The organism is Peribacillus sp. FSL E2-0159 (genome assembly GCF_038643155.1).
GTDB lineage: Bacteria > Bacillota > Bacilli > Bacillales > DSM-1321 > Peribacillus > Peribacillus simplex.
Map to the genome: position 1 here is coordinate 2858402 of NZ_CP152053.1, position 57671 is coordinate 2916072.

General features: G+C 37.8%; 50 protein-coding genes and 2 pseudogenes (1 of these 52 cut by a window edge). 21 read left to right on the plus strand and 31 right to left on the minus strand.

What is annotated here, in order from left to right:
- Positions 1 to 151: 151 nt before the first annotated feature.
- Together NYE63_RS13985 and NYE63_RS13990 are read right to left on the minus strand one after the other, a co-directional pair.
- Positions 152 to 376, minus strand: a complete 225-nt coding sequence (locus NYE63_RS13985; RefSeq protein ID WP_342605613.1) for an alanine:cation symporter family protein — start codon at positions 374 to 376, stop codon at positions 152 to 154.
- A 166-nt stretch (positions 377 to 542) separates the two neighbouring features.
- Positions 543 to 734 (minus strand): annotated as a pseudogene (locus tag NYE63_RS13990) (transposase); the annotation flags it as partial.
- Between the two features lie 328 nt (positions 735 to 1062).
- Between NYE63_RS13990 and NYE63_RS13995 the strand changes: the two are divergent.
- The 10 genes from NYE63_RS13995 (at position 1063) to NYE63_RS14040 (ending at position 12599) form a co-directional block, all read left to right on the plus strand.
- Entirely contained in the window at positions 1063 to 2055 is a 993-nt protein-coding gene (locus NYE63_RS13995) for a thiamine pyrophosphate-dependent dehydrogenase E1 component subunit alpha (RefSeq protein WP_342605614.1), read from the plus strand.
- A gap of 21 nt (positions 2056 to 2076) precedes the next feature.
- Positions 2077 to 3111: an alpha-ketoacid dehydrogenase subunit beta gene (locus NYE63_RS14000; protein WP_076369227.1), complete on the plus strand. Its 1035-nt coding sequence runs from the start codon at positions 2077 to 2079 to the stop codon at positions 3109 to 3111.
- A 107-nt stretch (positions 3112 to 3218) separates the two neighbouring features.
- Positions 3219 to 4436 carry a dihydrolipoamide acetyltransferase family protein gene (locus NYE63_RS14005; protein ID WP_342605615.1) on the plus strand — a complete coding sequence of 406 codons (1218 nt, stop codon included), beginning with the start codon at positions 3219 to 3221 and terminating at the stop codon, positions 4434 to 4436.
- Between the two features lie 17 nt (positions 4437 to 4453).
- On the plus strand, positions 4454 to 5836 hold the full coding sequence (lpdA, locus tag NYE63_RS14010; RefSeq protein ID WP_342605616.1) for a dihydrolipoyl dehydrogenase: 1383 nt from the start codon (positions 4454 to 4456) through the stop codon (positions 5834 to 5836).
- A gap of 23 nt (positions 5837 to 5859) precedes the next feature.
- Positions 5860 to 6636 carry an acetoin reductase gene (locus tag NYE63_RS14015; RefSeq protein ID WP_342605617.1) on the plus strand — a complete coding sequence of 259 codons (777 nt, stop codon included), beginning with the start codon at positions 5860 to 5862 and terminating at the stop codon, positions 6634 to 6636.
- Between the two features lie 213 nt (positions 6637 to 6849).
- Positions 6850 to 8736: a sigma-54-dependent Fis family transcriptional regulator gene (locus tag NYE63_RS14020; protein ID WP_342605618.1), complete on the plus strand. Its 1887-nt coding sequence runs from the start codon at positions 6850 to 6852 to the stop codon at positions 8734 to 8736.
- A 72-nt stretch (positions 8737 to 8808) separates the two neighbouring features.
- Positions 8809 to 9786, plus strand: a complete 978-nt coding sequence (locus NYE63_RS14025) for a nitronate monooxygenase (RefSeq protein ID WP_342605619.1) — start codon at positions 8809 to 8811, stop codon at positions 9784 to 9786.
- A gap of 1807 nt (positions 9787 to 11593) precedes the next feature.
- The gene (locus NYE63_RS14030; protein WP_342605620.1) at positions 11594 to 11956 is read left to right on the plus strand and encodes a site-specific integrase; all 363 of its coding nucleotides are present in this window, start codon (positions 11594 to 11596) and stop codon (positions 11954 to 11956) included.
- Between the two features lie 9 nt (positions 11957 to 11965).
- Positions 11966 to 12256, plus strand: a complete 291-nt coding sequence (locus tag NYE63_RS14035) for a tyrosine-type recombinase/integrase (protein ID WP_342605764.1) — start codon at positions 11966 to 11968, stop codon at positions 12254 to 12256.
- 172 nt (positions 12257 to 12428) lie between these two features.
- Positions 12429 to 12599 carry a hypothetical protein gene (locus tag NYE63_RS14040; RefSeq protein ID WP_342605621.1) on the plus strand — a complete coding sequence of 57 codons (171 nt, stop codon included), beginning with the start codon at positions 12429 to 12431 and terminating at the stop codon, positions 12597 to 12599.
- 330 nt (positions 12600 to 12929) lie between these two features.
- On the opposite strand, the gene NYE63_RS14045 is transcribed toward NYE63_RS14040, so the two are convergent.
- A complete protein-coding gene (locus NYE63_RS14045; protein WP_342605765.1) occupies positions 12930 to 13187 on the minus strand; it encodes a CPCC family cysteine-rich protein in 258 nt (85 codons plus the stop codon).
- Positions 13188 to 14372: 1185 nt separating this feature from the next.
- Here NYE63_RS14045 and NYE63_RS14050 point away from each other — a divergent pair.
- Together NYE63_RS14050 and NYE63_RS14055 are read left to right on the plus strand one after the other, a co-directional pair.
- Positions 14373 to 15404: an acyltransferase gene (locus tag NYE63_RS14050; protein WP_342605622.1), complete on the plus strand. Its 1032-nt coding sequence runs from the start codon at positions 14373 to 14375 to the stop codon at positions 15402 to 15404.
- Between the two features lie 1020 nt (positions 15405 to 16424).
- Entirely contained in the window at positions 16425 to 17279 is an 855-nt protein-coding gene (locus tag NYE63_RS14055; RefSeq protein ID WP_342605623.1) for an STAS domain-containing protein, read from the plus strand.
- A gap of 325 nt (positions 17280 to 17604) precedes the next feature.
- On the opposite strand, the gene NYE63_RS14060 is transcribed toward NYE63_RS14055, so the two are convergent.
- Positions 17605 to 17976 carry a VOC family protein gene (locus tag NYE63_RS14060; protein ID WP_342605624.1) on the minus strand — a complete coding sequence of 124 codons (372 nt, stop codon included), beginning with the start codon at positions 17974 to 17976 and terminating at the stop codon, positions 17605 to 17607.
- A gap of 429 nt (positions 17977 to 18405) precedes the next feature.
- The gene (locus NYE63_RS14065) at positions 18406 to 18585 is read right to left on the minus strand and encodes a hypothetical protein (RefSeq protein WP_342605625.1); all 180 of its coding nucleotides are present in this window, start codon (positions 18583 to 18585) and stop codon (positions 18406 to 18408) included.
- Between the two features lie 372 nt (positions 18586 to 18957).
- Here NYE63_RS14065 and NYE63_RS14070 point away from each other — a divergent pair, with 372 nt between their 5' ends.
- From NYE63_RS14070 to NYE63_RS14095, 6 genes are all read left to right on the plus strand, one after another.
- Positions 18958 to 19329: a cyclic-phosphate processing receiver domain-containing protein gene (locus NYE63_RS14070; protein ID WP_342605626.1), complete on the plus strand. Its 372-nt coding sequence runs from the start codon at positions 18958 to 18960 to the stop codon at positions 19327 to 19329.
- 705 nt (positions 19330 to 20034) lie between these two features.
- Positions 20035 to 21105 carry an ATP-binding protein gene (locus NYE63_RS14075; RefSeq protein WP_342605627.1) on the plus strand — a complete coding sequence of 357 codons (1071 nt, stop codon included), beginning with the start codon at positions 20035 to 20037 and terminating at the stop codon, positions 21103 to 21105.
- Positions 21106 to 21709: 604 nt separating this feature from the next.
- Entirely contained in the window at positions 21710 to 22123 is a 414-nt protein-coding gene (locus NYE63_RS14080) for a MerR family transcriptional regulator (protein WP_342605628.1), read from the plus strand.
- A 103-nt stretch (positions 22124 to 22226) separates the two neighbouring features.
- The gene (locus NYE63_RS14085) at positions 22227 to 22616 is read left to right on the plus strand and encodes a cupin domain-containing protein (protein WP_342605766.1); all 390 of its coding nucleotides are present in this window, start codon (positions 22227 to 22229) and stop codon (positions 22614 to 22616) included.
- A gap of 175 nt (positions 22617 to 22791) precedes the next feature.
- Entirely contained in the window at positions 22792 to 22998 is a 207-nt protein-coding gene (locus NYE63_RS14090; protein ID WP_342605629.1) for a hypothetical protein, read from the plus strand.
- Between the two features lie 150 nt (positions 22999 to 23148).
- The gene (locus NYE63_RS14095) at positions 23149 to 23334 is read left to right on the plus strand and encodes a hypothetical protein (protein ID WP_342605630.1); all 186 of its coding nucleotides are present in this window, start codon (positions 23149 to 23151) and stop codon (positions 23332 to 23334) included.
- A 176-nt stretch (positions 23335 to 23510) separates the two neighbouring features.
- On the opposite strand, the gene NYE63_RS14100 is transcribed toward NYE63_RS14095, so the two are convergent.
- From NYE63_RS14100 to NYE63_RS14120, 5 genes are all read right to left on the minus strand, one after another.
- Positions 23511 to 24428 (minus strand): EamA family transporter, encoded by a 918-nt coding sequence (locus NYE63_RS14100; RefSeq protein WP_342605631.1) that lies wholly within the window; start codon positions 24426 to 24428, stop codon positions 23511 to 23513.
- Positions 24421 to 25116 carry a GntR family transcriptional regulator gene (locus NYE63_RS14105; RefSeq protein WP_342605632.1) on the minus strand — a complete coding sequence of 232 codons (696 nt, stop codon included), beginning with the start codon at positions 25114 to 25116 and terminating at the stop codon, positions 24421 to 24423. The genes NYE63_RS14100 and NYE63_RS14105 overlap by 8 nt, the downstream gene beginning before the upstream one ends.
- Before the next feature lie 535 nt (positions 25117 to 25651).
- Positions 25652 to 26464, minus strand: coding sequence for a methyltransferase domain-containing protein (locus tag NYE63_RS14110; protein ID WP_342605633.1), 813 nt, complete (start codon positions 26462 to 26464; stop codon positions 25652 to 25654).
- Between the two features lie 219 nt (positions 26465 to 26683).
- On the minus strand, positions 26684 to 27130 hold the full coding sequence (locus tag NYE63_RS14115; protein WP_342605634.1) for a HEAT repeat domain-containing protein: 447 nt from the start codon (positions 27128 to 27130) through the stop codon (positions 26684 to 26686).
- A gap of 326 nt (positions 27131 to 27456) precedes the next feature.
- Positions 27457 to 28284 carry a TrmB family transcriptional regulator gene (locus NYE63_RS14120; protein WP_342605635.1) on the minus strand — a complete coding sequence of 276 codons (828 nt, stop codon included), beginning with the start codon at positions 28282 to 28284 and terminating at the stop codon, positions 27457 to 27459.
- A 139-nt stretch (positions 28285 to 28423) separates the two neighbouring features.
- On the opposite strand from NYE63_RS14120, the gene NYE63_RS14125 reads away from it, so the two are divergent.
- On the plus strand, positions 28424 to 29053 hold the full coding sequence (locus NYE63_RS14125) for a homoserine/threonine efflux transporter (protein WP_342605636.1): 630 nt from the start codon (positions 28424 to 28426) through the stop codon (positions 29051 to 29053).
- 240 nt (positions 29054 to 29293) lie between these two features.
- Here NYE63_RS14125 and NYE63_RS14130 read toward each other — a convergent pair whose 3' ends face one another.
- Positions 29294 to 30625: a (Fe-S)-binding protein gene (locus NYE63_RS14130; RefSeq protein WP_342605637.1), complete on the minus strand. Its 1332-nt coding sequence runs from the start codon at positions 30623 to 30625 to the stop codon at positions 29294 to 29296.
- Entirely contained in the window at positions 30622 to 32028 is a 1407-nt protein-coding gene (locus tag NYE63_RS14135) for an FAD-linked oxidase C-terminal domain-containing protein (protein ID WP_342605638.1), read from the minus strand. Before NYE63_RS14135 ends, NYE63_RS14130 begins: the two co-directional genes overlap by 4 nt.
- A gap of 109 nt (positions 32029 to 32137) precedes the next feature.
- Between NYE63_RS14135 and NYE63_RS14140 the strand changes: the two genes are divergently transcribed.
- A complete protein-coding gene (locus NYE63_RS14140; RefSeq protein WP_342605639.1) occupies positions 32138 to 32779 on the plus strand; it encodes a hypothetical protein in 642 nt (213 codons plus the stop codon).
- 28 nt (positions 32780 to 32807) lie between these two features.
- Here NYE63_RS14140 and NYE63_RS14145 read toward each other — a convergent pair whose 3' ends face one another.
- The 16 genes and pseudogenes from NYE63_RS14145 to nirB (NYE63_RS14220) form a co-directional block, all read right to left on the minus strand.
- Complete coding sequence (locus tag NYE63_RS14145; protein WP_094246734.1) at positions 32808 to 33614, minus strand: ABC transporter permease; 807 nt, start codon at positions 33612 to 33614, stop codon at positions 32808 to 32810.
- Positions 33614 to 34558 (minus strand): ABC transporter permease, encoded by a 945-nt coding sequence (locus tag NYE63_RS14150; RefSeq protein ID WP_342605640.1) that lies wholly within the window; start codon positions 34556 to 34558, stop codon positions 33614 to 33616. Before NYE63_RS14150 ends, NYE63_RS14145 begins: the two co-directional genes overlap by 1 nt.
- Positions 34522 to 35682: an ABC transporter ATP-binding protein gene (locus tag NYE63_RS14155; RefSeq protein ID WP_342605641.1), complete on the minus strand. Its 1161-nt coding sequence runs from the start codon at positions 35680 to 35682 to the stop codon at positions 34522 to 34524. The genes NYE63_RS14150 and NYE63_RS14155 overlap by 37 nt, the downstream gene beginning before the upstream one ends.
- Before the next feature lie 19 nt (positions 35683 to 35701).
- On the minus strand, positions 35702 to 36802 hold the full coding sequence (locus NYE63_RS14160; RefSeq protein ID WP_342605642.1) for an ABC transporter substrate-binding protein: 1101 nt from the start codon (positions 36800 to 36802) through the stop codon (positions 35702 to 35704).
- A 19-nt stretch (positions 36803 to 36821) separates the two neighbouring features.
- Entirely contained in the window at positions 36822 to 37829 is a 1008-nt protein-coding gene (locus tag NYE63_RS14165; RefSeq protein WP_342605643.1) for a TAXI family TRAP transporter solute-binding subunit, read from the minus strand.
- 161 nt (positions 37830 to 37990) lie between these two features.
- A complete protein-coding gene (locus tag NYE63_RS14170; RefSeq protein ID WP_342605644.1) occupies positions 37991 to 39367 on the minus strand; it encodes a sigma-54 dependent transcriptional regulator in 1377 nt (458 codons plus the stop codon).
- A gap of 24 nt (positions 39368 to 39391) precedes the next feature.
- Entirely contained in the window at positions 39392 to 41413 is a 2022-nt protein-coding gene (locus NYE63_RS14175; protein WP_342605767.1) for a transporter substrate-binding domain-containing protein, read from the minus strand.
- 1457 nt (positions 41414 to 42870) lie between these two features.
- Complete coding sequence (locus NYE63_RS14180) at positions 42871 to 43461, minus strand: YdeI family protein (RefSeq protein ID WP_342605645.1); 591 nt, start codon at positions 43459 to 43461, stop codon at positions 42871 to 42873.
- An 81-nt stretch (positions 43462 to 43542) separates the two neighbouring features.
- Positions 43543 to 43935: an SRPBCC domain-containing protein gene (locus NYE63_RS14185; protein WP_342605768.1), complete on the minus strand. Its 393-nt coding sequence runs from the start codon at positions 43933 to 43935 to the stop codon at positions 43543 to 43545.
- Between the two features lie 93 nt (positions 43936 to 44028).
- Positions 44029 to 44268: pseudogene (locus tag NYE63_RS14190) on the minus strand (metalloregulator ArsR/SmtB family transcription factor); the annotation flags it as partial.
- A 1039-nt stretch (positions 44269 to 45307) separates the two neighbouring features.
- Complete coding sequence (locus NYE63_RS14195) at positions 45308 to 45769, minus strand: hypothetical protein (RefSeq protein ID WP_342605646.1); 462 nt, start codon at positions 45767 to 45769, stop codon at positions 45308 to 45310.
- Between the two features lie 319 nt (positions 45770 to 46088).
- Positions 46089 to 46409, minus strand: a complete 321-nt coding sequence (locus tag NYE63_RS14200; protein WP_144476420.1) for a hypothetical protein — start codon at positions 46407 to 46409, stop codon at positions 46089 to 46091.
- Between the two features lie 348 nt (positions 46410 to 46757).
- Complete coding sequence (locus NYE63_RS14205) at positions 46758 to 47183, minus strand: OsmC family protein (RefSeq protein ID WP_342605647.1); 426 nt, start codon at positions 47181 to 47183, stop codon at positions 46758 to 46760.
- A gap of 250 nt (positions 47184 to 47433) precedes the next feature.
- Positions 47434 to 49053: a family 14 glycosylhydrolase gene (locus NYE63_RS14210; RefSeq protein WP_342605648.1), complete on the minus strand. Its 1620-nt coding sequence runs from the start codon at positions 49051 to 49053 to the stop codon at positions 47434 to 47436.
- A 216-nt stretch (positions 49054 to 49269) separates the two neighbouring features.
- Positions 49270 to 49587 (minus strand): nitrite reductase small subunit NirD, encoded by a 318-nt coding sequence (nirD, locus tag NYE63_RS14215; protein WP_342605649.1) that lies wholly within the window; start codon positions 49585 to 49587, stop codon positions 49270 to 49272.
- A gap of 16 nt (positions 49588 to 49603) precedes the next feature.
- Complete coding sequence (gene nirB, locus NYE63_RS14220; protein WP_342605650.1) at positions 49604 to 52021, minus strand: nitrite reductase large subunit NirB; 2418 nt, start codon at positions 52019 to 52021, stop codon at positions 49604 to 49606.
- A 255-nt stretch (positions 52022 to 52276) separates the two neighbouring features.
- Between nirB (NYE63_RS14220) and NYE63_RS14225 the strand changes: the two genes are divergently transcribed.
- On the plus strand, positions 52277 to 52552 hold the full coding sequence (locus NYE63_RS14225; protein ID WP_269467089.1) for a MerR family transcriptional regulator: 276 nt from the start codon (positions 52277 to 52279) through the stop codon (positions 52550 to 52552).
- 199 nt (positions 52553 to 52751) lie between these two features.
- On the opposite strand, the gene cobA is transcribed toward NYE63_RS14225, so the two are convergent.
- The 3 genes from cobA to nirB (NYE63_RS14240) form a co-directional block, all read right to left on the minus strand.
- Positions 52752 to 53522: a uroporphyrinogen-III C-methyltransferase gene (gene cobA, locus NYE63_RS14230; RefSeq protein WP_342605651.1), complete on the minus strand. Its 771-nt coding sequence runs from the start codon at positions 53520 to 53522 to the stop codon at positions 52752 to 52754.
- A 115-nt stretch (positions 53523 to 53637) separates the two neighbouring features.
- Positions 53638 to 55788: a molybdopterin oxidoreductase family protein gene (locus NYE63_RS14235; protein WP_342605652.1), complete on the minus strand. Its 2151-nt coding sequence runs from the start codon at positions 55786 to 55788 to the stop codon at positions 53638 to 53640.
- A 113-nt stretch (positions 55789 to 55901) separates the two neighbouring features.
- Positions 55902 to 57671 carry the 3' portion of a nitrite reductase large subunit NirB gene (nirB, locus tag NYE63_RS14240; RefSeq protein WP_342601572.1) on the minus strand. 552 nt of this gene lie beyond the right edge of the window, so the window shows 1770 of its 2322 coding nt (coding positions 553–2322); its start codon lies beyond the right edge, outside the window; its stop codon occupies positions 55902 to 55904.

A 57671-nucleotide genomic window follows, 5' to 3' on the forward strand; every position in this document is an offset into this window, starting at 1 on the left:
GTTTCCTTCGATATATACAGGCCTGAAAACAAAATGATGTAGGCTGTCGAACTACAAATGACAAGCGTATCGATAAAAAACACCTAGAGACTGATTGAGTCCTTGTTTAACGGGATGACTGACATCTGCAGTCGCACCAGCAATAGGGGCACTACCCATCCGGCTTCATTTGAAAATAGACCCTCTTGATTACTTGCAACATTACAGCGCCTAGTGCTCCGCCAGCCACTTCCCTTAATCCAAATGCACTTTCAAAGATTAAAACAAAAACACTCAGTAACTCGGTAACATTCATGACGACGATAATAATCAACGCTACTAACACGTATGCTCCTGCCATAATAGGGACGATGACAACAGAAGCTTTTGCAATCATTTTAATCCCGCCAAAATTCGGATCAAATATATCTAAAATGGTTAGAAACGTTTTTATTGAGATAAATGATAACTTTAATTCATTAAATATTATTCAATCTTTTAATCCATATTTTAATATCTATGATAGCGAAAAAGATTTGATTGAACGGTATATTAGGTATTGGCTCCAAATCTACTTTATTATACAGCTCGCAGAGATAGCAAGCATCAATCACATCTGTCTTTACTTTTCGTAGAGATGAGCTCTTTTCTCGCTATAAGACAAGTGGGTTAATGATAATTAGTAAATCATCTCTTTCCTCGAATTGCTGAACAACTGGTGTATGACAATGACTAGTAGAGTCTAATACGACCGAGGTCGAATTCCTGTTAAGTTTTCTATTTCTCCCTTACTTACAAATTTCATGTTAGTAAGTACTGACACCTAAATAAATGGTGCATAAAGAGCTTATTCCTTAAACAGGCTGCCTCCACATTCAAACCATCTTTTCACTTCAGTGATAAGTGAACTAGGATAGTATATTTAAAAAAAACGAGACAAAACGAGACAACAATCTCATTTTGTCTCGTTTTGTCTCGACTGAAAATAGATAAAATCCTAATTTTACCGACCTCCCATCTTGGCACGGCATTTGCAATATCAATATAAAGAATGACACATTATTAATGATTGGGGGCTAAAAAATGGAAACGGTTCAATCGAATGAAATAAAGTTATCAGAGGACAAGGCTTATTGGATGTACAAAAAAATGCTGGAAATCAGAAAATTCGAAGACCAAGTTCATGAATCTTTTGCTAAGGGGATTTTACCAGGTTTTGTCCATTTGTATGCTGGGGAAGAAGCGGTAGCTGTAGGAGTATGTGCTCACCTTTCTGAAAAGGACAGCATTACAAGCACTCACAGGGGGCATGGCCACTGTATTGCAAAAGAATGTGACCTTAACGGGATGATGGCTGAAATCTATGGGAAAGTGACAGGGCTTTGCAAGGGAAAAGGCGGTTCCATGCATATTGCCGATTTGGATAAGGGGATGTTAGGTGCAAACGGGATAGTTGGTGGAGGCTTTCCGCTCGCATGCGGTGCAGCATTAACTGCGAAATACAAAAAGACCGATCATGTTAGTGTTTGTTTTTTTGGTGATGGTGCCAATAATCATGGGACATTCCATGAAGGGATAAATCTGGCGGCAATCTGGAAGCTACCCGTTATATTCATTGCTGAAAATAATGGGTATGGGGAAGCCACGCCTTTCAACTATGCTTCAAGCTGTAAAACGATAGCCGATCGTGCGATAAGCTACAATATCCCGGGTGTCCGAGTGGATGGGAAAGATGTATTGGCTGTGTATAAGGCTGCTGAAGAAGCCGTTCAGAGAGCTCGCAGGGGAGAGGGCCCATCATTGATCGAATGCGTTACTTATCGTAATTATGGACACTTCGAGGGAGATGCACAGAAATATAAAAAAGAACAAGACAAAAAGGAGCATAAACAAGAGAAAGATGCGATTGCCCTGTTTAGGAATTACTTACTCAATCAGAATCTGCTGGCGGAAAAAGAACTGATTTCTCTTGAGAGTGCCGTTGAGGAATCTATTAAACAGGCAGTTAAATTCAGTGAAGATAGCCCGTATCCAGAGGCATCCGATTTATTAAACGATGTTTATGTATCCTATTAAACTATAAAAGGAGGAATTGAGATGAGTAGAAAAATCAGTATGTCACAAGCAATAAATGAAGCAATGGCCATGGCAATGAGAAAAGATGAAAATGTCATCCTTATGGGAGAAGATGTAGCCGGCGGTGCTGAGGTCGATCATTTACAGGATGACGAAGCATGGGGTGGTGTTTTAGGTGTCACAAAAGGATTGGTTCAAGAGTTTGGCCGGGATAGAATTCTTGATACACCCATTGCGGAAGCAGGATATATGGGAGCGGCCATGGCAGCCGCTTCGACAGGCTTACGACCGATTGCCGAGTTAATGTTCAACGATTTCATTGGCAGCTGTTTGGATGAAGTATTGAATCAAGGTGCAAAGTTCCGCTATATGTTTGGGGGAAAAGCACAGGTTCCCGTGACGATCCGTACGATGCATGGTGCAGGCTTCAGGGCTGCAGCACAGCATTCACAAAGCCTTTATGCCTTGTTCACTAGCATTCCTGGATTGAAGGTCGTTGTTCCCTCTTCCCCCTATGACGCAAAAGGGCTCTTACTTTCAGCCATAGAAGATAATGATCCCGTCATCTTTTTTGAAGATAAAACGCTATACAACATGGTTGGGGAGGTTCCGGAAGGCTACTATACAATCCCAATCGGCAAAGCTGAAATTAAAAGGAAAGGCTCGGATTTGACGGTCGTTGCCATCGGTAAACAAGTTCACACCGCGATGGAGGCTGCTGAAAAACTTACTGCTAAAGGCATTGAAGTCGAGATTGTCGACCCGCGGAGCTTGTCACCATTGGATGAAGAATCGATTCTCAACTCTGTGGCAAAAACAAATCGTTTAATCGTGATTGATGAAGCGAACCCAAGATGCAGCGTCGCAACCGATATTGCCGCACTGGTGGCTGATAAGGGATTTGACACGCTCGATGCGCCAATCAAGAGGATTACGGCACCACATACACCTGTACCTTTTTCTCCACCGCTAGAAGATATTTACCTTCCAACATCAGAAAAAGTGATACAAGTCGTTTCAGAATTATTAGGAGAGCCTTCCATTCTTGGGGTGTAATTAAATCAATATGATGCATGCTCCAGCTTTTTCGCATAGAACGGCAAAAGTTGGAGCAACAAAACCAATGATGGACACAGAAACCAATCTGAAGGGAGAAAAAAGATATGGCTGTTGAAGTAGTAATGCCGAAATTGGGCATGGCAATGAAAGAAGGCACTGTTTCGTTGTGGAGTAAGGCTGTTGGGGATCCAGTCGAAAAAGGTGAACCAATAGCCAGCATCAATTCAGAGAAAATAGAAATGGATATTGAATCGCCAGCGGAAGGTACGATTCTGAATATAGCTGTTCAAGAAGGACAAGGAGTACCTCCAGGAACCGTTATCTGTCATATCGGAAATCCGAATGAAAAAATAATCGATGATCATGTTGCTGAACAAACTCAGTCGAAAATTGTTGAACAAGAAAAGCCGAAAACAAAAGAGTCACCCAATTTGCCACTGGGAGATCGACTGATGATCACCCCGGTTGCGCGAAAAATGGCACAGGCAGCGAATCTTGACATTGAGAAGATTCAAGGCACCGGGCCAGGTGGAAGAATCACTAAAGAAGATGTACAGAAAATTATTGGAAAAAGGGATTCCATGTCGGTAAATACAGAAGAAAGAATAGTTTCCCCTCAACCTACTTTAGAGAGTCCGCAGCAGATCCCTGTTACCGGAATGAGGAAAATCATTGCCAGACGTATGAAGGAGAGCTTACAAAGCAGTGCCCAATTAACTCTAACGATGAAAGTTGATGTCACTGATCTAGTATTTTTGCAAAAACAGGCTACTGAAACGCTACAAAAACAGGAATCAACTAAATTGACTATAACGGACTTTGTTGCAAAGGCTGTCGTGCTTTCACTTAAAGAGCATCTTAAAATGAATAGTGCTTATATTGAAGATAACATCATTTTGAATGAGCATATCCATCTTGGATTAGCGGTGGCCTTGGAGAAGGGGCTCGTTGTTCCTGTCATTAGAAATGCCGAAAATTGTACCCTAAGGCAGTTATCGAAAAAGGGTAAGGAATTGGCCCGGTGTGCACGTGACGGTCAATTGCCCATCGAAGACATGCAAGGGTCCACTTTTACAATCAGTAACCTTGGGGCATATGATGTTGAGCATTTTACACCGATTCTCAATACACCGGAAACGGGGATACTTGGAATTGGCTCTGCTTATGATACCCCGCGTTATATTGGCGAAGAATTGGAGAAGAGAACGATCTTGCCACTCAGTTTAACTTTTGATCACCGTGTACTTGACGGGGCACCCGCTGCTGCCTTTTTACAAACACTAAAACGGTATTTAGAAGAACCGATCACCGTGATTTTATAGAAAAGGAGGCAAAGCTCTTGAATCGTATAGCTATTATAGGCGGCGGTCCTGCAGGGTATGTAGCGGCAATCACTGCTGCCCAGCAGGATAAGGAAGTCATATTGGTAGTCGATGGGCCATTGGGGGGCACCTGTTTAAACGAAGGATGCATGCCAACGAAGTCATTATTGAAAAGTGCCGATACGTATGACTTAGTGAAAAATGCCGGGCATATGGGAATCCGCCTGCCCTCCAATTCGATTGAAGTCGATTGGGATACCGTGCAGGAACGAAAGAGAGATGTCATATCTAAACTAGTGAATGGTATTCGATATTTAATGAATAAGAATAAGATAAAAGTCATTCAGGGAAGAGCGTCTATCCTGACGAGCCATCGACTGCGGATCGAGAACGGAAATAAAAATGAAGAGATTGAAGCCAGTAAGATCATCATTTCAACTGGGTCCGAACCGATTCCCTTACCTTTTGCGCCGTTTGATGGTGAATGGATCATCCACAGTGGCCATGCCATGTCACTTCCTGCCATTCCCGATTCGCTGCTAATTGTCGGAGGCGGAGTCATTGGATGTGAATTTGCCAGTATTTATAGCAGGATGGGCACCAAGGTTACCGTTATCGAAATGGGGGAAAAGCTGCTTCCGGGGGAAGATGATGATATCACGAGCATCCTGCATGGAGAATTGAAAAACCAAGGCGTAACGGTCCATACCTCCACATCTGTCAAAAACATCAATGCAACCAGTAAGACGGTATTTTTGGAGAAAAGCGATGGCGAACTGGAAGAACAATATGCTGATTACGTACTCGTTTCAATAGGGAGAAAACCAAGAGTGAATGAAATGGGCTTAGAGGAAAACGATATTGATTTTTCCCGACTTGGCATCTCGGTGGATGATCGAATGCAAACAAGCAATCCATCGATTTATGCTTGTGGTGACGTGATTGGGGGCATACAACTTGCCCACGTTGCTTTTCATGAAGGGCGAGTGGCGGCTTTAAATGCCTGTGGTCGATTTGCACAAGTGAATTACCGGGCAATCCCTCGCTGCATTTATACCTCCCCGGAGATTGCTAGTGTAGGCTTGACTGAAAAAGAAGCGCGAAAAAAATATGGCGAGATTAAAGTTGGTGAATTTGCTTTTTCGGCAAATGGGAAAGCAATCCTTTCCAATAAACCGGAAGGAAAGGTGAAAGTCCTAGTGGATCCACAATATAATGAAATTCTAGGTTTTTCCATTATTGGTCAATATGCAACAGAATTGATTGGTCAAGGAACGGTCATGCTGCATGCAGAAATAACGGCAGATATGATGGGAGATTTTGTAGCGGCACATCCAACCTTGTCGGAATCCATACATGAAGCTTTTTTGAACGTTATAGGTCAAGCTGTGCATTCATAAAAAACCAGAAGGGGGATTTTTGTATGGCTAGCGGTCAACGGACGGCGGTAGTCACTGGTGCAGGACGTGGCATCGGACGTGCCATTGCATTAAGATTAGCTCAAGATGGATTGAATGTGGTCATTAACGACGTCAATCTGGATACGGCTGAATCGGTCGTGAATGAGATCAGGGAAATTGGGCGTGAAAGCTTTGCCGTTAAAGCGGATGTAAGCAATAGACGGGAAGTATTCGATATGGTGGATCAAATTGTGGAACGTTTTGGACAACTGGACGTTATGGTTTCAAATGCAGGAATTGCTCAAATAAAGCCTCTATTGGAGGTAACTCAAGAGGATCTGGAACTGATTTTCAATATAAATGTAAATGGTGTCCTCTTTTGCCTGCAAGCCGCTGCTGAACAAATGAAAAAGCAAGAAGGCGGGAAAATTATTAGTGCTGCCAGCATCGCCAGTTATAAAGGCTTTAGTTTACTAGGTACATACTCGGCCACAAAATTTGCCGTAAGAGGCATTACACAAGCGGCAGCACAGGAATTGGCCCAGTTTGGAATTACCGTGAATGCATACTGTCCAGGAATTGTCGGGACGCAAATGTGGGATTTAATCGATGAAAAAATGGGTCAATATATGAATCTTGCTAAAGGTGAAACATTTAAAAAGTTTACAGATTCCATAACCTTAGGACGGTCCGAAACGCCAGAAGATGTTGCGAAATTCGTATCTTACCTTGCTTCACCCGATTCGGATTATATGACAGGGCAATCCATCATGATTGATGGCGGGGTTATATTTTCATAAAACTAACGCATTTTATTGTTAGATGGAGAAGCATCGTGTGAATGATCACATGATGCTTTTTGTGTAAACTAAATCTATATATTGTAAGCGGATACATAATCCACTATAATTAAATGGACCTCGATTAACATCCTATTTTATACTCCATGGTATTTTTCCTCTAGATTGACTGGTCAAATGAAGGTTTAAACCAAATGATTAGAGGAGGATTATATGCTATCCACTAGTTGTTATCTACGTACATGGGAACGCTTTGTCAGTGAAGGGGTTCTCGATTCAAGTCGTCTGAACAAGCGAATAATGGAATCATGGCATCGCTGCAAAAAAGATCAAGTCAACCCATACCTTAATAAAGGCAAACACATTTTGACGAATGAATTATTGGATATTCAAAGAGAAAAAAACTCCTTCCTATTAGAAGTGGCATCACCCCAATTATCTAGGATGAATCAATCGATAAAGGAATCTGGAATGATGGCTTTATTGGTCGATCCGGATGGATATGTCCTTTCACTTTCCGGAAATGAGAAAATCCTCGATGAGGCAGGCAAAATAAATTTTGTGGAGGGCGTATGCTGGACGGAGGGTGAGGTCGGAACGAACGCAATTGGAACAGCTTTGAAAACGGGTGAAGCCGTAATGATCCAGGGTACCGAGCACTATTCAATTGCCTCACACAAATGGAGTTGCTCTGCCATGCCCATTTTAAATGAAGAAGGTAAGATATTAGGAGTTTTGGACATATCATGTCCAGTAGAATATTTCCATCCCTCCATGCTAGGTATGGTAGCCAATTTGGCGTATACGATCGAACAGGAAATAGGAGTGCGTTCCTATAAGAAGGAGCTAGCACTGACCCAGCACTCGATAGAACTTGCAGAGACCTATCCAGATTTACCTTTTATCGTCTGTAATCATAAAGAAATGATAATCTCCTCCAGTAAACAGGTTCGCAAAAAAATTCCTCAATCCATCGGTATGGCGTTGACCGATCTATTAAATCATGGATATCGAATCGTTAAGGAAAATCCGCTTCTATCCAAAGAAGATAATAGGATTTCCGGCAAGTGTTTATTCTTATCAGAAAATCTTGGTCATGAAACCAATAGGCTTTTTTCTGCTTCAATGCCTTCAGAAAGTTTTACCTTCAAAGGGGAAAGAGGGAATAGTGAATCCTTTCATAACACATTACATAAAGTGAAGCTTGTTGCACCGACAGAAGCCAATGTGTATATATCCGGTGAAACAGGTGTCGGGAAAGAGCTTATTGCCAAAGCTATTCATGAAAATGGATTACGTAAAAAAGGACCGTTTGTCACGATAAATTGCGGAGCCATACCTAAAGATTTAATGGAGAGCGAATTATTCGGGTATGTTGATGGTGCTTTTACAGGGGCTAAACGGCAAGGGCACAAAGGGAAGTTCGAGCAGGCAAATGGAGGGACCATTTTTCTCGATGAAATTGGTGAAATCCCTTCAGCGATGCAAGTTGCCTTACTGCGTGTACTTCAGGAAAGAAAAATCGTTCCGATCGGTGGCACAAAAAGCATTTCATTGGATATTCGCATTATCACTGCAACACACCGGAATCTTGAAGAGCTTGTCAACGAAGGGTCCTTTCGTAAAGACTTATACTATCGGTTGAACGTTTACCCCATTCATGTACCTCCCTTAAGGGAAAGGATTGAAGACATTCCTTATCTAGTTAACTACTTGTGTTCGAATAATAATTGGAATATTCCATTAACGGAAGAATTATTGAATCGTTTAAAGGATTACAATTGGCCAGGCAATATTAGAGAACTGCAAAATGTACTTCAGCGATTGACCATCTTACTTGCAGAAGGACCTCTGGATTATGTTAAAGTATTGAATTCCATGCATTCACAGCCCGTTACCCGGCATGATGATTTCCCTTCATGGGAGGAACCTGGTGAAAAAGGCTTTAAGGAAAATGAACTGACGATCCGTGAAAAAATTCAACGGGATCTAATGATAGAGGCATTACAAAAATCAAGAGGAAATGTAACGGCTGCAGCAAAGTTGATGGATATACCAAGAAGTACATTTTATAAGCGGATCCATAAGTATGGTATATAGACATGGCGTGTGTACATTATGTAAGAAGAGTAGATTGATAGAAATCCATGGAAAAAGAAAGGGGTATGGCAAATGAAAACAAGAATTACTGAATTATTGGGGATTGAATATCCGATTATTTGCGGCGGGATGTTTCAAGTTGGCCGAGCCCCGCTCGCAGCCGCCGTGTCAGAAGCGGGGGGACTAGGTATCATCACTTCAAAAACACAGGTGACACCAGAAGGTCTCCGAGATGAAATACGTAAAGTGAAAACTTTGACCAAGAAGCCCTTTGCTGTCAACCTAAACCTGTTTCCAAGTCAAACGGCAACCCCGAATGATGAGTTCATCGATATTTTAATTGACGAAGATGTGAAAATTGTTGAAACGAGTGGCCGAAGCCCAGAGAGTTTAATGCCCAAACTTAAAGAGCACGGCTTTACCGTGATACATAAGGTAGCGAACGTCAAAAACGCAGTGTCGGCAGAGAAATTAGGAGTCGATGCCATTATCATTGTAGGGAATGAAACAGGCGGACATCCTGGCATGGGTGATGTAGGAACGCTTGTCATGCTGCCTAGAGTCGTAGACTCTGTTACTATACCAGTAATAGCCGGCGGGGGATTTTCGGATGGCAGGGGCCTTATTAGTGCCTTGTCACTCGGTGCGGAAGGTATCGTCATGGGAACTCGCTTTATGGCAACGCAAGAAGCGCCGATTCATGATAACGTGAAGCAGTGGATGGTATCGGCCAATGAAATGGATACGGTTGTCATCCAATGGAATATAGGCAGTCCATCGCGTGTAGCATTAAATGCCGTCAGTAAAGAAGTGGACAAACTTGAAAATGAAGGTGCCACTATAGAGGAATTGATTCCACTAATTACGGGACAACGAAGCAAGAAAGTATACTTTGAGGGAAATTTAGACGGAGGAATCTGGTCATGCGGTCAATCCGTAGGACTGATAAAAGAAATATTGACCGTCAATGAACTAATAACACAAATCGTCCAAGAAGCAAAAACTTCGTTCGAATTCATCCAAAGCCGTATCGAATCCATACGAACATAAATAACGTATCAGGAACATGAGATCAAGTGCTATTTCGTGTTCCTTTTTTATCTATTAGACATAAGGTTGAAGGGAAAATGGGTTTAATCGAAACTCTAACGCGAAATGCCCATTCAAGAAAGTAAAAAGGTGCATAACTCATCAATAACTTGCTAACCAACTTTCCTCAACATCTTAATAAGGACTTTCACATGTAAAAGAACCAAAGAAATAGGTTATCAACATTTCGTGATTAGAGTTTACATAACATTATTATTCCGTTTTATAAAAATATGTTGTCATCTGGCATTAACTTATAATCTGCCTTGATTTCTGAAACTTTTTAATTCATTTATATGTAAAAATCGACTTTTACGATTTACAGATAAATGAATTGCACTCATGATACCAAAGAACTGATTGCTGAAGGTAGGAAGTGTTTTTTTTACAAATTCGATTTGAAGGTTTGCCTTTATAACCCTTGGCAGCTTCCTATTGATTCACTGCATGTTATTGCAATTATGAAAGCAGTTCCTTAAAATCGCAATCTTTACTTAAAATTAAGTTTAAAATAGAGCGGATTGATCAACATTTATTAAAGGTTATGATGATATAGGCAGTTATAAGTTAAAAGAGAGATTATGTTGTTAAATAGAGGAGCCTATTATTACTTTCAGGAAGAAAAAACGGAAATTCTAAGCTGAAAAACCTTGAGTTGCCATCAGTAAAAATATATTAATATAATTTTTCGGAAGTGTTAACCCGTGATTTTTCTCATATCGCCATATATTTTATATATCAGAATAATAAAAATGATAAATCAGGTCAGATAAGCATAATGTTTTGATAACTATAGAATTTTAAATGAGCAACATGAATAAAAAGATTAGAGGGGTCTCAGCAGCGCGGCGTTTTTGTATTGAAGGGGGAATCGTTTATTTACTTCATGTCTATATCTTCATACACAACAAAAGAAGGTTTATCCGAATTCTTTGTATCGAAAAATGCTGATTGGTTCAGAGCAACAGCATGCCAAATGGATATGTATCAGTCCTTAATGTAATGGACAGAAAAGGAAGAAAGTGAAGGTGCCACCCGTTTTTAAATGAAGGGAAAACATAATATAGATTATACTTAATACAACAAAATGATTTGAGATACTTAGAGTCAAATGACTAAGTATAGTAAATAATAAGTGAACTAAAATGATTAAGTGATTACGTAAACTAACAAAATAGCCAAAAACGAAAAATATTAGCAATTAAATTAACAGATAAATTACGATTGAGAATAAAAATGAGAAATTTAATTGACATTTGAGAATTAAATATTGTGGGACTTAACTCATTGTGAAATTAGCTTAAATCCAAGCAAAATTTAATGCCAATAATTTTTTTCTAAATAAACGTAACAATATTTACTTAAAGTATTAGTTAACAATGAGTAATTAGATAAAAAGATAATAATAAATAATTGTAGCGGATAAATTATAAAATTTGCATTTCGTCTCACTAAGTTAAGTATTCTTAAGATATGAGATAAAATTAACGATAAAAATACAACTTCCTATAATATATATTATGTAAACTAGAATAAAATGTAATCATACGAAAATGTTCACAGCCTCATATTCCCCTTAAGATTATTATTGTCCCCTAATTTGGCTCAAGTTGACTATAACATTCATTGCTGCTTCCGATGACTCTCAGGGTTCTTCCTATAAGTCGGTTAGTTCTCATATAATAATAAATGGTTTCGAACATGATTCCTTCGGTTGGACCGAATAATTCCAATTATAAATTCCGTTCAAGCTTCGGATGATCATCTCGTGTACTTAGAAGTTGAGAAAAATTATTCCTTGAACACCTTAACTAGTTACACATTCGATTTAAAGCTCTACGGTGAGTTTTTAACTGCTAACAACCGATCATTAGATTTAGATGAACACACATCGTCCAGTGTCCGTCGTTTTGTGCAAGATCTGGTCATCAATCATAGTATTAAGCCAAGAACGATACAACGCCGCATTTCGTGCTTAAAATCATTTAGTAAATATTGTTTAAAAGAAAATTACATGAAGTCTGACTTCACAGCAGGTATTCAAGCACCTAAAGCCGATAAGAATTTACCTAAATATATGACCTTACAGGAGCTTCAAAAATTATTTGCCTATTTAGAACAAGATCCGTGACCGCAAAGAATTAGAAATGAATTAATGTTTAAACTACTCGCAACAACAGGAATGAGACGTCAAGAATTAGTGGATTTAACATGGGAGCAAGTTAATTTAGAAAGTCAAACGATTTTAGTTCGAGGAAAAGGGAGAAAAGAACGCCTCCTCCCCCTTCATCCCATTGTCTTACCGTTATTTCAAGACTATAAAGAAACTCTTTTAGAGCAACAAAAACATTACAGTGAACAGATCTTTTATAATCAGAAAAATAAGCCATTAAATCCCCGTGAATCGCAAAAATATTTAAAGAGATTATAGAACGAGCTGGTCTACCCGCTCACCGATTTTCTCTTCATCATTTAAGGCATACGTTTGCTACCATACTATTACAAGAAAACAAAGATAAAGAGGATTAAAATAAACATAATCAAGAAATTTCAATATATAATACTTCTAATCAAAGTATCCTCAAAAGGAGATAGAAACAACTATGAAAAAGGTGCATATTTTTAGTTTGTATATCTTTGGTTTTCTGTTGCTTTTGTTGCTTTTGTTAAATCTTTTGGAAATTAAAAAATTAGATGAGGGAATTTTCCTTCAAGGCATAGAAGAAAAACTTTTTGACATTAATGAAGGAATACGAGAGATAACTACTGATTAAAAGCATAATTTCCGTAGCACTCCAGAAGAAATATTATCAGCGGCAATGTACTGCAAGGTTCATGAGGACTAATCAACTTGGTTAGTCTTTATTATTTTCATTTGGTGAATGAATTTTACTCATCATATACCAGCTGGAATAAAGGTTTACAACCCGCAAGTACTTCAAAATATTTAAATTAAAATCCCTTTGAGAAACAGCTACCGTGAAAACATCAATATACACAGCCCTCTCTCTATTTTACGGATAAAAAAGCCCGATGGATTCATAATTTTTCCTTCTAGAAATAACCTGAAACGTTAGTTTATTAATATCAAAATAAAAAGGACTCTATACTCGTTTAGTCGACCCCAAGGCTATGCCGATTTTCGTAAGTAAAGGCAACAGTTTTTTTACTTCTTTCTCATTAGTTTTTATTACAATCTCAATACACTTTTCCTCACAGGCTCCAACACAAGATAATTGCGCTTGCCGTAAAGATGGGATTTTGGCACCCCCCTCTTCATCTGGGGCACTATATTGAACTCCATCATCTTCCCAAAAACAAATTTTGCAAATATCATATGTTTCAGTTGGTTCTTTATCTATTGTTTAATAACCCCAACAGATCACCTTAATTCCTACCTATCGTTCAATTAACCAGCCCCTATAGTTAAAGAAAAAAAGCCTTACTTCTTATTGAAGTAAAGCACACATTAACTTAATAAATTTTTGAGAGAGTCAAATAAAGCTTCCACCCCTTAAAAACGATCAACTGAATTCCATAACTTTAAAAGTCCTTAAGGTATGAAAGTTGGAGAAACCATTAACTTTCAACAAATAAAAAAGTAAAAATGACCTATTAGGTCATTGACTCCTATTTAGGATTATGTTTTATTTATTTTTCTTTTTTCAATTTCTTTTTTCACCAAAGGGATTACCGTTTCTTTTACAGTTTTTTGTACTTTTGGATCATTTATTAATTTTTTAAATTTGTTTAACACATTCATACCTCCGATTTATTAAATTTGGGATTTAACTAATATGGAGTTGTGTACTAAAAGGAATAAACGATTCTTCTACATGTCAAACATTTCACAAATGTTAAAAGTGGCAGGCAATTCTTAAAGTAAATTACCCGCAAGAATAAAAAAATCTAAAGAATTCCACAATGCATAAATATATAATCCTCTTCTATGAGCTGTTTTTAATCGTTGTATCTACCTTCGTTTAACAACCTTTTTATATACCATATATGCAATTACAATTAGAGCTAGAATAAAAATTACTTTCATCGAAACCCACTCCCCATCTACTTTTTCTATCCTCTCTTATATACCCGTAATCTGTATTAAGAAACAATGAGATTAAGGAGAGGTTAAAAAACCATAACTAATTTGGTAGAAAATAAAACATTGGTTTCATAATAAATGTCTTGGTTGTAATAACCCAGGTAGAAAATGTATACGACGCTGAAAAGTATTGCGTTTAGCACCTCTCTTTACTCTTTGGGCTTCGAGCAGCAATAATGAAATATCAATTTGTAATCAGTTATTTCCCACATTTCCTATCGTCAATAGCCATGATTACAGAATTTTCTTCTGTAAGAGCCAATTTAAATCGAACATAGGCATACATATTTCTATCCGCAAGGTAATGCACTACTCCCCCCTCCTTTAAGTCTTTTACATCATCTCGTAATTGGAATCAGAAAGAGAAAAATAAAAATCTTTTGGGTGTACATAATATAGGGAATAACCAACGACAGTAAAAGTGTTATGAAAGGGTGAACAAATGGAAAGAAATAACGCGATTGACTTTATTAAATTTTTTGCAATATTTTCCGTTGTAGTCATTCATGTATTCCCAAGGGATAGCCAGATTGGTCTATTTATTCTCGATAACGTCTCAAGGTTTGCGGTGCCATTCTTCTTTACTGCATCTGGTTATTTGTTCGGTAAAAAGATCATACTTACAAGGGAATCCATTGATTATTTTAAAAGGTATATTATAAAAATCTTAAAACTGTATTTATGCTGGCTCTTCTTTTATATGATGTATGATGTTCTTATTCTTTATAAAGTTGCTACCGATGCACCAAAGGAATTTGAGCAATACATTAATCAATTTTCATTTCTTGACCTTGTATATTATGGAACTGGGACTAGCGGATACCAATTGTGGTTTTTAACCGCATTAATTTGGAGTGTTATCATTCTATTCGGTTTTTTTAAGTTAAAAAAAGTTAAGCTTCTTTTGATCATCAGCCTAATTTTAAACTTGTTAGGTCTTTTCGGACAATCGTATTCGATGTTTTATGATTTTCCTCTAAGTACACGGGATGCTTTATTCATTGGTCTTTTTTATACAACTTTGGGCTTCTTCTTTGCGTATAATAATTTCTTTGAAAAGTCAAAATCAATAACAAACAAAACCTACCTATTATTAATTTTTATCTTCTTTACTGTCCAAGTGGTAGAAGGATACGTATTAGATAAGGTGTTATCAGGAAGCTATGGAGAATATTTTATTTCTACTATCTTTTTAACTACATTTCTTTTTTTATTTGCATTAAATAATAAAGCATTGGGGAAGGAGTTGTTTATTACTAAAGTAGGAGGAAGAGCCCTAGGTATATACATTGTTCATGTAGTCTTCATCAATATTTTTGATTTGATTTTATCGGCAGTAAAAATGGAGTATATATCTGACAATTTATTCTTAAAACTCTTTGAGACACTCCTTATAATTTCTATCTCGTACATATCTTATGACCTACTTCAATATTTCAAAAAGCGTTTAAGTAAACTGATAAAAACCAGTTAGTTGAAAATTACAACGATAAAAGAGCATGAGTCCTCAAGTCCCGATGCTTCTTCTTAAAGAATACTGGACACAATAGTGTACCCTTCGGCTTTTTGCTTAAAGTTACAGAATTCCCCCTATCCTCTACTCATTAAATTTTTATTGAATAGGGAGACAACGGTTTTGTGTCATTAATCTTGCGACACTCTTATCATAAATTTAGCTAAGAACGCTCAACGCCGCTTTTTGACCTTAAAATCATTTATTCAATATTGTATATAAGAACAACATTACATGAAGTTTGAATACACACCAGATTTTCAAACACCAACAATCCAATAAGAATTTCCCAATTAGGTGACTTTACAGGAGCATAACAATTAATTTCCTAAACATGCTCGAGATCCCAAATAATTTTTAAATTACTCGTAACTTCTGGAATGAGACGCTAATAAATAGTGAGTTAATGTTGGAGCAAGTAAAATTCAGAAAATCAAACGGCTTTAGTTCGAGAAAATAAGAACGCCTCCTCCCCCTTCGTCATATGGTCTTACACCGTTATTTCAAAAATAAAGAAACTCTTTTTAGGTCAAGATTATTTTTGAACGAGCAGGTCGTCTACCCGCTCACTTATTTTTTCAGCAAGAATAGAGGCATACATGTTTTCATATAAGTTAATTTACGATTAAAACAACAGACGTGTGGTCATGGAACACGTCGTTTTTCTTGTTGCTTTATTATTGGCCATTTCACCTCTATATTTTGCAGTAAATATAAATGGGGAATTATATAGCGTGAGTCGAGTTTGAAGTTAATAACAAGATATATGTTATTGCTTACTGAATAAAGGTCTTCCTTCAACTAACTCTTTAGAACAAACAAAAGCCTACTTAAGGTTGTTTAAAACAGTCGGAAAAAAGGTATGATTTAGACATAAACAAACAAATTTAGTAGAGGGTTATAGGTGAGTTCTCTTCAGAACATCTCGTTTTCATGAACAGGTATAAAAGAAATCCATATTATTGGTTGGAGGAAGCACTTGTGAACAATGAATTAATAATGTTAGGCGAAATGATCATAAAAAAGAAACATGTAATCGCCCATACTGTTCATACAGACAGAATGGCAGGAATTACTATGACAGAACAGGAGAAAAGGGAATTCCGACTGATAGAAGCACATATTTTGGACATTCGAGCTAATTTCATAAGCTTGTTTGGTGAAGCATTAATTGAACATACAGACAATGAAAAAGCCAATGAAAAAATATTCAATTGGGGAATGGAAACTGGGGAATACTTTTACACGCTGGGAGCACCACTTGACGAAGCATTAAAAGATACGAGCTATTACAGAACCTATATATGGAAGGCCATTGAGAATGAAGTAAAAGAAAAAAATCTGTCTGCTTCTACCGTATTTGACGTCATTCATATCATTGATCCCCTCTTAGATCAAGCAGTTTATAGTTTTAGCCTTACCTATGTAAAATCCTATCAAAAAACGCTTGAAAATGCGAAAAGTGCGTTTATGGAACTCTCAGTGCCTGTAATTCCCCTTACAAAAGGTATAGGTGTATTACCGTTGATCGGCAATTTAGATACCGAAAGAGCGCAATTACTTATGGAAGAAACACTTAGTCGTTCAAATGTACTAAAGTTATCCCACCTCATTATTGATGTATCTGGAGTGCTGCTTGTTGATACGATTGTAGCCGATCAGCTATTTAAAGTAATAGATGCCTTATCTCTAACTGGGGTTGAGACCATAATCACAGGAATTCGTCCAGAAGTTGCCCAGACAATGGTAAGTCTCGAAATAAATCTAACGAAATTAAACTCGAAAGCAAGTCTTCAACAAGCATTCAATGAGTTTCAATTATTAAAAAAACTATAAAAAAACGGGTTTAAATAAACAAGCAGATGTATACTAATTAGTACATCTGCTTGTTTATTTACACTTTCTTTTCTCTAATGTAATTCATTTTATTCTAAATCTCCTGTAAATGTTTACATATTTCAAGTTGCGGCCAAAAAATGAGCATCTCATCACACATCATCGTCAAGAAAATTACCCTGCCAATCTTCTAGTTCCTGACTGTTTTGCTGAATAAATAACATCAGGTCAATCATAATGAGGGCAAAATAAAAGAACCCATTCAGTACTGAAAAGATTCTTTAATAATTTAAGGAGAATTTTATGTTCTCATTCCATCTTTTATTTATCTGTGTTGATCTACTAAAATGGGATTACCATCAGGGTCTTCAATTGTAAAGCTTGCAGGGCCTTCGCTTGTCTCATCTGCTTCAGAAATTATTTTAATTCCTTTTGCTTTAAGCTGTTTCTGAATATCGCGTAAGTCAGTAAAAGAATTGAGATTTTCGGCACTTTCATTCCATCCTGGATTAAAGGTCAGAATATTCTTTTCGAACATCCCTTGGAAGAGACCAATTACGCAACTTTCATTCTTCAAAATGAGCCAGTTTTGGGTAATATCCCCGCCTAAAACTTGAAATCCTAGATTTTCGTAAAATGATTTTGATTTGTTAATGTCTTTTACACTTAAGCTTACAGAGAATGCTCCCAGTTTCATATTTCCTCCCGGTAAATAAATTAATAGTTTTGAAAGTTCAGTGCTTAATTAAGTATACCATGATTACTTTGAAGAACACATTTTAGTTTGTCCGACTTTTACAAAGTTAGCTAAATAAGCCATATTTAAAAACAGCACTTTTCAACTACTCTACCCTTTTAGTTGAATAAATAAAAAGCTTCCATAAAGTCAGCTCCGATCAGCTAACGCACCAGTTATAAGCTCTAATGTCCAGTCAGTTTATACCCCTCTACTCGAATCACGATGGATTATTAATTCATTAGTTGTGGTGATTTGGTTTGTTCTCCCGCTTTCTCATTAATTTAAGACTCGGCCCATTAAAAAAGCGCCTTTCTCAGAGGGCGCTAAGCCTGTTAATTTATAGTTAATAATTGATTCCCTATATATATAATAGAGTAACTGTTGGATTTACCCTTTTGATATAGTGAAGGACTCAAAGTTACATTCTTTTAAAGCATCATCAATTAATGAAAGCTGATCATTAATCATCGACAAGTAGAAAATATGATAGTCATTTATTTTTTCCTTTAACTCCAACAGCAGCGTTTTGTCCCTTAGTAGAAGGTAAATCTCTTCTGGATGTAACATATCACTTCTCCTTATAGTTAGGATATTACCTTTTACCCCAATTATTACAATTATTAACTTTTGATTAGGTGTTCTACACCATAATTCTCTAGGGAAATTAAGAAGAAGTTTCTTAATAGTCCTAGGACTATACGTTTCATAAGGGGTTGGCCTATGACAGTTCCTTCATTTTGAAGTAAAGTCCCGATAGTTGAAGAAGCACAACGAATAGTATAAAAAATATTTATTAAAAAGGTTGTCATACATTAACCTTTAAAGTCGATTATGCCCCCTTCTTACCATGTTGTGTTAGACTATATATATAAAACCATTTTATCTTGGGACAATTTTACTTTTCTTAGTCACCCTTGTATAAGGAAAGGAGTTTAAGAAATGGAGAAAATCAGCGTTTTTCTGGATGACTATCGGAAAGCTCCCGATGGCTATGTGTTAGTCGAGACTATTGACGAATGTATAGATCTATTGCAAAACTTTGATATTGAACATCTCTCTTTGGACCATGATTTATTAAATAAAACCAGGAATGGTTTTATGCTTGTACAAAAGATGATCAAAGAAAAACTATTTGCCAATCGCATTACCATTCACTCTGCCAATTCAGTAGGCGGTAAAGCTATGTATAACTGTTTAAAACAAGCACAACGTAATTTAACAATGCCCCCTGCCATTATTGTATCTTTACGACCACTGCCCCTCAAATTCTTCCCTCCAAGGGTTCTGCAGCATTATATAGAAATACGGTAAACTCTTCTCTATTATATTTCATCCTTTTAATTAAATCAGTTAGTTGGAATGGTAAGACTGATTAAGACTCATATACCTGGTTTTTTATTTAATTTATAGACAGTTAAGATAAATCATTATTCGAAAGGGCAACTTTATCACAATTTGAGTTGCCCTTTTTTATTCCTTACATACTTTGCCGTCATATCAGTAAAAAGCTTCTTGCTACTCTCCATGTGAAACACCCTAATAAAAGGAAGAAGTTGCACCAAATACTTCATATCAAATTGAATTCAGGATTGATCTAAGGCTTCCTTCAGATTCCGTGTCATCACGTACACTTTTATCTTTTAATGGTTCAGCATAACCCAACTCCCATAGCAGTTTGCCAAGTAAAGTTCGTGCCTGGCCCACAAAAAGTCGAGATTTCATTAATACTGAAGTTTCGACTTTTTATGTTCTATGTAATTTTCAGTTAACTTACGTCCCTTCTTCCCTATGTAATAATAAATCCCGTTGGTTTCTATATGACATTTCCAACTACCTTATGCTTTCAAGTTTCTGTATGGTATGTCTCAAACGGCACAAAACATAATGTTACATTCTTCAAGATTGAAGAATGTTTTACAGTTAAAGAATGAATATAGCAAATTAATTCAACAAAATATTAAAAAAACAGCCAGTAAAGGATGATTCCTGATATACTATTAAAAACAAGAAAACGGAGTGATTTACTTGGAATTGCAAATTGGATCACATGACATAGACTTCCATCAATTGATTGAATACTCCCTGAATTCAATTTGGATTGTTGGTGAAGAAGGAAAAATCCTTTACTGTAATAAAGCTTGTTTGGAATTGCTTAAGTTAGCTTCTCCTGAGGATATTTTATATAAAAAATTGTACGCTTTTTTCCCATCAGAAATCCATGCTGGTTGTAAAGAACGGTTAAATAAGGTTCTTAAAAATCAAGATATAGTAGAACTTGAAGAACAAAAAATGATTTGTGGCGATGGAGAGGTCATCGATATTGAAGTAACAGCTGCCCCTTTTTATTTAAAAGACATGGTTTTGGCTCAAGTCATTATTCGAAACATTACAGATCGCAAAAGAGCAGAAAGAGCAGAGATTCTTTTGAAAGAAAGAGTGAAATTAGCATCAATCGGTCAAATAGCTGCTGGGATTGTTCATGAAGTTAAAAACCCACTTACAACAGTAAAGGGATTTTTACAGCTATTAAAAGAATCCCAGCCCCATCCTTATTTTGATACGATAGAAGCTGAATTAGAAAAAGCATTAGAAGCTCTGCAAAATCTACTGCACGTTTCTAAACCTGATTTACATGAGGAACCCTTTGTTCCCATTGACTTATGTAAGGAGTTAGCTTCTATTTTGTTTTTATTCCAAGAAAAACTTTATAAGGTGGAAATAGAATGGGCTCTAAGGGATACTGAGAGAAAAGTTGTTGGAAAGAGAAATTTATTTCTAAAAGCCTTTTTTAACCTATTGAAGAATGCAATTGAGGCAATGGATGAAATTCAAGGCAAGGGTAAAATTAGAATTGAACATTATTATAAAAATGGACAGATTCATATAAAAGTGAGTGATACAGGAGTAGGAATATCTGAAGAAAAATTAAAGCTACTTGGAACACCTTTCTTTTCCACCAAAAGTGAAGGAACAGGATTAGGTCTAACTCAAGTATATACAACGATACACAAACATGGAGGAAATATCTCAGTTCAAAGTGTAGTTGGAAAAGGAACTACCTTTCATGTTCAGCTTCCTGTTAAATAAAAAAAATTTCTATATCCTTAATGACGTTTGTCAGTAAAAGAAAGTGCTAAAAGTTTACCCGCCTATTGGGGGCAGTTTTGCCCTTTTAAAGTGTTTTCTTGGATCTGTTTTTGTATGCCCTTTTCCACCTTCTATTTTTCATGGATGTTCAATTAGGTTTATTCTCCGCTTTAATTCCCCTTTTCATATATCTCAAACTTTATTTCCTTCCCCAAACTAAACTCCAACACCTTGATCCATTATATAAGTGAATTTTCATAATTATCTTCTACATAATTAATTCCCTTGACTGTATTCCACTTAAAATTGGGCTAATACCATGGAAATATCTAGTTGTTAACTTGTTAATCACTATGAAAAAGAACTTCCTTATTTGCTAAGTTAACCAGGATTTAAATAATGCACGAATGCTAAGAATATTTGTTATTGATCGAATTTTAAAAACGAAAAACCTATTTATTAAAATTTAGGATGTTTTCCTTACTATGATAAATAAATTTGGTTTGTAATTTTCGTATATGCTAAATTCTTAAATATTTATCACTTGACCTAGAGTTGACTCTAAGGTGTAAAGTGGTAACAGTAATGACGGAGGTGATCAATCATGTACCGAATTGGAGAGCTCTCTAAGCTATTAGGTGTTAGTGAACATACGCTTCGTTATTATGAAAAGGAAGGTTTAGTAGTACCGTTGCGTAAAGGGAAGAATCGTATTTATTCGGATGAGGATAAAGAAAGGCTCGAGTTTATCTTTCATATGAAAAATACAGGAATGGCACTTGTTGATATTAAGGAGTATACCTTAATGCGTAAAGACGAAAATGGTGACAAACATGCACAAGAATTGATGGAGATATTGGTAAAGCATCGAGACGAAGTTGCTGCACAACTGAAGATTTACCAAGAGAATCTTGAACTGATGGATAATAAAATTTCAAAATATCAAAAATTATTAAACGAACATCAGGATAAGGATTTATTTGATACTTTCGTTGATCAAAAGAAAAAAGGAAATTGAAATAGTAAATGAAAAAGAATTAACATCAATTCAAAAATCAGCAATCATGTTGGCGAAAAAAGTTGTTTTACAAGACTAGGAGGATGAACTAACAATGACAAAAATAACATCTATTGAAAAAGAAGCAATTTTTCCAATTGGGGAGCCGGTTAAAAATGAATATTTCGTTGGAACAGCATACTTGGAAATGCTCTTAACTGACTCTGCTTTGAATGCACCAATCGGAAATGTAACATTTGAACCTGGTGCTCGCAATAACTGGCACACTCATGCAGCAGGGCAAATCCTATTAGTGACAGCCGGTGAAGGTTGGTATCAGGAAGAAGGTAAACCAGGACAACTTCTAAAGGCAGGGGATGTTGTAAATATCCCTGCAGGTGTCAAGCATTGGCATGGTGCTGTGAAAGACAGTTGGTTTGTCCATCTTGCTTTAACACCAGGCGAAACTACTTGGTTAGAACCGGTAACTGAAGAAGATTATCAACAATTATAAAAAATTTCTGGGAGGAAGATAAAATTGCAAATGTTGAAGGGAAAGTTGTTGTAATTACTGGTGCAGCGCATGGCATTAATGTCGGAGGAGCTGTTTATAGCACAACAAAAGCAGCGGTAAATATGATTAGTGAAACGTTACGTCAAGAGGAAGCAGTTGCTGGAATAATGTTCGGGTGTCGATTGTTTCTCCAGGAGCTATCGCAACAGAATTGACGGAAACTATTACTGACACAGACTTGAAAGGCCCGTTCGAAGAATTATACAATGCTTTTGCGATTAGTCCAGAGCGTATTGCGGAAACGATTCTGTTTGCTTTAAATCAGCCTGAAGATGTTACCGTAAATGAGTTTATTGTAAGACCATCTCGACAACAGCCGTAATCTGTAAAAGTTACTAGAGGTAGAAAAGCATTTTAAAAAAATCAATATCTTAGAAGGAATGATACTTCCTAGTCCTCCCTAATAAAATAAGACCTATTAATGGAAGCAACTTTATTTTCGAAGTTGTTGATGTTCTTTTAGGAGGTTCAAGTGGGAGTTAACTCATGCTTGCTAATAGAGATACATTACGATTCCATTGCCGTTTATGCCCATGTCGCGAACAAGCTTTTTATGTATTTGGAAAAGGGAAAAAGAACGGTTGCTGCTCTATTCGCATTTCCCCTCTCTTCTCTTTATATGATCAACAAGGGATTCGTTATAACCGTTCATTGTTGAACAGTCACTAAATGTATGCGTAATATTCGTAAAATAAATAAAAAAAGCAATTCACATGAAGTGTAATTGCTTTTTTTATTGAGCATTTCGTTAATGTTTGAGCTTCATCCACTTATCGCCTGGTATTAAATAACTTCATCAGAAATTCCATTATTTTGCCTGGTTTACAACTGACATTACTTGTCTATTACGATTGATAAAATCGTAATGGTGCTTATAATGCAGAGTGTGCCGAGCCACTCGGCAAAACCGAATGTTACATTCAGCCAGAAAACGGATATTAAGGTTGCGGATAATGGCTCAACCGAAGCAAATAAACTTACCTCTGAAGCAGAGATGAATTTTGTACTTTCCAAATAGAAATAAAAAGCAATGATCGTACCGAAAATGATGATGAACAAAACGGCTGAAAATGAAGGTAACGTCCAATTGCCTTCAAATGCCCATGGAGGATGGATCATGCTAAAGCATATGCCTCCAATCAACATGCCCCATCCCACAACAATCATTGAACCCCACTTTGAAAGGAGTTTATAAGGCTGCAATGTATAGAAAGCCAATGCAAAGGCTGATGTTACTCCCCAAAATACTGCCCACCCTGAAATGGAAAGTGTACGAACGCTTCCTCCCGTCACAAGCAAAAAAGTGCCTAAAATCGCTATGACCACAGCTACACTCACAGTAATGCTTGGAAAACGTTTGGAACGAATGGCTAAATAACAAGTGATCAGGGCCGGTGCCAAGTATTGAAGGACAGTGGCAGTGGCTGCGTTGCCATGTTCAATTGCTGCAAAATATGTGTACTGAACAGCGAGCATTCCCAGAATGGCAAAAAGGATAATTTGAAGAGCATCTTTTTTAGTTTTCCAAATCTCAAAAACTTTCAGTCTGTCATTCTTATAAGCGAGCCCCAATAAGATGATGCCAGATAGCAACAAGCGTACAACAGTGAGCCACTCAGGACTGAAACCTTGCTGCTGAAATAGATATTGAGCTGCCGTCCCTGATACTCCCCATAACGTAGCGCCAGTCAGTACTAGTGCAATCCCTTTATTTCTTGAAGGTGATATAGCAACTAAAGTATCATTACTCATTTTTTTCTTCCCCACTTTTTACACGTTCCGTATTGGCTTGAATTCTAAAGTAACTTTCTTTCCAATTCTTTTCTATCACCTTAAGCACCAAAGTGAGATTTCCATTCCTTAATGCCTGTATGATCTGTTCATGCTCATCAACGGAAAGATGAACATTACTTACCTGATTGAAATAAAACAGTTCCATTCTTATAAGTTTTTGTTTGAGTCCCGATAGAATCCGCTTCAATTCATCATTTTTAGAAAGATTGATGTAAATGGAATGAAAGTCATTATCTTTCTGGACAGCCACTATTTGATTTCCATCTTCGATTGCTTTTTTCACTTCATGATTGATGGCTTCCATCTCAATTAAGTGTCTTTCTTCAATGAAATCAAAAGCCTGTTCCATAGCCAACTTTTCCAGTGTCCAAACCATAGAATATATGTTTAATACTCCTTCGAATCGAATAGGGGAAACAATAGTTGAACGGCTCGGCTTGGTTTCTACAAATCCCTCATCCTCTAGCCTTAAAAGTGCTTCTCTAATAGGGGTTCTGCTTACTCCCAATTGTTCGGCTAATTCTTTGTCGCGTAATTGTTGGCCTGGCGTCAGGATTCCCTGGACAATCCAATCCCGCAAAATCAGGTATGCTTCTTCACGTACAGAAGTACGTTTAATTTTTTGTGATGAATTTGAATGTACCAATGGCTATACCTCCTTAAAATACCAATATATAATATGCAATATATCACATATTGCAGGCTGTTGGAATAGAGGTTAGAAAATTAAAATATGGAGTCCTTTGATAAAACATCAAGCTTTGTACACTAGACTGAGTCTTACAGTATTTATAGTATATAACTCCTAAAACTCCACAAAAGTTGGATCGTTTTCCCTCACCCATTGGATACCTCTCCACTTTACTAAACATTTCAAGTGAAGTTTGGTGTTTCTAAAAAAATGTCTTGAAAATGTCTTGGTGCTTCCCGCACTCATTACAGGAATATTCTATTTCTAATGCATCTTCAGTTACTGTATGAACTGTCTCTTTTTTACAAGCTTCACAAAATCTCTTTTCTGATATTTCTTTCATTTATCATTCACGCTCCGTCTTCCATCATTGTTTTGTAGCCTTGTTAATATTATTTTGCGAATATCCTTCAGAAATAATACCTTTTTCCTGAAGGACTTCAAAAAGAAGATAATGAATTCAGAGAAAAAGGTACTGGAATAGTTAATTTCACCTCGGATTCCAAGACATCAAAGCTGCATGAAACGGATATTCGTATTCGAAAACTCCTTCTTTTTCCACCACATATTTATTAAGGATCGTTTTTACTTCATCATAGGAAAAATGTTCATCGAGAATTTTTGTTGTATTATCACGAATCATTTCTTCATAGGTGGAATAGATTTTTTTACTTTTCAATTTAACGATCTTACAGTCCGCCAGTATTCCAAGTTGATACAAAACATTCAAGATGTGTATGTAATCCCGCTTTCTTAAATTGATCGTATATCCTCGTTGCTTCAATTCCATATAATGAGGTTTTTCTGGTCCGGTTGTCATACCTACTATCACTAAACGGGCTGCAGACTCATTCATTTTTAATAAAGTTTGACCGATTTCTGTCATACGGTAATAACAATTAAAACCAAATACTACATCGTATTTGTCTCTTTTCGTATCACTTTCCCACTTATCATGAATCAACTCCATGTTTTCGAAACCTTTTTCGTTCGCCTGGGATTCCAAAAAATTGATAATGCTTTTGGAACTATCTATACAAGTTAGCTTCCTGACTTCTGTTGCAATATCAAATGTATAATTGCCCCATCCAGGGCCGATTTCCAATACATGATCATCCTGTTTTAATAATGCCAGTAATTCTTGCTGTACAAGTTTTGCATAAGGATCCGCTTTATGTTGTTTTTTCCCTGCCACCCTGGAAGACCAAAAAGCTTCTTCTGCAGCATCATCTTTTAGCCTGTTAGGAATTTTTCCTGTATGATCAACCATCGCCTGTTTCCAAAGTTCAATATAATCTGTCATCTTTTCTCCCCTGAATTCATATGTATTTATCGGTTTTTACTGTGGTTTGGAGTTGCTCCTTATCGTTTAATTCATATTGAAGCAAACAGCCAAATACTTCCTCTAATAAATATATTAGCATACCAAAGCTAAAACTTTTGTTTTACACATAAGAAAAAGGAGCAAAAACTTTGCTCCTGAATCAAATATTGCTTATTTTCCTTTTTTATGGCTGAACTTTTATCTTTTCGATATAGCAGACCACGTATTTTCAAGCCACTTATCAAAGTCTGCTCCTTTTTCACCCTCATAGGTATCATATATATCCATTCTCATCTTCTGGAGTTTCTCTTTGAATTCAGTATATGAGTGATCTTCAGGTAAACTCTTCTTGATTCTGACTAAGATTTTGGTCAATCCTTTAACCAACTCGCCCTTTTTCCTTGCTGGCAATTGAACATCCTCGCCTAATCTTTTCAATTGACGGTAGGCGGCCTCTTGAACTTTATATACAGAATCAGTATTCATGATATGTGTGAGAATGTCGATTACTTGTTTACCTTTTGACTGACCCAATTCTTCGATCGCATCTAAACGGTCTCTCCAATTAGATTTGCGATTGGCAGATTTTTTTAATTCCTCATAGTTGGCAGGTAACTCGATACCTTTTGTTTCTTTGTTATTCAAATGAATCATTTCTCCTTCTGTCTTTATGTAATCCGGATATTCATATGTTAATCCGCTACTACAATAATCCTATTACCAGGAATGGTTTATTCCATTCCTTATTATACCCTTTTCCATATTTTAATATAGTTAAATTTCTTAGTCATCTGCTGTATCTTCTCAATCAGTCGGATGCTGGGGGCGCGATGCTTCGCTTCTACAAACTTACTGGCACCTATCTTCAACATAAAAAGGCATAAATCCTGCCTGGATTCATGCCTTTTTATGTTGAAGATGAAGTATGCTTTTCTAATTATGTTGTAAAAAACAGGAAATAATAGCACGAATTAGTCCACGTAATGTTTTTTATAATCTGGATGGATAGAAAACTTTTTACGTAAATTGGCGAGGTTTACACCAAAACTCTCTTCTAAAAGTTCTCTATGTTTCTCCATGATTTCCATGAGATACAAATCATGAATCATGACTTCTGTAATGGGCATTACCAAACCTACATGCATGGTCCATGCTGCACGGCTATCTTTACCAAGCGAGACTATACCTGCTACTACTTCTGAATCATCTCCACTAATAACAAGCCAGCGTCCACCATACTCTTCTGTAATTTCATAACCCATATAATGGAGGTAAACATTAGCAAAATCACAGACGATTTCCCCATAGGCAATAATTGTTACATTGACCCCTCTATTTGCTGCCTGCCTTAGTTCAGACTCTAATACTTCGAATTCGTCTTCCCAAATCTCTAAAAGTATTCTTTTTTTAGCAGATAATATACAAGTTTTTACCTTATCGAGTATTTCATTGCGTCCCATGATATTCCAGATATTTTCACGATGATTTGCAGAACGTTCAAATTCCGCTAATGATTTTTCAGCCAGTTCAAAATTCTCTTCTGCTTTCATCCGACGGTTTTTTATTAGCTCCTTTGCAGGAACAGGAGTATACTGTGGTGTGTTTCCAGGACTAACCAGAATATCTCCCCTTATTGCGAGACTGTCCAGAATTTCATATATTCTTGAACGTGGTACACCGGAGTTTTTTGCTACTGCATAGCCTGTTAATGGCGATTCTTCCAATAACGTAAGATATGCTTTGGCTTCATATTCGGTAAAATTTAGATTTTTTAATGTTTCTAAAATGTTTTCTTTCATAAACCCTCCACCACAACCTTAGTTGCTACCTTTGTAACTAATATTTTAGCAAAATCTGTTGACGTTTTCCATATTCCTCTAATATACTTACATAAGTAGTTACCTTAGTAGTCACTATTAAAAAGAGAGGAGAAATAGTATGGATAGCTTACTTACATACATATCAATAGTTGCAATGATGGTTATAATACCTGGAGCAGATACTATGCTCTTAGTGAAAAACACGCTTAGCTATGGTCCAAAAGCGGGACGTTATACCGTTCTCGGAATGGCAACGGGACTTTCTTTTTGGACGCTTATTGCTATTCTTGGACTATCTGTTGTCATTGCAAAGTCTGTGATTCTTTTCAGTACAATCAAATATTTGGGAGCCGCCTACTTAATTTATTTAGGGATCAAAAGTTTTTTTGCTAAAAGCGTTTTTTCTTTAAAAGAAATTCAAGCACAAGCAAATACACCTACGAATTATTCAAATCGGCATAATAAAGATTCCTTTATGCAAGCATTACTTAATAATATCCTTAATCCAAAGACCGTTTTAGTTTATATAACAATCATGCCGCAATTTATCAATTTGAACGGAAATGTAAACCAGCAATTGATTATATTAGCCCTCATCTTAACCTTACTCGCTGTATTGTGGTTTCTATTTCTTGTTTATCTGATTGATTACGCAAAAAAATGGATGAACAACTCCAAATTCCAAAAAGCATTCCAAAAATCAACTGGCTTAATTTTAATAGGTTTTGGCATAAAAACAGGAATTTAAGTTCATTTACTAACACATTTAATTTGATTCTACCCGTTCAGAAAATTGAACGGTTTTTTTCATATGAATCTAAGGTACAACTAACATACTGTATACTAACCTGCACCGATAGTTACATAAAGAAAAAGCTGCCTTAATCATTAATAAATTAACTGAAAAATAAAAACGCCAGCATTTTCCCATAAGAGCAGAAAATACTGACGAGTAATGCTTTATGAAATTTGGAGTATCCTTTTTTTGTCAATCCAAGCCGCAAGCCTTGGCAAGTATTTCAACAAGGTGCATACTTTTCATTTGGTTTGCTGATCCCTCCCTTTGGATGCCTATGCTCATTTGCATTTGGCATCCAGGGTTAACCGTAACTATGGTTGTTGCTTTCGTTTCTTTTAGGTTCTTCATTTTCTCATCAAGAATTTTCATGGATTCATCAAAGTGGAGAAGATTGTAAATGCCTCCAGATGCACAGCAACGGTCAAACCCTTCCATTTCCACATAGGAAACTCCTGGTATGGATTGCAATAATAAACGAGGTTCCTTTTGGACCTTTTGAACATTGCGTAAGTGACATGAATCTTGATAAGAAACGATGCCTTGCCATTCTTCAGTAAAGGGAAGCGGTCCCAATTGATAAAGAATTTGACTGATATCTTTTGTTTTTTTTGAGAAATCCCTTGCCACCCCAGCCCATTCGTGATCATCTGCCAATAGATGTTCATATTCAATAAGGGAAGCGCCACACCCTCCTGCGTTATTTACAATTACATCAGCATCCGCTTGAAGGAAGGCTTGGATATTCCTCTTTGCCAATGCTTTCGCTTGTTTTGTTTCACCTTGATGGGAATGCAGTGCACCACAGCAATTCTGATTTTCAGGGAGAATGACCTCACATCCCGCTATGGTGAGCAGCTCAATGGTAAGACGGTTTATTCGTGACATCATGGAATCCATGATACACCCAGCAAAAAATGCCACTTTTAATTTCGTTTCCCCTTTTGCCGGCATTATCGTACCTGTCCGGATTCGTTTGGAGGACGACTCGATTGCTGGAAGTGCTTGTTCTAAATGTGCAAGGGCAGGGGAAACCTTTTGCAGTACATTCGTTGTCCGGATAAGTTTGGATAATCCTGTTTTTTGATAGAGATGTACTGCACTTCCAATCCTGTTCATTCGTTTTGGATATGGAAAAAGATGAACCAATGCCAGTTTTTTGATCTTGGTCATTTTATTTTTTTGGTTGGCTGACGAGGAGTTTTCAACGGCTTCCTTTGCCGCTTCCAGTATATGTCCATATGGCACACCAACAGGACATGCGGTTTCACAAGCACGACAGCCTAAGCATAGGTCGATCGGTTCAGCTAAATCTTTTTGGAAATCTATTTTCCCTTCGGCTGCCATTTTCACTAGATTGATGCGACCCCGTGGTGATGCGGATTCTACACCCATTGATTCATATGTAGGACATGCTGGTAAACAGTACCCGCATTTTACGCATTGGTTTGTCCAATCATAGGCATCTGAATATAAATTTTGGACCGCTGTATTTGTCTCGTTAGGTTTGACGGGTAGATTCATGTAACCAACACGACCTTTGTCTGGCCTTTATCAGGAAAAATCTTTCCTGGATTCAGGATATTATTGGGATCCCATGCTTCTTTAATTTTTTTCATCATATTCACCCCGGTTATTCCTAATTCCATTTCCATATATGGTGACTTTAAAGTACCGATACCATGTTCCCCGGAAAGTGTTCCGCCTAGTTCGATTGCTGCTTCAAAAATTTCACTGACTGCAAGCTCCACTTTTTTCATTTCCGTAATATTTCGTTTATCGGTAATGATGTTCGGATGTAAATTCCCATCCCCTGCATGGCCGAATACAACCAAGTTCAAACCGTATTTATCCCGGATATTGTTTAATCTCTCCATCATCGCCGGTATTTGACTGCGTGGAACGGTCGCGTCTTCAGAAATTTTTGTAGGGCCCATTTGTGTAATGGCCGGGGAAACCAATTTACGCGCACTCCAAATATTTTGGCGTTCTTCCTCTGTCTCCGCTATCTTGACGTAGGAAGCACCCTCCGCCCTGCATATATCGGCGCATTTATTGATTTCTTCCTCAATCGCCAATGGGTGACCATCTATTTCTATGATCAGAATGGCCTCTGCCTGAAGCGGCAACCCTGAAGGCCGGTAACTTTCAACTGCACGGATGCACGCATTATCCATCAATTCCAGGGCAGATGGTAAAATTCCTGAAGATAAAATGCTGGTTATGGCATGGCCAGAGTCTATCAAATGATTGAAGTGGGCGACAAATGTTTGTTTAGATAGAGGTTTTGGTATTAAGCGGATGATTGCTTCTGTAACAATGCCCAAGGTACCTTCCGATCCTACGATCAAGCGAGTCAAATCATACCCTGTTACATTTTTTACGGTCTTTCCGCCAGTACGAATGATTTCTCCCGTCGGGGTGACCACCTCTAGGCCTATCACATATTCTTTTGTCGTTCCGTATTTCAATCCCTTTGGCCCGCTGGAGTTTTCTAATAGATTCCCTCCTATAGTGGCAACATTGGAACTGCTTGGATCCGGCGGATAGAACAAGCCGGCTTCTTCAGCCTTTTTATGGATATTTGCCGTAATCACACCTGGAGAGACAATGGCAAGCATATTTTCTCGATCAATGATCAATTTATCCCGTAAAAGGGTCATATCAAGAACCATCCCTCCTTTAACAGGTAAAGGACCGCCACTTAGCGAAGTTCCAGATCCTCTAGGGTAAACAGGTATTTTGTGAGTATTAGCCAATTTAACCACTTCACTGATTTCCTCCGCGTTTTTTGGCTGTATTACGATTTCAGGTAAATATTCCCCAAAAGAAGCGTCATAGCTATAACAATACCTTTCTGCCAAATCAAGGAACATTCTGTCACTTGGAATTACCTGACTAAGATTGTCCAGGGCTTCTTTCTCCATGCTTCTCAATTCCTTTCTTATTTGTAAATTGGAAAAGAAATATCTATGTAATATAATGGTATATTATGATCCTGCTAGATATAATGTTGAAGAAAAAAGGAGGTTTTTTTTGAAAATCGCACTGATTCACGCAACCACAACTGCACTAAAACCAATTGAAATGGCGTTTCAGACTGTTGCTCCAAACATTGAACTGCTTCATTTCATGGACACGGGTCTTCTCGCCTTGATGGAAAAGAGCGGAAAGTTAACTCCGGAAATCATTCGCCGCTTTTCTGCATTAGTGAATATAGCCTATGATTCTGACGTTTCATGCATCCAGCTTACTTGCTCTGCCTTTAATGGCATCACTGCAATTTTACAACCTCTTTACCCTGTAAAGTTATTTCGTTCAGATGAGGCCATGCTTGATGAAGCGCTTCGTTATACTAGCATCGGCCTGGTTTCTACCGTAAAAGAAACGCCGATTGCCCTTCAAGATTACTTATTAAATAAGAATCCGGACTGTATGATCGAGTCATTGGTGGATCCCGGGATCATCCATTTATTATCACAAGGAAAAAGAAAGGAACATGACGATCGGGTTAAAAAGATGGTGGAACAATTGGATGGAAAGACAGAAGTGATTTTGCTTTCACAATATAGTATGGAACATATCGCAAAGCAGGTTAATCCTTCTGTCCCTGTCCTAACTGCTCCACTATTGGCTGCTAAAAGGTGTTTGGATCATATGAATGGAACGTTTAGATGAATTCAAAATCCGTGCTTAGCAGCATGATTTAACCGTTTGTATGATGGGAACCACCAAAAACTTTACCGACACCTTGAATTTTTTCAAGTATGACAATTAGAAGGACTGATATGAATATAACCACGCTTGATACGGATGCAACGATTGGATTGTAGGCATCCTGCATTTGCGAGAAAATCTCGATCGGCAGCGTTCTCATTTCTGGCGATACCATAAAGAGGGAGACCGTTACATTATCAAAGGATGTCAAAAATGCGAATAATCCCCCTGAGATGGCCGCTGATCCAATTAGCGGCAGTGTCACTTTCATGAATACTGTTAATGGATTCGCTCCAAGTATGGCCGCGGCCCGTTCGAGATTATAATCAAATCCACTTAAACCGGTCAATACGAGCCGCATGACATATGGTATGCAAATGACGATATGGGCAATTAAAAATCCTGTAGACGTACCGGCAAGCATCATTGGTGTAAAGTACATTAAAAGTGCAATACCTAAGACTAATTGCGGCACACTTAATGGTGAAGTTAAAAGGGCCGTAATATACGATTTTCCCGGTATATCATACTTTGCGATGCCAAGGGCACCCAGAGTTCCGAATATGACGGAGAAAAGGGCAGCTAATGCTGCGAACTTCGCGCTGTTCAAAAATGCTTCCAAAAATTCAGGACGCTCCAAGATCTTGGCATACCATTGCAGTGAGAAGCCTTCAGCCGGAAAACTTGGATAATTGGCACTTGTAAAAGATGCGGGAATAACGACAATTAGCGGTATCAAGATATAGATAATGGCCAACACAGCAACGGCAATCCGAAGGCCGCCAAACGTTTTCATCATCGGAATACCTCCTTGAATTTCCCTTTTTCAAACACTCTGGTAAAGACAGCTACTGATATGACAGTGGTTGCTAATAGAATATAAGAAAGAGCAGATCCGAAAGTCCAGTGCAGCAGGTTATTTATTTGATCATAGATGACAACTGGCATCACGGGTACATTGGCTCCCCCCATTAACGCAGGCGTAACATAAGCACTCATTGATAAACTGAATACTAGAATGCAGCCAGATACGATACCAGGGATACTTAGCGGCAATGTAATGGAAAAGAACCTTCTGAATGGGCTTGCCCCAAGTATTGCTCCTGCCTTATCCAGAGAAGGATCAATATTATAAAGACTTGCAACGATGGATAAGATCATGAAAGGAAGATATGCATTGGATAGCCCAATTACAACTCCGATTTCCGAAAACAATAGTTTCAATGGTGCATCAATTATGCCAAGTGCCATCAAGGTTTGATTAATCGTTCCGTTAGGCAATAGTAATAGGTACCAGCCAAAATTACGGACAACTATACTTACCAAGAGCGGTGACACGATCAAGAGAGTGATATACCCTCTGATCCGCGCTGAACTTTTGGCCATCGTTAAAGCTACCGGATATCCAAGAAATAAAGCAACCAAGACCGAATACAAACTGATTTTCACTGTCAGCCATAAAGAAGATAAGTAATAGCTATCGGAAAATAATTGTGTATAGTTTTTTAGGCTATAAATTGCATCCGCTCCCCCAAGATTATCTGTTGATATGAAGCTTAAATATAAAATGTATAACATCGGTATGACGAAGAAACCAAATATGAAAAGTAGAATCGGCGTTAAAAGAAGTAATCCTGGCACCCAGATTTTCCTTTTCTTGATTTTAGGTTCCTTTTGCGGCTCAATAGGATTCGTTTCCTGTTCTATTTCTTGACTAGCATAACTTCTGATGGGCTCCATCCTATCAACACCTCACTTCCATTTTGCCATGATGAATCAAAAGCGGAAGTCAATACTTGAATACTTTTCCCTTGTAATAGAACATTGATTTCCCATGAGGTACCAAGATAGTTAATTTGGCTAATCTTAGCACGATGGAAATCCAATGAAGATGAAGTTTTTTCATCAGCAGAAACAATTTGCAGTTTTTCTGGTCTAATATAAATCTTCACCTCATCCCCGGTTTTCAAATCACTATCATTTCCCATGATGTTATTTGCGTCGACATTAGTGATATCAGAACCGATCTTGACTGAAACTTTCCGCTTATCCACAGCAGATACATTTCCTTCAAAACAATTAGATTTACCGATGAATTGAAAGACGAATTCTGTCTTGGGATGATTGTAAATCTCAGTCGGAGTACTTATTTGTTCAATTTTCCCTGCATTCATAACCACGACTCGATCAGACATGGAAAGAGCTTCTTCTTGATCATGGGTCACAAAAATGGTAGTGACGCCAATTTCCTTTTGTAACCGCTTTATCTCGGCCCTGAGTTCATGGCGCAATTTTGCATCAAGGTTTGAAAGCGGTTCGTCAAGCAAAAGGAGCTCCGGTTCCACTACAAGTGCCCTGGAAATCGCAACACGCTGACGCTGACCCCCTGATAATTCCCTTGGATAACGATTCTCCAATCCTGACATTTTAACTAATTCAAGCGCTTTACTTATCTTCTTTTTTTGCTCAGCTTTACCGACCTTGCGCAGTTTCAACCCAAAACTGAGATTTTCATAGACTGTCATATGAGGAAAAAGAGAATAAGTTTGAAAAACCATTCCTAAATCTCGCTTATAAGGCGGAACCTTCGTAACATTATTGCCTTTTATATGGACCTCACCCCGATCTGCATCGAGGAACCCTGCAATGAGGTTCAAGGTGGTGGACTTTCCGCACCCGGAAGGCCCAAGAAGAGTGAGTAACTCTCCTTGTTTCACCTCCAGGTCGATACCATTCAGGACAACATTCGAACCAAATTGTTTATACGCGCCTTTTATTTCTACATCATTTTTATTTGACCCAAGCCCCTGAACTGCCTCCAGGTGCTGCCTATTAATCTCCACATCTTTTTTTAATACTTCCATGTGATCAACACGCTCCTTTTTATTTGAGTTTTTTCCCTAATTCAGGAGTAACCTCTTTCGCCCATCTGTCTGACACCTCGGCACGGATCTCGGCAAACTTGACGAAATCAGGTTTGAATGTTTTATCACTTGCTTTAAGTCCGATTGACTCTTCATATTTCTCTGGAATTTTCATGCCTTCTACCGTCGGATAAAATCCTTTTTCGGAAATTAATGCTTGCGCTTCTTCACTGACTACATAGTTGATGAATTCTAGGGCTTCTTTGCTATTAGGTGTATTTTTCACTAGACCAGCACTGAAAGCTTGAAGCGGCACGCCTTCTTTAGGCACGGCCATCTTAATAGGAATACCTGAAACGGCTAGTTCACCTATGGAATAACTTCCCATGACCGTTACGTCAGCAGCTCCTTGTTGGATAGCTGGCATCATTTGCGTTGAGTTTTTATAAAATGTATTGGAATACGCTGCAAGATCTTTTGCCTTTTTAAGACCTGGTTCCATGTCTTCCGTACTGCCGCCGTTTGAAATTGCCAGACCATTAAGGGTATTGAAACCCCAGTCATTCGTAATATCTGAAAATGCCGTTTTACCCTCATAATCAGGTGAGACAAGATCATTCCATGATTCAATTGATTTTAACCCTTTCTTTTTAAAGGTTTCCGTATTATATGCAGGTGCAATGACTAAGCCGAATGCTGGCGCGGCAGCTTTTTCAACTGGAATGAAACGTGGATCAACCGATTTCATATTGGGAACATTGGACTCATCAATTGGCACGATCAGTTCCTTCTCCTTAGCGCGAATTACATCAACCGGTACAAAAAGGGCAACATCTATTTGCGGAGCGTTCTTCTGTAATTCCACTTTGGATAGGATTTCACCTGATAAACCGGAAATATAATTAACAGTGATTCCTGTTTCTTCTTTAAACTTTGGTGCGATCACATCTCGGATGGCACTTTCAATAACTCCGCCATTACCGGCTATCGTTATTTTTTTCTCTCCTTTTTCACCTGCACTCGTTTGTACGGATTCACCCGGTTTTTGCGGAGTAGGATTACCACACCCCGCAAGAGCGATTAATACTATTATTGATAAAAGACTCAACAGTTTTTTCATAGTCATTACCTCCCGTTTTTCATTGATTTTCAATAATTCCTTGTTCGGTAAAATAATTCATGGCCCCTTGATGAAAATCAAGTGGAACTTGTTTAGTTGCTTCATTTATTGAAATATCAGAAGCAGCCGGATGTGTATGCTGCAGTTCAGGCAGATGTTCATATAATGTTTTCACAAGATTGTAAGCATGAGGGTCAGACATTTCCTTGTAGGTTACCAGGACATTTTTAATTGAAATCGTTTGGACATTTTTTTTCATCCCCTTGTATGTATCTCTGGGAATTTCATTATGAGTATAAACTCCATATTGTTTTTGGAGGCGTTCAATGATGTCTCCCGGTATTGGAATGAAAGTTAGTTCCGTCTGAGTGGATATGAAAGCGATTTCATTATTCGGGATTCCCGAAGAAAAGAAAGCTGCATCAATGGTACCATTTCGTAATGCTTCTGCAGATTGAGAAAAAGAAAGATAGGATAAATTCAATTGATCAGTCGGTAAATCAGATTCTAACAGTATCCGCTCTGCAATAAGTCTTGTACCGCTTCCTGCCGTTCCCACACTAATGCGTTTACCAACTAAATCTTCTAAGGAATGAATATCATTTTGTTTAGTAGTAACAAGTTGAACATAATTGGAATATAGGGCCGTTAAAGCTCTTAACTTGGATTTATCCGTTTCGGGCAAATCCAGTACATCCACTGTGGTAAAACCAATTTCTGCCCGATGGCGGCTAACCAATTCAGTATTTTCGATGGAAGCTTGGGTTACCTGGGTACCTGACACAGCTCCATCATATTTTTCATACATATTTGATAATCTTTGTCCTAATGAAAAATAAACACCTGTCATATCCCCGGTTCCAATGATTAGCATCCTATTATTTAAATCCTGTCCTTCAGAAGTTAGTTGCCTCTGAATCAAGGTGGTAGCAGGTTTAGATATTTCCTGCTGCTCATTCATAAAAGAACATCCTGTCATGAAACAAAATAACAAAGCGACTTTTATAAAGAGTGCTTCATTCTTCATCGTGGCCCTCCTTTCTTAATGAATTTAGATGCAAATACCATGCCAAGTCGATTTTCTGCCATAAAACGCAAATCCTGCCGATTTCTTGGATGTTATACAAGTATAAACCGGCAATTTTTTCCGGTTTTCCAGAAAAAATTGCCGGTTAACACGATAAGCCATTATTCTCCTTTTGAAATGAGCTTGATTTTATCACGAAGGCTTCTTTCAGAAATTTTTAGGATTTGAGCTGTTTTTTGCCGATGGTTTTTACAGTATTGAAGAGTCGCCGTGATGACTTTTTCTTCTATCTCTTTCATGGAAATGCCAATGGGAATCCTGAAACTGTTAAAATCATTGTCATTGCCATCAGGCTGGAGAATGAACTTCTGTTCTTGAACATATTGCGGCAAGTCGGTTTCTTCCATTCTTTTCGAGTTTGATAGGGCAACAGCATATTCTATAATGTTACCAAGCTCACGAACGTTCCCAGGGTAATGATAATCCAGTAAAATCCGACGTGCGGTTGCCGAGAACATCTTTTCTTCCCGATTCATATCCTTAGCGTGCTTTTTTATAAAATAATCCATAAGGATCGGTAAATCTTCTTTTCTATCTCTTAAAGGCGGCATCGAGATGGGAATGACATTTAGCCTGAAATACAAATCCTCCCTAAATTCCCCTTCCATCACCATTTGTTCCAGGTTTTTATTGGCTGCACTTATAATACGGACATCCAATGAGATTTTTGTATTAGATCCCAGAGGCGTCACTTCCCGTTCCTGCAATACTCGTAATAATTTGGCTTGAAGAGGAAGGGGCATTTCACTAATCTCATCCAGAAAAAGGATGCCTCCATTAGCAGCAACAAATTTCCCATCCTTCCTCTGTGTTGCACCGGAAAATGCTCCCTTCTCATAACCGAACAATTCAGATTCCAGCAGCATCTCAGGAATTGCTGCACAATTGACAATCTGCATTGGATTGTTTTTCCTTCTTCCTAGCGTATGGATGTTTCGGGCTACAAGCTCCTTTCCAGTACCACTTTCACCCGTGATAAGAACACTGGAATCAATATCTTTCACTCTTTCGATCATTGAGAAAATACGCTGCATCGCCTTGCTGTTACCAAGGAAGTTACCAAATCCCTTTTGAATCTCTAATTCTTCATGTAATGTATCCAATTGATTGGACATCTGTTTGAATTCGGCTGCCCTCATCAAGAGCATAGAAAGTTCTTCTATATTAATTGGCTTTTCAATATAGTAGTATGCCCCCTTTTTTATGGCATCGATTGAAGTTTCAATCGATGAATAGGCAGTCATCATGATGACTGTTATGTTAGGTGCTATTTGCTTGATTTTTTGTAGGACATCAAGTCCACTTTTATTTCCTATTCTCAAATCAAGTAACACAATATCAATAGGCTGATTGTCGATCTTACGAAGACCCTCATCCGGGTCAGTAGTTGTCACAACTTGATAAGAATCTTCCAATGCAAAGCTAAGAGCGGTGCAAATAGCAGGTTCATCATCAATCACCAATACATGCATTTTCATAGTACTCCTCCTCTTTCCAAGCTTCTATTCGATATATAAAGGTAGTAAAATAGTGAATTTTGTTCCTGAATTAGGATAACTTTTCACATGGATATCCCCGTTATTTTCTTTAATTAGCCTATACGATAACGTAAGTCCCAAACCGACGCCCTTTTCTTTATTTGTGAAAAAAGGCTCGAAAATATGGTTCAATTCCTCCTGTTTCATCCCTTTTCCCGTATCGGATATGGTAATCCGCCCTGTCTTTTCGTTCTCTTTATCAATGGTGATTTTAATGGTCTTTTCCTTTGTTTCTTCTACGGCATGAATCGAATTCAACACCAAGTTAAGCAGTACCTGTTGAATTTGTTGTAAATCTATATAAAAAATAAGGTTTTCCTCAATCGTCTGCTCGAAATTTATTTGGTTTTTTTCCATTGTCACCTTATGAAAAGCAAGTAATGATATAAGTTCATTAGCGTGGCAATTTGTAATATTTGGCGGACGCGGACGTGCATATTCAATTAAATCGGTAACAATAGCATTCAAACGGTTAACTTCAGAAGGCAAGTGTTCCATTAGAACTTGTCGGAATTGAGGATTATCATATTTACTCGGAAGTAAATCAATGAATGCTTTAATCGATGTCAAAGGATTTCTGATTTCATGTGCTACACCTGCAACTAGTTGACCAAGAGCGTGCAATTTTTCTTGTGTGACCAATTTTTTCTCCAATGTTTTCTTTTCCGTCTCATCATTCATTGAAAGTAAGTATCCGGTTTGTATATCTTCAGAATTGAACATCTTATGCATCGAATATGAAATTACCTTTTGTTCATTTTCCTCATTTAAAACCAAGATACGAAAAGAACCCGTACGATTATTCTCATTTTGTTCTTGATGGAAAGCTTCGAAATTCTTCATTAATCGTGAATGATTCATAAGATTCAGAATCATTTCCTTGGAAATGTTGAGAATGTCAGATGCCTTTGCATTGCAGCTGGTAATCATGAAATCGAGATCGAATGTTATGATGCCAGTATTGATATTGTTTAAGATTTGATCTTTGAACGCTTCAGCATTTGCGATGTTTTGCCTTTGTTTCTCTAAATCCTTATTTAATAAATGTAATTTCAACGTCTGGTTATGAACGGATTTTTTTAGCCTTTGATTCCATATGTAAATGATTAGAAGGATAAGAGCCACGGCAGTTAAGGTTATGATCAACCAAAATATGAATTGCTCCAGCCTAGCAATTTTTTGATTGGATTGTGGCATAACCCATTTATCGATTATCCCATTGATATTTCGATTTGCTTTAAGTTCTGTGAGTGTATTGTCCATCATGAAAAGAAGTGATTGATTCCCTTTTTTCACTGCAATCGTATAATCCGCAGGTTCAATGACTTCATCGAGAATGATGTAATTCTTTTCTTGACGGAACTTTTTCAAATAGAAATCTGCAGTCCATTTGTTCCCGATGAATACATCTGCACGGTTGTTCAATAATGTTAAAATACCCGAGTATTGATTCGAAACGGTCGTTAAATTTGTATTCCTCATATTGAGAAATGTACTGATTACTGGAGTGTTATGGTCAAGGACAACATGTGATTCACGTAGATCCGTTAACGCATGAATATCCTGTTTCTTTTTACTAGGAATGATTATTGATTGAGACATTGTAAAATAGGATTGAGTGAAGTCAAGTTGGTTGTCTTTTTCGGTATTATAGGTACTTCCAACAATTGCATCAATTGTTCCATTACTTAAGGCTTTTTCGGCTTCTTCCATCCTCATCGGAATATATTTGAAATCTACGCCATTATATTTTGCTATTTCCTCCATTAAATCAATATTGATCCCTGTCAGCTCACCAGCTTCATTTTCAAATGAAAACGGAGGAAGAGCACTTTCTCCAGCAATTATAAATGTTTTTTGTTCAGCAAAAACAGCGGGAGGCCAAAACGTTTGAACAAAGATTATAAAGCAAAATATACTTAGTTTAAACAGCTGCTTTTTAATTAAGAGCCCTCCTTCTACGTCAAAATCCTTGCAGTCAGTAATCCTCGGCTAAAAACATCATGTTAATATACTTCTCCAATTAGGACTTGAACCCTTTAAATTGTAATGAATTCTTAGTATAATTTGACACAATCCAACAATAACTTACAAAAAGCTGTGCGTTTCTGAATGCATAACCTGTCCTAACCTAGCTAAGGGTGTTTAGCAAAATTAAAGTAGAAGTAGAGTCGGTTTGCTAAAAAGAGCCAGCTGATTTCAGAAATCCGCTCCCTTTCCGCCGACTGTCTGCCGAGCCTCCTCGACGCAAGCGTCTGTGGGGTCTCGGCTAGCCAGTTATTCGGCAGGAGTGTCGCATATTTCTTCAATCTAATAAGGGTTCATTCTAAAAAAGTAAAAAACAGAAGGATAAACAAGTCTTTCTTTATGATCATGGTTCGGTGTACGAGCATTCCGAACCTCCTTTTGTCGACATACTAAAAAGTCACTATTTATCGGCCTTTTTTAGACTGTCGTCAAAACGAAGAAGAGCCGGTTTGCTAAAAAGAGCCAGTTGATTTCAGAAACCCGCTCCCTTTCCGCCGACTGTCTGCCGAGCCTCCTCGACGCAAGCGTCTGTGGGGTCTCGGCTAGCCAGTTATTCGGCAGGAGTGTCGCATATTTCTTCAATCTAATAAGGGTTCATTCTAAAAAAGTAAAAAACAGAAGGATAAACAAGTCTTTCTTTAAGATCATGGTTCGGTGTACGAGCATTCCGAACCTCCTTTTGTCGACATACTAAAAAGTCACTATTTATCGGCCTTTTTTAGACTGTCGTCAAAACGAAGAAGAGCCAGTTTGCTAAAAAGAGCCAGTTGATTTCAGAAACCCGCTCCCTTTCCGCCGACTGTCTGCCGAGCCTCCTCAACGCAAGCGTCTGTGGGGTCTCGGCTAGCCAGTTATTCGGCAGGAGTGTCGCATATTTCTTCAATCTAATGAGGGGTTCATTCTAAAAAAGTAAAAAACAGAAGGATAAACAAGTCTTCTTTTAAATCATGGTTTGAATTAGACCATTCGGAACCTCCTGATATTGATAAATTTAAAGAAACGCTAGTTTGCCTTGAGTTTTTTTAAAAAAATACAGTTGTTTGGAACGGAAGGTACGAGACTCCAGCGGGAAAAGCGTGTCCAAGGGAGAACCCATAGGCGCCGAGAGTCTCCGTCCGCAGAAGAGCGAGTGCCCTACGTTCCAATCATTCAAACCTTCAATATGTAAAATTTTTTTCAATTTCGAGACTTTTTAACATTTGCCGTAACGCTCCAAGATGATAAACCGAGTGGGGAGTGGTCGCATTTAAATTTGTCAGCCATTTTCCTAAATCGAAATTTCAAAAAAACCCAATTTCTCTGTATTAAAATTGAGAAATTGGGCTTTTTTGTTAAAGCACCCTATAATGGAATAACACATTATTTTTATTAGGTGGTTTTGTTGAAGATTATTACTTTTTTTCTTATCGATTATACTAATCCTTTAATCCCTTACCATTGAGAATATTCTGCATAAATTTTTCAACTCTTGACTCTCGAGTTTTGGATTGTTTGGGTTGAGAGAAATAAAGAATGTATGCTCTTTGCCGTCCTGGGGTCAATGCTTCAAAAGCAGTTTTCAAGGGAGGGGTTTCATCAAATTTATTTTGAAGTTCTTCAGGAATTATGAATTCTGTATTTTTTTTAAACTTCACTTCCAAACCGGCTTTTTCAACTTCAATGGCTTCATGAATATAGGCTTTCAGAATGGTTTCCGTTGCAACTATTTCTTGAACATTGGTGAACCGAATCTGGCGCGCGCCCTGTACATTCTCCGTTTGTTGGATTAGTACCCCATGGGCATCCTGTAACAAGGCACCTTTGTGAAACAGAAGCGCACAATATTCTTTAAATCCATGTATTAAAACTATGTTTTTTTTCTCAAACGTGTAACAAGGATGCATCCACTTAAATTCTTCGGTCAGCTCACAGTCAAGAACGATATTTCTCAACGTCTCATATTCTTCTTTCCATTTTTTAGCTTTACTTAAAAATTCATCAACCTTAGGATTCATAATATTTGTCATCACGGAACACTCCTCTTTCCGAGCAGTTTGCTTTTCTTAAACGTTAGCTAAAAACTAAAAAACAGGTTCAGAGGTTTGATCTTACATTTCCACTAACACTTTTTTAAGTTCTTCGCCCATTTTCGCCCAACCATATTTCGCACCATTGAACGCTTGATCTTCTTTTTCGAATCCTGATTGTTCAAGATGTAAATAGGTTGTTCCATCCTCGTGCTTTAATGTCCATGTGACTGTAGTGTTTATCCCGCCACCAACCCAAGTGTAAGATAATTTATAAGGCTCCTCCACTTCAAGAACTTCGGAATCGATAACTAAATTCCACTGTTCATTCCGAAACTGAAATTTATGTCCGACGACAGGTTTAATATCATTAGTCATTACCCACTTCGCAAGAGTATTTGCATCCGTTAAGGCGAGCCATACCTTCTCGATTGGGCTCTTAAAATTAAAATCTTGTGATACTGTTAAATTCATCTTTTGTTCCTCCTCTAATATTTGATTTAAAAGCAATATTCTTTCACTCCAGAATTTCCTGTAAAACGATACCCAATCTTCAATTTCCCTCAACGGGGCAGCATTAAGCCGATAACGCGTTTCCCTGCCGACCTTTCTGCTGATTACAAGATGAGCCTCTTTAAGGATTGCCAAATGCTTTGAAACCGCAGTACGACCCATTTCAAAATGAACGGTCAACTCATTGAGTGGCAATTCTTCCACGTCCGCCAACAAATGTAGCAATTTACGTCTTGTTGGGTCAGCGATGGCTACATAAATATCACGCTCTTGATTTTGATTTTGCTCGTTCAAAATCCCCCCCCTTTATTGGACACTAGTTGGTGTCTTTTATTATATGACACCAATTGGTGTCCTGTCAATTTTATTATTGACATCACGGTATTTGTTTTATTCTCTTATCATCAAGTATATAGATTCCTTTTTTATTATTTGTTCAATAGATAAAGTTTCAAATTTATTAAATCCTTTTACAACTAAACTTCCCCATTAGTTAAAGTACATTTCTTCACAAACCATGAATTTAACATGAATAACCAATATTGTTAGTTGCTATTTTTGATAATTGGATATGCTCATGTTGCAGCAAAAATCAGAATCCAGAACTGCAGCTTAAAAAATTTCGTGAACTTGGAATTGAGCAACGATATTTTTTTTGATAAGCAAAGTGGAAAAGAATTTATCCGGCCTAAAGAGTAGAGATTATGAAGGTATCATTCGAGAATCTAAGTATATTACTCGAGGTCTGAATCAGATATTGTGGCACTTGAAAATGAAACACATTTTAATAGTAGGAAATCCAGAGGTATGGGTGATATTGGAAAATAAATAGAGGACCATTTTTTTACTCTGCTTTCATACGTGGCTGAGCAAGAACGTTAAAAAAAATAAGCAACGAGAGGCTGAAGGAATTTAAGTGGCAAAGAATAACGGAGTGAGATTCGGACGACCTAAGTATGAAATTAATAATGACTTCATTCAAGTATATGATAATAGAAATCAACAATCAGATTTTACAAACCCACAAATAAAAAGATCCAAGATTTTTCATCATATAAAACAGTAAAAATACATGAAGGATAATCAAGTTTTGTTTTTAAAATGTGGTAAAAATCCCCTAGATTAAATCATGAAAAGGGTAGGAGATGGGGCCATTCCATTTGGTCGACAAACTCACTGAAAAGCGAGTTTACCTGCAGTTTTTCTATAAGCGGGAAAAGCGCGTCCAGGGGAGACCCCGCAGGCGCAAGAGCGCCAAGGAGGCTCCCGGACTGCCCCCGGAAAGCGAGTGCTCCTACTTTCCAATCATTTTACATACTCTCATTATGTTAGATTATTTTTCTATTTCAAGGCTTTTTAACATTTGCCGTAACGCTCCAAGGTGATAAGCCGAGTGGGCAATGGTAGCATTTACATTTGTCAGCCATTTTCCTAAATCGATTGTATCGATTTCTGCGAAAAGAGTTATATATTCTTTATGTAATCCCTCCCTGATTTCCGCCCATTTCACCTCATCAACAGTAGTAATGGTCCAGCTTGCGTCCCAATCTTTTTCGAAGTCTGCACCGCTGATCATTGTTCGGATCACCCATAAATAATACCGTATGTGGTCAGAATGAGCAGCAATGGTTGATCCATTTATGGAACGTGAAGCGTCTTCTGCGGTTAAACCATCAAGTGTCCCAAAAACCCCTGTATTCGGTCTTGAATCAGTATAATAGCTCCCTTCATTTCCCGGTCCTTCAAACGTTTCTTTCAAAAGTGTTTTTATTGAACTTCCTACCGTCTCGCTCATCTCAATTCCCCCCAAATGTTTTAATCGACTTCATTACTTTATAATACACTAAGCCAAATCAATAATCGTTTATATTTTGTTAAATTAATCCAAAAAATATCACGAGTTTAAAGAATTACTCGATTAACTGGCATAAGGTAAGATTTCCTTTACTTTCGAGTACAGTTCAGAACCTTAAATGGTATTTGACGCTGCTCTTAATGAGATGAAAAAAATAAAAATACCTTAAAAAGGCCATTCCTTTAATAGGAACGGCCTTATACTTTTATCTGAAAATATGATTCAGTTTGAAAATTATACAATGCTAAACCTTAAATTTTTAATAGCTTTTCAAACGCTCTTCAAGGGAAACAATTCTAAACTTTAACTCTTGATTCGAGTCTAAGCCACCTATTACAATTTGATTATCTTCCGTAATGGTGACATATCTGAAGGTTTCATCTCCGTTGATCTTTATTTTTGTATCCAATGTCGTTTCCATTTTTGCAAAAACTTGATCTGTGTATTTAAGCGGAAGAAGATCATCTAATCCTTCTTCGGGGCTGCCGAGCCACTTAAACATGAAATCTTTCAATGAATATTGTTCAATCATCGATAAATGATTTTTAAAAATTAATTTGTCAATTGTTATCTCTTTCAACTTAACCACTCCTCAATAGTATATAAAGTTTATATCGATAAACTCCTAACATCAAGGGTATTCCAATGACAAACGATTACAATTTGATTACTTGCTGACTAAATAAACCCTTTCTTTCCAGAAAATGGAGTTCTGTTACCCTTAAAAGAAATTGGAGGTTGATTTTTTCTTAAGAATACGGCTTGATTAACATAAAGAGAGTTTCTGAGCTTTGCACGAATAGATGATATCCTGAATCATGGATACTCATTTCAGTCAAAAAACAGCCTCCGTTAACAAATGAAGGCTGTTTTTCATACAAGGATGTATAAACAAATGGCTGATAAATGATAGCCCTTAAATTAAACGTTATAATCCCTGTTTTCCTTTAACACCATTTATCGAATAGCTGATTTTAATGTTGGCATTTAATGAGTGATATACTGAACAGTACGTATTTTTGGATAATTGTATTGCACGGACCACTTTATCTTCAGGCAGATCACCCTCCAATAAATAGTGGATATGAAAATCGGTAAACCGTTTAGGGTGATTTTCTGACCTTGACCCTTCTATCTCTATTTGAAAGGCATTTGTTTCAAATCGCATTTTTTTTAAAATCATTACAATATCAATACCTGTGCACCCTGCAAGAGAATGCAAAAGTAACTCAGTGGGTCTTGCTCCACTATTTTTTCCTCCCACTTCTTCGGCAGCATCCATCTTTATTTCGTGTCCCGACGGAGTTGTGCCAGAAAAAGCCATGTCCCCTGTCCATGTAATCATTGTCTTCATTAAATTCCTCCCTTTCTTGTTGTTTTGTCCTAAAAATAGTCCACATGTCTATTTAATGTAAGTACAGATCATTTAAGTCTTAAAAATAATTTGTCCCCAATATTGGGGACAGTACGCAAATATACAGTGTACTTGGCTTCAGGATTGTATTATTACCCTAACTTGTGATGCACTTTCAATACCTTATATTATTTCCAAAATCCCTACTTAGTTAGACATACTGATTTTATCTCAGGACATAAATATCCTTTTACCATGAAGTTTTATAGTTTCCTTCTCCATTCAAAGGTGTTTTATAACTATTATTTTCCCCTTCTTGCCAAGTTATATTGCCATTTTCATCTTTTATGACGAACTTGAATTCATAGAATCGATCTGCAGCTAAACGGAATGTTCCACTCCAACTGCCTTCTGTGCTTTGAGTGAGTTTATATTCGTAATCTTCAGGATTCCATCTGCCGATTTCTCCTCTATCCCCAATTAAGTAAACTCCCTGTGTGACAGGTACATTTTCAACTGTGAATGTAACTGGAATCGACTTGCCTTCCAATTTATCAGCCATCATCCTGAACTCATTTGTTGGATTTCCTTCATCGTCGAATAAATAGGACATCCTTAGTAAGGTAAAACCCTCAAAACCATGGTTAAAAACCATTTCTGCTATATTGTCAAAGCCCCCTTCATTGTTGATCAGCGGGAGTGCGTTTTCCCCGTTTAAGGAAATTCCTTTTTCATTAGCTAGAGAGGCAATATGCGTCACCAACGTTTTAGGAGCGCTATAGGATGGTGCAGTATGTGCGTCTTGATCTCCCATTTCTAAACAGGTGAACGTGAGGGCCATATTTGATTTCTTGAATTGATTCAATAATTGGGAGTAATTATAGTACCCAGCACTATACTCTGCAGAATGCGGCAGTACTGGATCATTCATTTTCCAATGGACTCCTGAGATTTTAGCTCCAATTGGCACGCCAAAGACTTTATCAAAATGTTTATGGGCAAATTTAGAGATTTTTGCAAGATGCTTTTCGAGTGCCCCTTGATACCACTGCATGAAGTCGTATCCAAATTGTGTATCGATTGCTCCGCCCTTAGTGAAAAATTCATCTCCGTTTCCTGGCGGCTGAATCTCATTCCAGTTTTTATACGTTTTGCCCCAAGCAGCATTTAATTTTTTTATCGTTGAATATTTTTCTCTCATTGCAAGCCTGAAATCCCGTTTTGCTCCTTCTGTATAAACTTGAAGCTGTCCCCTTTCAGGATAATCCCAGCCATCAGCATTTTGATAAGAGGGGTATCTTAGTTCCCCAGCTGGTCCTGCACTTAGATATATTTTAGCTATTAGATCCTTCTTATCAGCAAAGTTCTCTGCAAAGGATTTATACAATTCGTTGTACTGTTCGGCTGTACCTTCCCACCAAGGAGCAAGTACTTCCTTATTCCAGAAACCACTTTCACTCTTGAATGCCATGTTCTCTGCAGTGTCTTTATTCCAGAGCCAACTTGGGATGGGATAGTTACAATCATCCCCCACATTACCTCCGCATTGATGTGTAGACAAAATGGGCACCCATTTTAAACCGGAAGCTCTCACTGTTTCCCCATATTTTTTATAATAGGACCAATCAAACTGATTATCTTTTTTACTCTCGACTAATCCCCACCAGATATCTGTCGTTATTGCATATACTCCATTTTCCTTTAACTGGGTCAGCTCTGCTTCGAATGCCTCCCAATCTGTTATTTCACCCAATGGGGCCATCACATAAAGCTTGTAATCTGGTTTTACTTCTGCTAATCCAGGTGAAGTACTTGATAAAGGAACAAAATACAGCATAAAGGTAAAAACGCCAACAGATAATTTGTTCATAAAAACGCCAACCTTTCCCCTATTCATTTATAAAAATTTCTAGTTGAAATCGTTTACATCATTTCGTTTAATGAAGTCATTCCTTTACTAGAAATTATATTTGTTTTGGTAATATTTATCAATTTAATTCGTCGGGAGAATTTGGTTCATAGCTCTGCATAGAAAAGAAGGATAGTCCTATAAGAGACTATCCAGAGTAACGGGTTATCTTCATTTTTATAAAACGATATAAACATTACCATCTTCTATTTCAACATTGAATGTTTTTACGCAACCATTATCAGGTTTTTGGACTTCTCCATTTTTGATACTGATTTTCCAGTCATGCATCGGGCAAAAGACGTGATCACCACTCACAATGCCTTCCACCAGAACTCCACCTTTATGGGGGCAACGATTTTCAATAGCCCGGAATTCACCATTTGCTAAATGAAAAAGAGCAATTTCATAAGAGCCTATGGTTACTGTTTTCCCCAGGTTTTTTGGCATCTCATTTACTGTTGAAACCTTTATCTTTTGAAGAGTTTTCCTCATTTAGGCTTCCCCCTATTCATTTATTTGATATAGCTGGAATTTTCACTTTTTGAAATAAACCGGTTTGGATCGCATTACTCTCAATGATTTCTTTCCACGGTTCTTGCAATACCGCTAAGGCCTCATCTAAACGTTCATTAAGCTCAATCCTTTTTTGCTTATCACCAATAATCGCCTTAATGGTATCGAACCCTACACGCTCCACCCAGACAGACGTTCTTTCTAAATAATTGGCAGTCTCTCGATAATGTTGGATGTATGCACCTGTAATTTCAATTACTTCATCACTTGTTTTCACTTTGCATAATAATTCAGCAGCTCTTAAATGGGTCCCGCCGTTGCCGCCGATATAAATTTCCCATGCACCGTCAACACCGACAACACCAAGATCTTTTATACCGGATTCAGCACAATTACGAGGACATGCCGACACGGCCATCTTAACCTTATGCGGTGTGCCTACACGTTCAAATTTCTTCTCCAGGGCAATGCCTAGCCCAATTGAATCTTGAGTGCCAAAGCGGCAAAAGTTTTCACCAACGCATGTTTTCACAGTTCGAAGGGTTTTTCCATAAGCATATCCAGAAGGCATATCCAGGTCAGCCCATACTTTTGGAAGGTCTTCTTTTTCAACACCGAACAAATCTATTCTTTGCCCGCCTGTAACCTTAAGTAACTTGACATTATACTTATCGGCAACATTTGCTATTTTCCGTAATTGATCAGGATTAGTGACGCCCCCATACATTCTTGGCACAACGGAAAATGTGCCATCCTTTTGAATATTTGCATGTAACCTTTCATTGACATAGCGGGATTCCTTTTCATCTTCATATTCAACAGGATGGATCATGCCTAAGTAATAGTTCAGTGCCGGTTTACACTTCGAGCATCCATCACTTGTATTCCAGCCGAGAACATTCATGACTTCCCGAGTATGGGTCAGATTTTTTTCGCGTATTTCAGCGACAACCTCATCTCTGGATAAAGTGGTGCACGTACATATGGATTCCTTTTGGTTTAATTCACTGAATTCAGCGCCCAATGTCAGCTCGAGAATATCAGCGACTAACGGCTTACATCCCCCGCATGATCTCGAAGCATTTGTGCAGCCTTTAACTTCCTCAATACTAGTTAAACCATTAGATTCGATAGCCGTCACAATATCGCCCTTCGTTACACCATTACAACCACAGATGATTTCTTCATGTGACATCGACGCGACCAGACTAACACTCGGTTCTCCACTTGTTCCTACTTTTAAATATTCTGAAACGTCGGCATTTTTATTGATCATGCTCAATAGGTTATTGCTTTCTTTTGTATCCCCGAATAATACAGCACCAGAAATTTTCCCATTTCGAATCATTACTTTTTTGTAAGTACCATTCCATTCATTAAATTCCTTGATTGATTTGGCTTTTACATCCTCGAAAATTTCTCCAGCCGAAAATACATCTACACCAGATACTTTTAACTTAGTAGACAACACTGAACCCTCATATGCTTTGCCTTCCAGCTCGCAAATCCTTTTGGCTAATACTTTGCCTTGTTCATAGAGGGGAGCTACCAAACCATACACCATCTCACGGTGTTCCGCACATTCACCAACCGCATAAATATTTGGGATCCTTGTCTCCATATAATCGTTCACGATAATTCCTCGATTGACAGGGATGCCGCAATTTTGGGCCATTTGAACATTTGGTTTAATCCCAACTGCCATGACCACTAAATCGGCGCTAATTTCCACGCCATCACTAAAACGTAATCCTTTGACACCAATGTCACCTAAAACCTCCTGAGTCTGTTTCCCAAGATGAAAATTCATTCCCTGGCTTTCAAGTTCCCTTTGCAGCATTTTTCCTGCTGTTGGATCTAACTGCCTATCCATCAAATATTCTGAAAGGTGAATAACATCTACCTGCATACCTAGATTCAAAAGACCCCTGGCTGCTTCAAGACCCAGTAATCCTCCACCAATGACTGCAGCCTTTTTGTTATTTTTTGAATATTCAATCATTTTTTCACAATCTTCAATATTTCGAAAGGCTGTCACTCCTTTTTTGTCAGCCCCCTTTATCGGTAGTATGAAAGGGATTGATCCGGTAGCTAAAATTAATTGATCATATTCGACTTCACGATTTGCGTCTGAATATATGATTTGCTTTGTGGTGTCGATGTTTGTGACCGTTTCACCTGAAAAAAGTGTAATATTGTTCTCTTTGTACCAGTTCCAATCATTTATTGTAATATCATCTATCGTCGTAGCCCCTTGCAATACATTCGATAGTTGGATTCGATCATAATTCGGATGTGGCTCACTTCCGAAGACAGTCACCTCAAACCTTTCTGGTTGAATTTTCAAAATTTCTTCTATACATCTTACTCCAGCCATACCATTCCCAATGAGTGCCAATTTCTGCTTAGACATGTTTTGTCCTCCAATAAGATTTTTTTGAAAGGATTATATGTTTGATTATAGGTGACGTCACTATTTATAACAACAAGTGTGTCATAAAATCTTACATGATTTCCGAAAATTAATAATTAATGTTAGTTTTTATTACAAATATTCAGAAAATTAGGATATAATATTCTTATTGATCTAGCATAAATCAAAAATGAGGTGATTTTCATCGTCCAGCAAAAAGAATCTTATATAGACAGAAAAGTAATTTCCATAGGAGTGGTAAGAGAATTAACCGGACTATCCGATAGACAAATTCGGTATTATGAAGAAAGAAAACTCGTTTTCCCCGAAAGGTCTAAGGGTGGTAACCGTAAATACTCTTTTTCCGACGTCAAGGCATTAGTGGAAATCGCCGATAAAATAGAGGATGGAGTGCAAACCAATGAAATTAGACAAGAAAAATTAAAAGAGAACAGAAAAATTGAACAGGAAAAAATGCGAAAAAAAATGCTGCAGGGTCAATTAAATGCACATTTTGGCTTACGTAATTGATTTTAACCAATCAACCGGAATTATTAGCCGATTCAATAAGTACTATAAATTTCCATATTCCAGACTTCGATTAACCAGGTCACAATTTCACCTTGCATTTATAAAATAGCTATTAACAATGATACACTGGACATGATGACTTTCATGTCCAGTTTTCCATTCTCTAACAGTAAGAGTTTTCTTACTAATCATCCCTCTTCTACGCGAACTCCTTATCTTTTGTCTTCTCTGAAAACCATGATAATTTCTCGGACAACTTCACCACTTCTCCTATTACAATCATGGCGGGATTGGCAACCTGTTCTCTTGTAACGATCGCCACTATTGAATCGATTGTTCCTGTAAAAGTTCGTTGAAAACCCGTCGTTCCTTGTTCAATGACAGCAATCGCAGTTTCAGGCTTCTTTCCGCAAGAGCGTAATTGTTTACAAATATAAGGAAGGTTTTTAATACCCATATAAATAGCAATGGTGTCAACACCATGTGTCAAATGATGCCAGTTGATGTTATCAGGTATGCCGGTCACACAGTGTCCTGTGACAATTGCGAAGGAACTCCCCCATTCCCTGTGAGTCACAGGAATTCCTGCATAAGCTGGGGCAGCGATTCCGGATGTGATTCCAGGAACTATTTCAAATTGAATTCCGTGCTCTACTAGCACTTCCGCTTCCTCACCGCCTCGTCCAAAGATGAAAGGATCCCCCCCTTTAAGACGGACGATCGTTTTTTCTTCTATTGATTTACTAATTAACAATTGATGAATGTCCTCTTGAGAGACACAATGTTTACCAGGAGCTTTACCGCAATAAATGTATTCAGCTTCAGGTTTACCGTATAAAAGCAATTCACGATTTACCAATCGATCATACAAGATGACATCCGCTTCCGCGATGCATTTGGTTGCCTTGACAGTAATTAAGTCCGGATCACCAGGTCCAGCACCAACAATATAGACCTTACCTTTTTCCATCCTTTTTCCCCTTTTGTTTTTAGTCATTTGATATGGAATACTGTGTGGTTAAGCGCTACTATTCGATTATGATTGAACCTAAAAAAATTATGATGAACGGGAGGAAAACCTCCCTTTAATTAGACGTTAACTCAACTATAGGATGTACTTTTACAGCACTGACTTTAAAGCCAGGCATTTTGCATGTCGGGTCTAAATCCTGTGAAACAAGGTGATTGACATTTTGTGAGTCTGCCCAATGAAAAGGAACGAATATAGTATCATGGCGAATGGTAGCTGACCATTTGCTTCTTACAACAATACTTCCCCGCCTTGATTCGATTTTCACCAAAGAATTGTCTGGAATATGATATTTCTCGGCTGTTTCCGGATGGATTTCCATAAATGATTCAAAATTTCTTGCGGCTAATGATGAGCTTTTTCTCGTTTGCACTCCTGTTAAATAATGTGACATGATTCTTCCTGTTGTTAAATAAAGTGGAAAATCCGTACACGGCTGTTCTTTTGGAACAAGAGGCACATTATTAACCACAACCATGGCCGCCTTTCCATCCGGGTGGGCAAAAGCCGTTTCGAATAACCTTTTTGTCCCTTTATGGTCAATGGATGGGCATGGCCACAAAATGCCTCCTTCTTTTCTTAATCGATCATACGTTATACCATAATAATCAGCGGTTCCCCCGCGGCTTGCCACTCTTAATTCTTCAAAAATCTCATTTGCAGATTGAAAGGGAAAATGCTCCCCTTTTCCAAGAGCTTTTGCTATATCACAAATGATTTGCCAATCATGCTTCACTTCCCCAGGTGATGAAAAACTTGCTTCCCGCAACGTTACCCGTCCTTCTAAATTTGTCATCGTTCCTTCATCCTCTAAATAAGACGAAGTAGGTAAAATTAAATCAGCCAATTTTGCAGTTTCAGAAACGAACATATCTACTGCGACAAGAAACTTTAATTTTTTCAAAGCCTTTTTGACAAAGTTAGCATTTGGATTTGAAACAATTGGATTGGAACACATTAAAAACATGCCGGTAATTTCACCTTCATCTATCTTCTCTATCATTTCGTATGCTGAGACACCTTTACGTGGCAAATCAGCCTCATCGATTCCCCATACTCTTGCAATATGTAATCTGTGTTCCTCATTTTCAATCATACGATACCCCGGCAGCTGGTCTGTCTTTTGGCCATGCTCTCTTGCTCCCTGCCCATTCCCCTGTCCAGTAATAGCTCCATAGCCCGAATTCACTTTTCCGATTTTCCCTGTAACAATAAGAATATTAAGAAAATTACGAACGGCAGCTGAACCATCTGTTTGCTGCTCAACGCCCCTTGCTGTAAAAATCATTCCTGATTCTACTTTCCCGAACATTGCAGCCGCTTTTTGAATTTGGTCGCTAGGAACCCCTGTCATTTCTGCAATTTCTTCCAACTTTAAAGATGTAACATACTCTTTAACTTCGTTGTAGCCATTTGCACGTCCCCGGATAAATGCTTCATCAGTAAAATCCTCTTCAATGATCACTTTCAATAATCCGTTTGCCAAGGCGGCATCCATCCCCGGTTTTACTTTTAGATGTAAATCGGCCATTTTCGTTGTTGCTGTTTCTCGTGGATCTACAGCAATAATATATGCCCCATTTTCTTTCGCCTTCTCAAAGTACGGCATGATTGTCGGCTGGCATTCCGCAATATTCGTGCCCGCCAAGATAATGCACTTTGTGAACGGAACCTCTGATAAACTGTTGGTTAGGCCCCTATCCATACCAAATGTTTGGCTTGCCGCCGAAGCTGCTGCGGACATGCACAAACGGCCATTATAATCTATATACTTTGTTTTTAAAGCTACTCTTGCAAATTTACCAAGCAAATATGCTTCCTCATTTGAAATGGATGCACTCCCATAAACAGATAATGCATTTACACCATCTTCCGCTTGAATCTTAGTGAAATTTTCTTTAATGTGATTCAATGCTTCCTTCCAAGATATGCGAATAAATTCACCATTTTTTTTTAATAATGGGTATTTAATTCGTTCGTTATGCAATGCATGTTGGTGTGCATTCATTCCTTTAATGCATAAGCGACCCTCTGAGGCTGGATTATCTTTTCCGATCGTCAAATACTTTTTTCTTGTAACTATTGTTTGTTCCAACAGTTGCATCTTACATTGCATACTGCAAAATGGACATTGTGTATCATAGTGTTTTTCTGATTGGACCTCCTGTTGCTTCGTGCGGAAATACTTTAATAATAATTCAGTCAAAGCTCCTCACCCTTTACTCATGGATTTCTTTGGATTTTTTCATTGTACAAACATTTATCCGTCTATCTAGGTCGTCCTTTAAAAGGTATTTTCCACTTAGTTCATTCTCTGACCTACGCCATTTCCAATCGTTGAGATAGTTGCTGACTAAGTTCATTATCAAATAATACTTCTCTAACATGAATTAAACCCACTCGTTCAATCCATTGCCAAGTCCGTTCTAAGTAATTGGCCGTTTCTCGATAATATTGAATAAAACCGATGATGATTTCAATTGCTTCTTCATTTGTCCCAGCTACACATAACAGTTCACCGGCACGTACATTACGCCCGCTGCTTCCGCCCACATATATTTCCCAACCCCTGTCAATGCCCATAACACCTATATCTTTCGTTGTTGAACCTGCACCGTTATGCATACAAGCAGATATGCCCATCTTTATACGGTAAGGTGTTGATACATGCTCTAATCTTTTTTCCAAATCAATAGCAAGTAAAAGGGATTGCTGTTTATCACAAGAGCAAACATGTTCACCGATACATGTTTTGACGTTTTGAACGGTGTTACCATATTTCGAACTTAATGGCATGTCTAAATCAGCCCACACATTTGGGAGATCTTCTTTTTTCACACCCATTAAATGAATCCGTTGTTCACTCGTTATCGCCACATGAGATATATCATATTTATCTGCAACATTTGCAATTTTTCGCAAGTCTTTCGCATTCGTCATTCCGCCGTACATTTGCGGGATAACAGAGTATCGGTTATCACTTTGAACTGTTGCATTCTTTTTATCGTTTATGAAAAGAGTTTGCTGTCTGTTCTCGTACTCTGGGTGAATCATCCCTAAATAATAGCTAAGGGCTGGCCGGCATGTTGAACAACCTTCGCTATTTCCCCATTCAAGAACATCCATCGCTTCTTGAACAGAGGTTAAGTCTTGGAGCTGCATTTTATACACGACTTCATCTTCCGTTAATGTCGTACATGAACACAATGCCTTTTGTTTCTCAGCCTGTTCAAAATGATTATTTTGAATATATGCCAAAAGCTCCGTCACTGCCGGCTTACATCCACCGCAAGAACCGGAAGCCTTTGTGCATTGTTTAACTTGTTCCACTGTTGTTAATCCCTTATCTTGAACCGCTTCAATGATTGCCCCTTTTGAAACAGCATTACAATTGCAAATGATTTCATGATTTGCCATAGAAGCGATTAATCCCTCATCCGTACTTGGTGATTGGAACAGTGCACGCTTTTCCTCTGACGATACTTCTTGCCGCTTTAAAATCATATCGAGTAATCGTGAACTGACCTTTGTATCTCCATACAGAACCGCACCTATGATTTTTCTTCCTTGAAATACCACCTTTTTATAAACACCATCTAATTCATCAAAAGTTGTGATTGATTTCGTTGTATCATCACCAAGGAAATCTCCAACGGAGAATAACTCAACTCCTGATATTTTCAACTGGGTCGAAAGAACCGAACCTTGGTATCCGTTACATTTCACCTCACAAATATGCTTTGCCAGCACTTCACCTTGTTCATAGAGGGGTTTCACCAGTCCATAAACAATCCCTTGATGTTCAGCACATTCACCAACAGCATAAATATTTGGGATGCTGGTTTCTAAATAGTCGTTTACAATAATGGCACGATTTGTATCAATTCCGCTTTCTTTGGCCAAATGAATATTCGGTCTGACTCCCGCAGCCATAACGACTAAATCTGCTTCCAGCTCCGTTCCATCTTTAAAAAGGACGCGCTCTACACGCTCGTTACCGATTAGCTCCTGTGTTTCCTTTTTTAAAAGAAAGTTCATTCCCTGGTTTTCCAACTCTTTTTGGAGCAAAAGTGATGCAGTTGAATCAAG

What these genes read in the sequence shown, in the direction of transcription:
- NYE63_RS14060 (WP_342605624.1), bottom strand. Translation starts at nt 17,976, where the DNA reads ATGAAACTGGGAGCATTCTCTGTAAGCTTAAGTGTAAAAGACATTAAC.
- nirD (WP_342605649.1), bottom strand. Translation starts at nt 49,587, where the DNA reads ATGAGGAAAACTCTTCAAAAGATAAAGGTTTCAACAGTAAATGAGATG.
- NYE63_RS14005 (WP_342605615.1), top strand. Translation starts at nt 3,219, where the DNA reads ATGGCTGTTGAAGTAGTAATGCCGAAATTGGGCATGGCAATGAAAGAA.
- NYE63_RS14180 (WP_342605645.1), bottom strand. Translation starts at nt 43,461, where the DNA reads ATGACAAATATTATGAATCCTAAGGTTGATGAATTTTTAAGTAAAGCT.
- NYE63_RS14165 (WP_342605643.1), bottom strand. Translation starts at nt 37,829, where the DNA reads ATGAAGAATGAAGCACTCTTTATAAAAGTCGCTTTGTTATTTTGTTTC.
- NYE63_RS13995 (WP_342605614.1), top strand. Translation starts at nt 1,063, where the DNA reads ATGGAAACGGTTCAATCGAATGAAATAAAGTTATCAGAGGACAAGGCT.
- NYE63_RS14080 (WP_342605628.1), top strand. Translation starts at nt 21,710, where the DNA reads ATGTACCGAATTGGAGAGCTCTCTAAGCTATTAGGTGTTAGTGAACAT.
- NYE63_RS14120 (WP_342605635.1), bottom strand. Translation starts at nt 28,284, where the DNA reads ATGAAAGAAAACATTTTAGAAACATTAAAAAATCTAAATTTTACCGAA.
- NYE63_RS14125 (WP_342605636.1), top strand. Translation starts at nt 28,424, where the DNA reads ATGGATAGCTTACTTACATACATATCAATAGTTGCAATGATGGTTATA.
- cobA (WP_342605651.1), bottom strand. Translation starts at nt 53,522, where the DNA reads ATGGAAAAAGGTAAGGTCTATATTGTTGGTGCTGGACCTGGTGATCCG.
- NYE63_RS14020 (WP_342605618.1), top strand. Translation starts at nt 6,850, where the DNA reads ATGCTATCCACTAGTTGTTATCTACGTACATGGGAACGCTTTGTCAGT.
- NYE63_RS14000 (WP_076369227.1), top strand. Translation starts at nt 2,077, where the DNA reads ATGAGTAGAAAAATCAGTATGTCACAAGCAATAAATGAAGCAATGGCC.
- NYE63_RS14135 (WP_342605638.1), bottom strand. Translation starts at nt 32,028, where the DNA reads ATGGAGAAAGAAGCCCTGGACAATCTTAGTCAGGTAATTCCAAGTGAC.
- NYE63_RS14150 (WP_342605640.1), bottom strand. Translation starts at nt 34,558, where the DNA reads ATGGAGCCCATCAGAAGTTATGCTAGTCAAGAAATAGAACAGGAAACG.
- NYE63_RS14185 (WP_342605768.1), bottom strand. Translation starts at nt 43,935, where the DNA reads ATGAATTTAACAGTATCACAAGATTTTAATTTTAAGAGCCCAATCGAG.
- NYE63_RS14065 (WP_342605625.1), bottom strand. Translation starts at nt 18,585, where the DNA reads ATGTTACATCCAGAAGAGATTTACCTTCTACTAAGGGACAAAACGCTG.
- nirB (WP_342605650.1), bottom strand. Translation starts at nt 52,021, where the DNA reads ATGTCTAAGCAGAAATTGGCACTCATTGGGAATGGTATGGCTGGAGTA.
- NYE63_RS14160 (WP_342605642.1), bottom strand. Translation starts at nt 36,802, where the DNA reads ATGAAAAAACTGTTGAGTCTTTTATCAATAATAGTATTAATCGCTCTT.
- NYE63_RS14040 (WP_342605621.1), top strand. Translation starts at nt 12,429, where the DNA reads ATGAAAAAGGTGCATATTTTTAGTTTGTATATCTTTGGTTTTCTGTTG.
- NYE63_RS14015 (WP_342605617.1), top strand. Translation starts at nt 5,860, where the DNA reads ATGGCTAGCGGTCAACGGACGGCGGTAGTCACTGGTGCAGGACGTGGC.
- NYE63_RS14100 (WP_342605631.1), bottom strand. Translation starts at nt 24,428, where the DNA reads ATGAGTAATGATACTTTAGTTGCTATATCACCTTCAAGAAATAAAGGG.
- NYE63_RS14145 (WP_094246734.1), bottom strand. Translation starts at nt 33,614, where the DNA reads ATGAAAACGTTTGGCGGCCTTCGGATTGCCGTTGCTGTGTTGGCCATT.
- NYE63_RS14155 (WP_342605641.1), bottom strand. Translation starts at nt 35,682, where the DNA reads ATGGAAGTATTAAAAAAAGATGTGGAGATTAATAGGCAGCACCTGGAG.
- NYE63_RS14205 (WP_342605647.1), bottom strand. Translation starts at nt 47,183, where the DNA reads ATGAAGACAATGATTACATGGACAGGGGACATGGCTTTTTCTGGCACA.
- NYE63_RS14025 (WP_342605619.1), top strand. Translation starts at nt 8,809, where the DNA reads ATGAAAACAAGAATTACTGAATTATTGGGGATTGAATATCCGATTATT.
- NYE63_RS14210 (WP_342605648.1), bottom strand. Translation starts at nt 49,053, where the DNA reads ATGAACAAATTATCTGTTGGCGTTTTTACCTTTATGCTGTATTTTGTT.
- NYE63_RS13985 (WP_342605613.1), bottom strand. Translation starts at nt 376, where the DNA reads ATGATTGCAAAAGCTTCTGTTGTCATCGTCCCTATTATGGCAGGAGCA.
- NYE63_RS14050 (WP_342605622.1), top strand. Translation starts at nt 14,373, where the DNA reads ATGGAAAGAAATAACGCGATTGACTTTATTAAATTTTTTGCAATATTT.
- NYE63_RS14130 (WP_342605637.1), bottom strand. Translation starts at nt 30,625, where the DNA reads ATGAATCTACCCGTCAAACCTAACGAGACAAATACAGCGGTCCAAAAT.
- NYE63_RS14195 (WP_342605646.1), bottom strand. Translation starts at nt 45,769, where the DNA reads ATGAGCGAGACGGTAGGAAGTTCAATAAAAACACTTTTGAAAGAAACG.
- NYE63_RS14110 (WP_342605633.1), bottom strand. Translation starts at nt 26,464, where the DNA reads ATGACAGATTATATTGAACTTTGGAAACAGGCGATGGTTGATCATACA.
- NYE63_RS14170 (WP_342605644.1), bottom strand. Translation starts at nt 39,367, where the DNA reads ATGAAAATGCATGTATTGGTGATTGATGATGAACCTGCTATTTGCACC.
- NYE63_RS14070 (WP_342605626.1), top strand. Translation starts at nt 18,958, where the DNA reads ATGGAGAAAATCAGCGTTTTTCTGGATGACTATCGGAAAGCTCCCGAT.